The organism is Nonomuraea sp. B5E05 (genome assembly GCF_039880665.1).
Classification (GTDB): Bacteria; Actinomycetota; Actinomycetes; order Streptosporangiales; family Streptosporangiaceae; genus Nonomuraea.
The window spans coordinates 167646-219897 of sequence record NZ_JBDPMJ010000016.1; the positions used below are offsets into that span (position 1 = coordinate 167646).

47 protein-coding genes, 1 tRNA gene and 1 pseudogene (1 of these 49 running past the window's edge) are annotated in these 52252 nt (G+C 70.2%); 20 read left to right on the top strand and 29 right to left on the bottom strand.

The annotated features are described in order from the left end of the window. From ABGB01_RS28005 to ABGB01_RS28045, 9 genes are all read right to left on the bottom strand, one after another. Positions 1–104 carry the 5' portion of a nucleotide sugar dehydrogenase gene (locus tag ABGB01_RS28005; protein WP_347776504.1) on the bottom strand. Its footprint begins 1204 nt before the window's first position, so the window shows 104 of its 1308 coding nt (coding positions 1–104); the start codon lies at positions 102–104; its stop codon lies beyond the left edge, outside the window. Between the two features lie 101 nt (positions 105–205). Beyond that, the gene (locus ABGB01_RS28010) at positions 206–1225 is read right to left on the bottom strand and encodes a GNAT family N-acetyltransferase (RefSeq protein WP_347776505.1); all 1020 of its coding nucleotides are present in this window, start codon (positions 1223–1225) and stop codon (positions 206–208) included. Beyond that, entirely contained in the window at positions 1222–2124 is a 903-nt protein-coding gene (locus ABGB01_RS28015; protein WP_347776506.1) for a glycosyltransferase family 2 protein, read from the bottom strand. Before ABGB01_RS28015 ends, ABGB01_RS28010 begins: the two co-directional genes overlap by 4 nt. After that, positions 2124–2786 (bottom strand): polysaccharide deacetylase family protein, encoded by a 663-nt coding sequence (locus ABGB01_RS28020; protein ID WP_347776507.1) that lies wholly within the window; start codon positions 2784–2786, stop codon positions 2124–2126. Before ABGB01_RS28020 ends, ABGB01_RS28015 begins: the two co-directional genes overlap by 1 nt. A gap of 55 nt (positions 2787–2841) precedes the next feature. Further along, positions 2842–3741 carry an NAD(P)-dependent oxidoreductase gene (locus ABGB01_RS28025; protein ID WP_347776508.1) on the bottom strand — a complete coding sequence of 300 codons (900 nt, stop codon included), beginning with the start codon at positions 3739–3741 and terminating at the stop codon, positions 2842–2844. Between the two features lie 11 nt (positions 3742–3752). Beyond that, positions 3753–4685 carry a hypothetical protein gene (locus ABGB01_RS28030; RefSeq protein ID WP_347776509.1) on the bottom strand — a complete coding sequence of 311 codons (933 nt, stop codon included), beginning with the start codon at positions 4683–4685 and terminating at the stop codon, positions 3753–3755. Positions 4686–4705: 20 nt separating this feature from the next. Then, positions 4706–5752, bottom strand: a complete 1047-nt coding sequence (locus ABGB01_RS28035; RefSeq protein WP_347776510.1) for a 2-oxoacid:ferredoxin oxidoreductase subunit beta — start codon at positions 5750–5752, stop codon at positions 4706–4708. Then, on the bottom strand, positions 5745–7589 hold the full coding sequence (locus ABGB01_RS28040; protein ID WP_347776511.1) for a 2-oxoacid:acceptor oxidoreductase subunit alpha: 1845 nt from the start codon (positions 7587–7589) through the stop codon (positions 5745–5747). The genes ABGB01_RS28035 and ABGB01_RS28040 overlap by 8 nt, the downstream gene beginning before the upstream one ends. A 241-nt stretch (positions 7590–7830) precedes the next feature. Continuing rightward, the gene (locus tag ABGB01_RS28045; protein WP_347776512.1) at positions 7831–9309 is read right to left on the bottom strand and encodes a polysaccharide deacetylase family protein; all 1479 of its coding nucleotides are present in this window, start codon (positions 9307–9309) and stop codon (positions 7831–7833) included. A gap of 109 nt (positions 9310–9418) precedes the next feature. Between ABGB01_RS28045 and ndhC the strand changes: the two genes are divergently transcribed. After that, entirely contained in the window at positions 9419–9790 is a 372-nt protein-coding gene (gene ndhC / locus ABGB01_RS28050) for an NADH-quinone oxidoreductase subunit A (RefSeq protein WP_347648421.1), read from the top strand. A gap of 214 nt (positions 9791–10004) precedes the next feature. On the opposite strand, the gene ABGB01_RS28055 is transcribed toward ndhC, so the two are convergent. Beyond that, on the bottom strand, positions 10005–11189 hold the full coding sequence (locus ABGB01_RS28055; RefSeq protein ID WP_347776513.1) for a transposase: 1185 nt from the start codon (positions 11187–11189) through the stop codon (positions 10005–10007). 239 nt (positions 11190–11428) lie between these two features. On the opposite strand from ABGB01_RS28055, the gene ABGB01_RS28060 reads away from it, so the two are divergent. Genes ABGB01_RS28060 through nuoH form a run of 3 tightly spaced genes read left to right on the top strand, consistent with a single transcriptional unit; the run spans position 11429 to position 13372 of the window. Then, positions 11429–11899, top strand: a complete 471-nt coding sequence (locus ABGB01_RS28060) for an NADH-quinone oxidoreductase subunit B family protein (RefSeq protein WP_347776553.1) — start codon at positions 11429–11431, stop codon at positions 11897–11899. Then, a complete protein-coding gene (locus tag ABGB01_RS28065) occupies positions 11896–12438 on the top strand; it encodes an NADH-quinone oxidoreductase subunit C (RefSeq protein WP_347776514.1) in 543 nt (180 codons plus the stop codon). Before ABGB01_RS28060 ends, ABGB01_RS28065 begins: the two co-directional genes overlap by 4 nt. After that, a complete protein-coding gene (gene nuoH, locus ABGB01_RS28070) occupies positions 12431–13372 on the top strand; it encodes an NADH-quinone oxidoreductase subunit NuoH (RefSeq protein WP_347776515.1) in 942 nt (313 codons plus the stop codon). Before ABGB01_RS28065 ends, nuoH begins: the two co-directional genes overlap by 8 nt. 169 nt (positions 13373–13541) lie before the next feature. On the opposite strand, the gene ABGB01_RS28075 is transcribed toward nuoH, so the two are convergent. The 12 genes from ABGB01_RS28075 to ABGB01_RS28130 all read right to left on the bottom strand — a co-directional run bounded on the left by ABGB01_RS28075 (position 13542) and on the right by ABGB01_RS28130 (position 25336). After that, on the bottom strand, positions 13542–14000 hold the full coding sequence (locus tag ABGB01_RS28075) for a MaoC family dehydratase (protein WP_347776516.1): 459 nt from the start codon (positions 13998–14000) through the stop codon (positions 13542–13544). Next, positions 13997–14887 (bottom strand): amidohydrolase family protein, encoded by an 891-nt coding sequence (locus ABGB01_RS28080; protein ID WP_347776554.1) that lies wholly within the window; start codon positions 14885–14887, stop codon positions 13997–13999. The genes ABGB01_RS28075 and ABGB01_RS28080 overlap by 4 nt, the downstream gene beginning before the upstream one ends. Positions 14888–14897: 10 nt before the next feature. Next, on the bottom strand, positions 14898–15824 hold the full coding sequence (locus ABGB01_RS28085; protein WP_347776517.1) for an SDR family oxidoreductase: 927 nt from the start codon (positions 15822–15824) through the stop codon (positions 14898–14900). Between the two features lie 103 nt (positions 15825–15927). After that, positions 15928–17190, bottom strand: coding sequence for a 2-hydroxyacyl-CoA dehydratase family protein (locus ABGB01_RS28090; protein ID WP_347776518.1), 1263 nt, complete (start codon positions 17188–17190; stop codon positions 15928–15930). Further along, positions 17178–18260 carry a 2-hydroxyacyl-CoA dehydratase family protein gene (locus ABGB01_RS28095; RefSeq protein WP_347776519.1) on the bottom strand — a complete coding sequence of 361 codons (1083 nt, stop codon included), beginning with the start codon at positions 18258–18260 and terminating at the stop codon, positions 17178–17180. Before ABGB01_RS28095 ends, ABGB01_RS28090 begins: the two co-directional genes overlap by 13 nt. Before the next feature lies 1 nt (position 18261). Then, on the bottom strand, positions 18262–19500 hold the full coding sequence (locus tag ABGB01_RS28100; RefSeq protein ID WP_347776520.1) for a CoA transferase: 1239 nt from the start codon (positions 19498–19500) through the stop codon (positions 18262–18264). Continuing rightward, complete coding sequence (locus ABGB01_RS28105; RefSeq protein WP_347776521.1) at positions 19493–20614, bottom strand: CapA family protein; 1122 nt, start codon at positions 20612–20614, stop codon at positions 19493–19495. Before ABGB01_RS28105 ends, ABGB01_RS28100 begins: the two co-directional genes overlap by 8 nt. Next, a complete protein-coding gene (locus tag ABGB01_RS28110; protein ID WP_347776522.1) occupies positions 20611–21432 on the bottom strand; it encodes an amino acid ABC transporter ATP-binding protein in 822 nt (273 codons plus the stop codon). Before ABGB01_RS28110 ends, ABGB01_RS28105 begins: the two co-directional genes overlap by 4 nt. Then, positions 21429–22274, bottom strand: coding sequence for an amino acid ABC transporter permease (locus ABGB01_RS28115; protein ID WP_347776523.1), 846 nt, complete (start codon positions 22272–22274; stop codon positions 21429–21431). The genes ABGB01_RS28110 and ABGB01_RS28115 overlap by 4 nt, the downstream gene beginning before the upstream one ends. Next, a complete protein-coding gene (locus ABGB01_RS28120) occupies positions 22271–23167 on the bottom strand; it encodes a transporter substrate-binding domain-containing protein (RefSeq protein WP_347776524.1) in 897 nt (298 codons plus the stop codon). Before ABGB01_RS28120 ends, ABGB01_RS28115 begins: the two co-directional genes overlap by 4 nt. Positions 23168–23287: 120 nt before the next feature. After that, positions 23288–24211 (bottom strand): PaaX family transcriptional regulator C-terminal domain-containing protein, encoded by a 924-nt coding sequence (locus tag ABGB01_RS28125; RefSeq protein ID WP_347776525.1) that lies wholly within the window; start codon positions 24209–24211, stop codon positions 23288–23290. A gap of 81 nt (positions 24212–24292) precedes the next feature. Continuing rightward, positions 24293–25336 carry a PaaX family transcriptional regulator C-terminal domain-containing protein gene (locus ABGB01_RS28130; protein WP_347776526.1) on the bottom strand — a complete coding sequence of 348 codons (1044 nt, stop codon included), beginning with the start codon at positions 25334–25336 and terminating at the stop codon, positions 24293–24295. A gap of 124 nt (positions 25337–25460) precedes the next feature. On the opposite strand from ABGB01_RS28130, the gene ABGB01_RS28135 reads away from it, so the two are divergent. The 6 genes from ABGB01_RS28135 (at position 25461) to ABGB01_RS28160 (ending at position 32622) form a co-directional block, all read left to right on the top strand. Then, positions 25461–26453, top strand: coding sequence for a phosphate/phosphite/phosphonate ABC transporter substrate-binding protein (locus ABGB01_RS28135; protein ID WP_347776527.1), 993 nt, complete (start codon positions 25461–25463; stop codon positions 26451–26453). Continuing rightward, a complete protein-coding gene (locus ABGB01_RS28140; RefSeq protein WP_347776528.1) occupies positions 26446–27237 on the top strand; it encodes a phosphonate ABC transporter ATP-binding protein in 792 nt (263 codons plus the stop codon). Before ABGB01_RS28135 ends, ABGB01_RS28140 begins: the two co-directional genes overlap by 8 nt. After that, the gene (phnE, locus tag ABGB01_RS28145; protein ID WP_347776529.1) at positions 27234–28886 is read left to right on the top strand and encodes a phosphonate ABC transporter, permease protein PhnE; all 1653 of its coding nucleotides are present in this window, start codon (positions 27234–27236) and stop codon (positions 28884–28886) included. The genes ABGB01_RS28140 and phnE overlap by 4 nt, the downstream gene beginning before the upstream one ends. A 16-nt stretch (positions 28887–28902) precedes the next feature. Further along, positions 28903–30108: a cytochrome P450 gene (locus tag ABGB01_RS28150; RefSeq protein WP_347776530.1), complete on the top strand. Its 1206-nt coding sequence runs from the start codon at positions 28903–28905 to the stop codon at positions 30106–30108. Between the two features lie 76 nt (positions 30109–30184). Beyond that, a complete protein-coding gene (locus ABGB01_RS28155; RefSeq protein ID WP_347776531.1) occupies positions 30185–31120 on the top strand; it encodes a hypothetical protein in 936 nt (311 codons plus the stop codon). Beyond that, positions 31117–32622: an alpha/beta fold hydrolase gene (locus tag ABGB01_RS28160; protein ID WP_347776532.1), complete on the top strand. Its 1506-nt coding sequence runs from the start codon at positions 31117–31119 to the stop codon at positions 32620–32622. Before ABGB01_RS28155 ends, ABGB01_RS28160 begins: the two co-directional genes overlap by 4 nt. A 24-nt stretch (positions 32623–32646) precedes the next feature. Here ABGB01_RS28160 and ABGB01_RS28165 read toward each other — a convergent pair whose 3' ends face one another. Next, the gene (locus tag ABGB01_RS28165; RefSeq protein ID WP_347776533.1) at positions 32647–33831 is read right to left on the bottom strand and encodes a serine/threonine-protein kinase; all 1185 of its coding nucleotides are present in this window, start codon (positions 33829–33831) and stop codon (positions 32647–32649) included. 314 nt (positions 33832–34145) lie between these two features. On the opposite strand from ABGB01_RS28165, the gene ABGB01_RS28170 reads away from it, so the two are divergent. The 8 genes and pseudogenes from ABGB01_RS28170 (at position 34146) to ABGB01_RS28205 (ending at position 43931) form a co-directional block, all read left to right on the top strand. Then, positions 34146–35234 carry a 4Fe-4S binding protein gene (locus ABGB01_RS28170; RefSeq protein ID WP_347776534.1) on the top strand — a complete coding sequence of 363 codons (1089 nt, stop codon included), beginning with the start codon at positions 34146–34148 and terminating at the stop codon, positions 35232–35234. Further along, positions 35231–35911 (top strand): NADH-quinone oxidoreductase subunit J, encoded by a 681-nt coding sequence (locus tag ABGB01_RS28175; protein WP_347776535.1) that lies wholly within the window; start codon positions 35231–35233, stop codon positions 35909–35911. The genes ABGB01_RS28170 and ABGB01_RS28175 overlap by 4 nt, the downstream gene beginning before the upstream one ends. Then, positions 35911–36225, top strand: a pseudogene (gene nuoK / locus ABGB01_RS28180) (NADH-quinone oxidoreductase subunit NuoK); the annotation flags it as partial. The gene ABGB01_RS28175 and the pseudogene nuoK, both read left to right, overlap by 1 nt. Before the next feature lie 125 nt (positions 36226–36350). Beyond that, on the top strand, positions 36351–38276 hold the full coding sequence (locus ABGB01_RS28185) for an NADH-quinone oxidoreductase subunit L (protein ID WP_347776536.1): 1926 nt from the start codon (positions 36351–36353) through the stop codon (positions 38274–38276). Beyond that, positions 38276–39931 carry an NADH-quinone oxidoreductase subunit M gene (locus tag ABGB01_RS28190; protein ID WP_347776537.1) on the top strand — a complete coding sequence of 552 codons (1656 nt, stop codon included), beginning with the start codon at positions 38276–38278 and terminating at the stop codon, positions 39929–39931. The genes ABGB01_RS28185 and ABGB01_RS28190 overlap by 1 nt, the downstream gene beginning before the upstream one ends. Further along, positions 39928–41469, top strand: coding sequence for an NADH-quinone oxidoreductase subunit N (locus ABGB01_RS28195; protein WP_347776538.1), 1542 nt, complete (start codon positions 39928–39930; stop codon positions 41467–41469). The genes ABGB01_RS28190 and ABGB01_RS28195 overlap by 4 nt, the downstream gene beginning before the upstream one ends. A 117-nt stretch (positions 41470–41586) precedes the next feature. After that, positions 41587–42438, top strand: a complete 852-nt coding sequence (htpX, locus tag ABGB01_RS28200) for a zinc metalloprotease HtpX (protein ID WP_347776539.1) — start codon at positions 41587–41589, stop codon at positions 42436–42438. Positions 42439–42440: 2 nt separating this feature from the next. Next, complete coding sequence (locus ABGB01_RS28205; RefSeq protein ID WP_347776540.1) at positions 42441–43931, top strand: hypothetical protein; 1491 nt, start codon at positions 42441–42443, stop codon at positions 43929–43931. Here the strand turns inward: ABGB01_RS28205 and ABGB01_RS28210 are convergent. Beyond that, the gene (locus tag ABGB01_RS28210) at positions 43906–44379 is read right to left on the bottom strand and encodes an NUDIX domain-containing protein (protein WP_347776541.1); all 474 of its coding nucleotides are present in this window, start codon (positions 44377–44379) and stop codon (positions 43906–43908) included. The two genes, ABGB01_RS28205 and ABGB01_RS28210, sit on opposite strands and share 26 nt — an antisense overlap. A gap of 137 nt (positions 44380–44516) precedes the next feature. After that, complete coding sequence (locus tag ABGB01_RS28215; protein WP_347617122.1) at positions 44517–45017, bottom strand: YajQ family cyclic di-GMP-binding protein; 501 nt, start codon at positions 45015–45017, stop codon at positions 44517–44519. Positions 45018–45470: 453 nt separating this feature from the next. Between ABGB01_RS28215 and ABGB01_RS28220 the strand changes: the two genes are divergently transcribed. After that, a tRNA-Tyr gene (locus ABGB01_RS28220) sits at positions 45471–45555 on the top strand. 236 nt (positions 45556–45791) lie between these two features. Here ABGB01_RS28220 and ABGB01_RS28225 read toward each other — a convergent pair. From ABGB01_RS28225 to ABGB01_RS28235, 3 genes are all read right to left on the bottom strand, one after another. Then, positions 45792–46922, bottom strand: coding sequence for a site-specific integrase (locus ABGB01_RS28225; RefSeq protein ID WP_347776542.1), 1131 nt, complete (start codon positions 46920–46922; stop codon positions 45792–45794). Positions 46923–48331: 1409 nt separating this feature from the next. Next, positions 48332–48844, bottom strand: coding sequence for a DUF6461 domain-containing protein (locus ABGB01_RS28230; RefSeq protein ID WP_347776543.1), 513 nt, complete (start codon positions 48842–48844; stop codon positions 48332–48334). A 934-nt stretch (positions 48845–49778) separates the two neighbouring features. Then, positions 49779–50051: a hypothetical protein gene (locus tag ABGB01_RS28235; protein WP_347776544.1), complete on the bottom strand. Its 273-nt coding sequence runs from the start codon at positions 50049–50051 to the stop codon at positions 49779–49781. Positions 50052–50188: 137 nt separating this feature from the next. On the opposite strand from ABGB01_RS28235, the gene ABGB01_RS28240 reads away from it, so the two are divergent. Next, positions 50189–50644, top strand: a complete 456-nt coding sequence (locus tag ABGB01_RS28240; protein WP_347776545.1) for a GntR family transcriptional regulator — start codon at positions 50189–50191, stop codon at positions 50642–50644. A 938-nt stretch (positions 50645–51582) separates the two neighbouring features. Here ABGB01_RS28240 and ABGB01_RS28245 read toward each other — a convergent pair. Further along, on the bottom strand, positions 51583–52014 hold the full coding sequence (locus tag ABGB01_RS28245) for a hypothetical protein (RefSeq protein ID WP_347776546.1): 432 nt from the start codon (positions 52012–52014) through the stop codon (positions 51583–51585). Positions 52015–52252: the final 238 nt, after the last annotated feature.

Genomic DNA, 52252 nt, shown 5'->3' on the forward strand with positions numbered 1-52252 from the left:
TTGGCCTGGTTGACGTCGACGCCCACGACCTGGTGGCCCATGGAGGCCAGGCAGGCCGCCGAGACGCATCCGACGTAACCGAGTCCGAAGACACTAATTCGCACAGCCGCCTCCGTTAGGGACCGTCTGCTGTGGACCGCCGTCTGGAGAGCAGCGCGCGATTTCCCCCGCCTCCACCGATATGTCGGGCATGTCCGTTGGAACGTTACGGTTTTCTCCGCGACCTGACCGATCGTGCGATCGATCTCGCCTCCGACAGCGCCGACGCGACGGCTCGACGTACCGGATTCCTCGTGACGACGCCCTGGCAGACCACGCTCTCGCCGGTCTTCGCCCGCCGTTTGTACTCGTCCTCGCCTCTGCCGAGATCGATGCGGGCGACGCCGAGCGCCGGGGCGGCGGCCACCAGCTCGCGCAGCAGGATCCAGCCGGGCGACAGCCGGGCGAAGGCCGGGTCGTAGACCGGGAACCACCAGTGCAGCACCCCACCCGACCTGAGCCCGAAGTGCGCCGCGAGCAGGTGCTCCCCGGCGTGCAGCGTGGACAGCACGCCGCGGAAACCGGGGTCTCGGGCGCGCAGCAGGCCATCGAGCAGCCGCACCCGGTCCGGCTCGGCGAAATAGTCCTTGGCGCCGGTCGCGGCGTACTGCGCCCGTTTGAGCTCGACCACCCGCGCCAGCGCCCTGGCGTCGGACGAGGCCGCCGCGAACCGCAGCTCCCCGAGCTCACGCTCCGCCTTCGCGGCCCGCCGCCTGGCCTGCCCCATGTTCTCCTTGCCGCTGCGCGAGGCTCGGCCCAGATAGCCCGCCAGCCCGCCGGTCACATCCAGGTACGGTGACGGCCTGCGGGAGACCACCCACCGCTCGAACCCGGGAGCCTCCTCCACCAGGTGGTCGAACGAGAAGGCGGCGGCCCCGTTCCCGAGCAGGTCGAGCGGCCGGAACCCGGTGCCGGCGGCCAGGATCGGGCCCTGGAAGTCCGCGCCCGGCCAGCCCACCGGGCGCAGCAGCCGCCCCTCGCGGTGGTGCGGCAGGAACGCGACGGGCGTGCCGCCGTCGCGCGCGACCGCCACGTGGACGGGCCGCCCGGCGGCGTGCACGGCCGCCGCGAAACCCGGGTGGAAGTAGGGGCTGTCCAGGGCCGGGTTGGCCGCACGCAGCGCGTGCCAGGACTCCAGCTCGGCCGGGGTGAGCGCGGTGAACGGCGCCACGCGCAGCCCGCTCATTGCGGCAGCGCCGTCATCCGGCGTGACGGCCGCAGCAGCGCCGCCACGCAGGCCCGCGACGTGCGCCGCCCGGCCAGCGCCCGCACCGCCTCACCGGCCAGCACGGCCAGGTAGTACGCGGCCCCCGACGCCGGCCCGTGGCGCCGCCGGTACAGGCGCACCTTGTTCACGACGAGCAGCGCCGCCAGTGCTGGATTCACGCCCGAGTCGCCGCCGATGTGCTCGATCACCGACGCGGGCTCGTACCACGTCGTCCATCCCAGGTCGGCGGCGCGCAGGCAGTAGTCCGTCTCCTCGCTGTAGAGCAGGAACGACTCGTCCCACGCGCCCACCTCGCGGATGACCCGCGGCGCGAGCAGCATGGCCGCACCGGTCGCCCAGGCGTACGCGCCGGGCCGCGCGTAGTCGCGCGGATCGGTCACCAGCTCGCCCAGCCCGCCGACGCGCCCGGCCAGCGCTCCGCCGACCAGCGCCTCGGCCAGCGCTCTGCCCACGGTCGGCCTCCTGCGCAGCGACGGCTGGAGCGTGCCGTCGGGGTTGACCATGTAGGGGACCGCGATGCCCCGGCCGGGCTCGCGCAGGCAGCCGAGCAGCGGCGCGATAGATCCGGGGCGCAACCGGCAGTCGGGGTTGAGCACGTAGACGCCGTCGAGCCCGTCGAGGTCGAGCACGGCGGTCCCGGCGTTGATCGCGGCGGCGTACCCGGCGTTCCTGCCGACCTGGACCACCGTGACCCCGGCCCGCTCGGCGACGGCGACGGAGTCGTCCTTGGAGGCGTTGTCGGCCACCACCACGTCCGCCAGTTCGACCCCTTCCGCGCCGCGCGCCAGCGAGTCGAGGCAGCCTCCGAGCACGGAGGCGCTGTTGTAGGTGACGATCACGACGGCGACCCGGCTCATCAGCGCACCCGCTTGTACAGGCGCATACCGAGCTTGCCCGCGCGCCGGGCGAGCGGCGCTCCGCCGTCGAGCACCCGCCCGATCCAGGCGCCGTCGAGGTCGTGCCTGAGGCTGTTACGGGCCTGGAGCCAGGAGCCCGGTCTGGCCCGGCCGCCGTCGCTGGTGTAGGCACGGGTCACCCCGGCCATCCGCAGCCGGCGCAGGACCCGGCGGTCGTAGGAGCCGAACGGGATGGCCACCCGCGACACCGGCGCGCCGGAGAGCCCGGCGAGCACGGTTCTGGACCTGGTGAACTCCTCGGCCACCTGCGGGCCGTCCAGCGTGCGCCAGTCGCGGTGCGCCCAGCCGTGCGAGCCGACCCGCATGCCCGCGCCGACCAGTTCGCGCACGCCGTCGGCGTCTAGCCTGCCGGGCTCGCCGAGCCGCCCGGCCAGGACGAAGAACTCCGCCCGCAGCCCTCGCTCCACCAGCCGGGGAAGGGCTATCTCGACATCGGATGCGTTCCCGTCGTCGAACGTGAGCCGTACGTCGGGGCGGCCGGCCACCGCGTCGACCACCTGCTCGAACTGCTCGACCGTCACCCACGTCGCGTCCTCGCCGCGTTCGAGCGCGCGGGCCGTCTCGCCGATGCCGTGCACGGTCAGGTTGGTTACCGCACGCATCCTGCCCCCTGGTCAGAAGGTCACCAGGAGAGTTATCGCGTCCCAGGTTGGACCGTTACATCCGTTTTGCGTACCAGGCGACGGTCTGGCGCAGCCCTGCTTCGAGCGTGGTGGCCGGTCGCCAGCCCAGCACGCGCTGGGCGGGCCCGATGTCGGAGCGCTGCGTACGGTCCAGCGGCCTGGCCGCGACGGCCCCGAACTCGGGCCTCGCCGCCCCGCCCACGATGCGGGCCAGCAACTCCGCCGTGTCACGGACGGAGACCGGCTCCGGCGTGCCGATGTCGAGGACGTGCCCGGCCGCCTCGCCGCCCGCCCCCGCCAGAACGAACGCGTCCACCACATCCTCCACGTACACCCAGGTGACCAGCCTGGCGCCGGACGTGAGCCGGGGCGGCTCCCCGTTCAGCAGCGACGTGGTCACGTACGGCACGAGCCTGGCCGCGTTCGGATCCCCTGGCCCGTAGACCATCGCCACGCGCAGCACCGAGACAGGGACCTGCCACAGGGCGTGGAACATCCGGGCGTACCCCGTCGCCGCGGCCTTCGCCGCCGCGTACGGCGAGCCCGGTACCTGTCCGTCGCGCGGCTCCTCCACCGAGCCCGCCAGCACCACGCTGCGGACGGGGGCGGCGGCCACGGCGGTCAGCAGGTTGACGGCGGCGCCCAGGTTGCCCGCCAGCGTCGGCGCCACCGTCTCCGGCTCGCGTGCGCCGGTGACCTCGCCGGCCAGGTGGAAGATCACCTCCGGCCGGACCGCGGCCACCAGGGCGGCCGTCGCGGCGACGTCGCGCAGGTCGGAAGCGTGCCAGCGCTCGCCGTGCCCGGTGGTCGCCGGCGGGCGGCGGCTGACCGCATGCACTCGCGCGCCCAGCCCGGACAGGCGGCGGACCAGGTGGGAGCCGATGAATCCGGTGGCGCCGGTGACCAGTGCGCGCATCCCCTGCCAGGCTGACATACGGCCTCCGGTCAGTCGTGTTGTTCGGGTGACGGGATGGGCTCGCCCGTGTCGTGCCAGACGTTGCCCGCCTTGGCGGCGAGTTCGGAGCGGGTGCTCAGCAGGATCGGGCAGTCGTGCGCGGAGCCTCGCCCGAACCGGTTGCCGGTGACGCGCTGCCCGGTCAGCGGGCGCCCCAGCGGCGTGTGGTCGATGTTGACGATGCAACCGCCGCCGTCGAGGTAGTTGTCCTCCACCCGCAACTCGTCGGCCGAGGACTGGACGGCCGCGTTCGGGTCGCGCGTGGTGGACAGGTCGATCGTGTTGTGCCGCAGCGTGACGCCGCTCTGGTCGGCGAAGGCCTGGACGCCGTCGTTGTGGGTGGGCCCGCCGCCCTGGTCGGGGTCGTGGGCGAACCAGCTCAGGTCGTGGATGTAGGAGTCCTGGACCAGGGTGGCGGTGTGGGCCTTGACGCCGTCCACCGTGCCACGGAACTCCGAGCGGTAGATCTTCGTCGAGGCCGCCCAGATGCCGTCGATGGACGGCGAGGGATGGGCGGGGTGGAACTCGGAGTCCTCCACCACCGTCTCCTTGGCCTGCTCGGTGTCGAGCAGCGGCCGCACGTCGGTGGTCGCCGCGCCGCGGAAGACACATTTGCGGAATGTGACACCGCGCGCGGTCACCACCACGAAGCCGTCGAAGATCTTGCCTTCGATGACCTCGCCGTCCTTGGCGAAGGTCTGGTCACCGGTGACGACGGTGAGCGCGGTGCCGGGCGGGACACCCGTGGAGGCCGCGTCGGGGAAGCCGGGAGGGCCTGGCCCGCCGGTCTCCGGGGGCGGGCTCCCGTGCGTGACCGGGTTTTCCGAAGCCTGGCCCGCGGGCTCGCCGAGCTGCTGGGCGACCGTGACGGCCAGGGCCAGGGCGGCGACCGCGGCTATGACATACGACCACGTCTTCGCCACCCTGGCATATTCGCGAAAAATCAGCCGATGCGCCAGGTGTCGCCACCCAGCAGCAGCTCGCTCAGGTCGCCGGCCCCCGTGCGGGCCGCGGCCTCGTCGAGCTGCTCGGCCATGAGCGTGTCGTAGGCCGGGCGGGCGACCTGCCGGAAGATGCCGATCGGCACGTGCTCGAACGCCGGCTCGTCGAGCCTGCTGAGCGCGAAGGCCACCGACGGGTCGGGGTTGTGCGCGTCGTGCACGAGGATCTGGTCGTCGCTCACGCTCTCGCGGGCCACCACCTCGAGGCCCCCGCTCGCGGCGCGTACGACGGCCTTCGAGGCGCTCGCGATGGGCTGGCCGTGCTCCAGCCGCACCGTGATGTCGTCGCGGACCTCGGGGTCCTTGAGCTGCTCGAAGGCGTTGTCGTTGAAGATGTTGCAGTTCTGGTAGATCTCGACCAGCGACGTGCCGTGGTGCGCGGTCGCCTCGCGCAACACCGACTGCAGGTGCTTGCGGTCGGAGTCGATGGTCCTGGCCACGAAGGACGCCTCGGCGCCGATGGCCAGGGAGATCGGGTTGAACGGCTTGTCCAGCGACCCCATCGGCGTCGACTTGGTGATCTTGCCGACCTCGCTCGTGGGGGAGTACTGGCCCTTGGTCAGACCGTAGATCCGGTTGTTGAACAGCAGGATGTTGAGGTTGACGTTGCGGCGCAGCGCGTGGATCAGGTGGTTGCCGCCGATCGACAGCGCGTCGCCGTCACCGGTGATCACCCACACCGACAGGTCGGGACGCGAGGTGGCCAGGCCGGTCGCGATCGCCGGAGCCCGGCCGTGGATGGAGTGGAACCCGTAGGTGTTGAGGTAGTACGGGAACCGCGACGAGCACCCGATGCCGGAGACGAACACGATGTTCTCGCGCCTGAGCCCCAGCTCGGGCAGGAAGCTCTGCACGGCGGCCAGGATCGCGTAGTCGCCGCAGCCCGGGCACCAGCGCACCTCCTGGTCGGACTTGAAGTCCTTCAGGGTCTGCTTCACGTCGGTCTTGGGAACGAGCGAGAGCCCCTTCCCGTTCACCAGCTCAGTCATTGTCGATCACGTCCTGGATGACTCCGGCCAGCTCCTCCGCCTTGAACGGGAGCCCGCGCACGCGGTTGTAGCTGATCACGTCGACGAGGTAGCGGGCCCGCAGCAGCAGCGCCAGCTGGCCCAGGTTGATCTCGGGCAGCAGCACCTTGTCGTAGCGCTTGAGGATCTCGCCGGTGTTGGCGGGCAGCGGGTTGAGGTGGCGCAGGTGGGTCTGGGCGACCTTGCCGCCGCCCTTCCTGATGCGCCGCACGGCGGCGGCGATCGGGCCGTACGTCGAGCCCCACCCGATGACGAGCACCCTGGCGTCGCCGTCGGGGTCGTCGACCTCGAGGTCGGGCACGTCGATGCCGGCGACCTTGGCGGCCCGGGTGCGGACCATCAGGTCGTGGTTGGCGGGGTCGTAGGAGATGTTGCCGGTGCCGTCGGCCTTCTCGATGCCGCCGATGCGGTGTTCGAGGCCGGGGGTGCCGGGGATGGCCCACGGGCGGGCGAGGGTCTCGGTGTCACGCTTGAAGGGCAGGAACGTGCCGTCCTCGCCGTTCGGGGTGGTCGTGAATTCCTGCGAGATGTCCGGCAGATCGGAAATTTCGGGCAGGCGCCAGGGCTCCGAGCCGTTGGCCAGGTAGCCGTCCGACAACAACATGACCGGCGTGCGATATTTGACGGCGATCCTGGCCGCCTCGATGGCCGCGTCGAAGCAGTCGCTCGGCGACATCGGCGCCACCACCGGCACCGGCGACTCGCCGTTGCGGCCGAACAGGGCCATCAGCAGGTCGGTCTGCTCGGTCTTGGTCGGCATGCCGGTGCTCGGCCCCGCGCGCTGCACGTCGACGACGATCAGCGGCAGCTCGGTGGTGACCGCCAGGCCGACGGTCTCGGCCTTCAGCGCCACGCCGGGACCCGACGTGGTGGTCACGCCCAGCGACCCGCCGAACGCGGCCCCGAGCGCCGCGCCGACACCGGCGATCTCGTCCTCGGCCTGGAAGGTGCGGATCCCGAACCGCTTGTGCTTGGACAACTCGTGCAGGATGTCGCTCGCCGGGGTGATCGGATAGGACCCCAGGAAGAGCGGCAACTTCGACTGCACGCTGGCGGCGATCAGACCGTAGGCGAGCGCCTGGTTGCCGGAGATGTTGCGATAGACGCCCGGAGGCAGCGGCGCGGGCTTGACCTCGTAGCTCACCGAGAAGCCCTCGGTCGTCTCGCCGTAGTTCCAGCCCGCCTGGAAGGCGGCGATGTTGGCCTTGGCGATGTCGGGCTTCTTGGCGAATTTCTGCTCGAGGAACTTGATGGTGTGCTCGGTCGGCCGGTGGTAGAGCCAGGACAGCAGGCCAAGGGCGAACATGTTCTTCGACCGCTCGGCGTCCTTCTTCGACAGGTCGAAGTCTTCGAGAGCCTTGACGGTCAGCGAGGTCAGCGGGACCGCGTGCACGCGCCACTCGCTCAAGGAGTCGTCCTCGAGCGGGCTGGCGGCGTAGCCGACCTTCTGCAGGTTGCGCTTGGTGAACTCGTCGGTGTTCGCGATGATGTCGGAGCCCTTGGGCAGGTCGCCCAGGTTGGCCTTGAGCGCGGCAGGGTTCATCGCCACGAGCACGTTCGGCGCGTCGCCGGGCGTGAGGATGTCGTGGTCGGCGAAGTGCAGCTGGAAGCTCGAGACGCCGGGCAGCGTGCCCGCGGGCGCGCGGATCTCGGCGGGGAAGTTGGGCAGGGTCGACAGGTCGTTGCCGAACTCCGCCGTGCCCGCCGTGAAACGGTCGCCGGTGAGCTGCATGCCGTCGCCGGAGTCTCCGGCGAATCTGATGATCACGCGGTCGAGTTGCTGGACCTGCTTCGTCACAGCTCAGTCCTCCTCGACGCGCCAAGGCGCGGTTGATGTAGGCGCGTTCTCTGTTTCCATGCTAGATCCTCGGAAGGTCACGCGTTTGCGGGCCGCGGAAGCGGGTAACGCGGCCGGGGTCAGGGTGAGGCGGGAGAACGACGACACAGCCCGGATGCGAGCCTGCAGAGGTCCACATGCAGGCGGGCGAACAGGACGGTTCGGGTCACGTGCGCCAACTATACGTCCCCCTACACGCGCGCTATGTCAGGGGCTGCTCGCTCCCTGACCTGTACATGCGTCCGGCCTGCATCCCCGCAGTGCCGTACAACTCAGGAACGGTGACAAAGCTGTAACCCTTCCCGCGCAACCTTTTGAGGATGTCCGGAACCGCATCGACGGTTTCCCGATGGATGTCGTGCATGAGAATGATCGCACCTGGATGCGCCGCGCGCACCGCTCGTTCGGCGATGTCGGCAGATTTCCCGCCCTTGTGGTCGTGGGTGTCGACGTCCCAGGTGACCAGCGACATGCCCTGCTCGGCCGCGACGGCGCGCAACTCCGGGCCCACGGCCCCGTACGGCGGCCGCACGAGCGTCGGCGTCCGCCCGGTCGCGACGGAGATCGCGTTCCCGGCCCGCCTCAGCGAGTCGGCGATCTTGCTGGTGGGCAGGCCGGAAAGGTTCCTGTGCGTCCAGCCGTGGTTCCCGACCAGGTGCCCCTCGGCGCTCATCCGCAGCACCAGCGAGGGGTCGGCGGCGGCGTTCGCGCCGAGCGGGAAGAACGTGGCCCGCGCCCGGCCCTCCTGGAGCTTGTCGAGCAGCGCGCCGGTGTGGGGACCGGGACCGTCGTCGAACGTCAGCGCCACACACTTGGTCTCGGAGCAGTCGGTGGTCACGGCCAGGTTTCTGACGGCCTCGGTGTCGTCCGCGGGATCGTCCGTGGGCGGGGGGCCGTTCAGGTCCTCCGCGGCCTTCCGCGCCGCCGCCCTGACGCCGTCCTGCGCCCGCGCCCCCAGGCCGGACAGCAGCGGCGTCACGTCGTCCGCCGGCACGGCCGCCGCCACCCGGCCCAGCCGGCACGGCCCGGCCTGGCAGTCGTCGAACTCGACCACCAGGTCCCCGTCGCGGTTGAAAGCCATCGAGTCGAACCGGTCGGCGTCCGCGATGATCCCGCCCGCCACGATCCGAGACCCGCGCTCCTGGATCAGCTCCCGCTTGACCAGCACGCCCAGCCTGCGCAGCGCGTCCTCGCCCGCGAGCAGCCCGGAGGAGCCGACCGCCCTGCCGTCGCGCGGGTCGAACCAGTACGTCCGCGTGGAGTAGTACCATCCCGCCTTCAGCTTCTCGCCGGTGCGCATCCGCACGGCGACCGCCCTGGGGGAGGAGGCGGCGAGCTGCCAGTTCACGTTCAGCTCAGGCCGCGGGCCGGCCGCCCTCGTCTTCGCGCGCTCGCGGAAGGCACGCAGCTGCGCGCGCGCCCGCTCGCGCAGCGTCCGGTTGAGCGCGGGGGCCTCGTCCAGCTCGGGGTAGGTGATGTGCGCGTACGTGCCGTCGGCGGAGTCGCCGTTGGTGAGCGTTCTGGTGGACAGGCCGACCACGGTCGTGGGGTCGACAAAGTCGATCGACGTCGGCTCTGCCGGGACCACGATGTCCCTGTCGGGCACGGTGGCGGCCATGCCGCAACCGGACACCGAGAGGGCCAGCAGAGCGATTCCTGGAGAGAATCGCTTTTTGCGCATGCATGTCAGGTTATGTGGGCGATCTTCTCATTTACTCTGATTTGGGATGATCAGGTGCTGACTTTTGACCATCTCCCGGTTTGCGTCTCCCCTGAGTTACCATCCCGTCATGGACGGCTATTTCGGGTCGTACGTGCTCGTCGCCGCGCTGCTCGCCATCGGCGTCGCCATCGTGGCCGGCGCCCTGCTCGCCAACCGCCTGCTCCGCCCCTCCAGGCCCACGCCCGACAAGCTGACCACGTACGAGTGCGGGGTCGACCCGGTGGGCGAGGGCTGGGCGCAGTCCCAGGTCCGCTACTACGTCTTCACGTACCTCTACGTGGTGTTCGCGGTGGACGCCGTCTTCCTGTTCCCCTGGGCGACCGTCTTCGACGCCCCCGGCTACGGGCTGACCACGCTCGTCGAGATGTTCGTGTTCCTGGGGTTCATCGCCCTCGGCATCGTCTACGCCTGGCGCAAGCGCGTACTCACCTGGACGTGAGGATGTGGCACGTTGCCGAGCTCGACGCGGCGGCGAGCCGCGTGGCACGGGCCATCAGGGAGAACGCGCAATCAGCCCGCTACCACTGACCGCGCGGGGGCATCAGGCTCAGCCCAACGGCTGTTCACGCCAGGGGAGATCCCTTTGCGTTCCCCCTGATGCGCGTAAGAATGGGCACGTGACTCCTCCGCTCCCTGAAGGAAGCGGCTTTTCGCTAAGCCGCTTGCGCAGCCTGGCGAAGGGCAAGCCCTGCCCTCAAGATGTTGATCGCCGCGTTCGCGTCGGCGTGCGCGGCATGCCCGCACGCCGTGCAGGCGAAGTCGGCCTGGGTGACGCGGTTCTCCTTCGCGCAGTGCCCGCAGCGCGAGCAGGTGCGGGAGGTGCCGGCGGGGTTCACCGCGATCAGCTTGCGACCGGCGCTTTCAGCCTTGTACGCGAGGACCGTCAGGAACACCCTCCAGCCCGCGTCCAGGATCGACCGGTTCAAGCCGGACTTGGCGGCGACATTCCGGCCGGGAGCTTCGATCCTGCCGGACGCCGAGCGGGTCATGTTCGCGATCCGCAGGTCCTCGTGCACGATCACGTCATAGGCGCGGACCAGGGCGAGCGCGGCCTTGTGCGCGTGGTCGAGCCGCTGGCGGCGGACCTTGGCATGCAGCGCGGCCACGCGGGCCACCGTCTTGCGCCGCCGCTTGGAGCCCCGTTGCTTGCGGGCGAGGTCTCGCTGGGCGTCCGCCAGACGGCCGGCGGTGGCGGCCAGGTGGCGGGGGTTGGTCAGATGCTGTCCGTCGGAGGTGGTGACGAGGGACGCCACGCCCATGTCGATCCCCGCGACCGTGCCGGCGGCGGGCAGCGGTTCGGCGGGCACGTCGTCGCACGACAGCACCACGTACCAGCGGGAGCCCTCGCGCTTGACGCTGATCGTCTTCACCTGGCCGCGCACGGGCCGGTGCCGGTGGACGCGGACGTGTCCGACCCCCTGGAGCCGCACGTGGGTGGTGGTGGGGTGGCCGGGCTGGGAGTCCCACCGGCAGCCGTCGCCGTCCTTCGGCCACTCGACCGTGTTGAACCGGCCACGCCCCTTGAAACGCGGAAAGCCCGGCGCGCGACCCTCACCGACCCGCTTGAAGAACGCGGCGAACGCCTTGTCGAGCCGTCGCAGGGTGGCCTGCTGGGACGAGAACGACCAACGCCCCTGCCCGTCCGCATCATCGGCGCGGATGTGTTTCAGCTCGGCCGACTGATCGCCGTACCGGACGCTCACGCCCGCCTTGGCGTAGGCGGTGCGGCGGTGCTCCAGAGCGGCGTTGTACAGCGTGCGGTGGTTCTCCAGGCACGCCGCCAGCGCCGCCGCCTGCCGGGCGGTGGGGCGCAGCAGGAATTTGAACGATCTGCGCACACCCACCTCCCGTCACGTTCGGTAACGACAACGCCACGATACCGGCTGGCGCCGACAAAACCAGGAAGGACATCCGTGATGCGCGGACCTGACAGGTCAGGGCACGCTCGGGCCTTGACGGGCCCGCTCCCGATTCCCCCGTCGCCTCAAGTCGACGGTCCCCTCGGGAGACTCTGATGGCAGCAACGGACCTCCCGATGCCCACAGTGGGGCCGATCTCCAGATTGGCCCCCAAACCCATGCGCTTCGTCCTCAACTGGGGCAGGCGCTATTCGCTGTGGGTGTTCAACTTCGGGCTGGCCTGCTGCGCCATCGAGTTCATCGCGACGTCGGCGAGCCGCCACGACTTCATCCGCTTCGGCGTCATCCCGTTCGCGAACGGCCCCAGGCAGGCCGACCTCATGATCGTCTCCGGCACGGTCACCGACAAGATGGCCCCCGCCGTCAAGCGCCTCTACGAGCAGATGCCCGACCCGAAATACGTGATCTCGTTCGGCGCCTGCTCCAACAGCGGAGGCCCCTACTGGGACTCCTACTGCGTGACCAACGGCGTCGACCAGATCATCCCCGTGGACATCTACGTCCCCGGCTGCCCGCCCAGGCCGGAGGCGCTCCTCTACGGCATCACCAAGCTCCAGGAGAAGATCGCCGGGGAGAAGCTCAGCGACCGCTACGTCTGGTCACGCTCCCACTCGTCGGAGGAGGGGTGACCGCCCGGATCGCCGAACGGTTCGGCGAGCGCGCGGAGGTCACCGAGTCGTACGGCGACCTCACCGTCGACGTCGCACCCGGCGACTGGATCGAGCTGCTGACGTTCGTCCGCGACGAACTCGGCCACACCTTCTTCGACTGGCTGACCGGCGTCGACGACCCGCCGGACACGTTCCAGATCGTGGCCCACGTCTGCAACCCCGACGCCCGCACCCGCCTGCTGCTGCGCACCCGGGTCCCGCGCGCCGACCCCCACCTGCCCAGCGCCGTCGACGTCTACAGGGGCGCCAACTGGCACGAGCGCGAGACGTACGAGATGTTCGGGGTGATCTTCGACGGTCACCCCTACCTGGTGCCGCTGCTGCTGCCCGACGGCTTCGAAGGCCATCCGCTGCGTAAGGACTTCGTCCTGGCCGCCCGCGTGGCCAAGGCGTGGCCCGGCGCCAAGGAGCCCGGCGAGTCGGGGCACGGCGCCCCGAGCCGCCGCAAGACGCTTCCGCCAGGAGTTCCAGCCGACTGGGGGCCGCCCGATGCTTGACGTGGTGCTGAGCTTCGCCGTCATCCTCCTCGTGTTCCTGGTGCTGCCGCTGATCGTGGGGCAGACCGAGCACAAGGTCATGGCGCACATGCAGTCGCGGCTGGGCCCGATGTACGCGGGCGGCTTCCACGGCTGGGCGCAGCTCATCGCCGACGGGGTGAAGTTCGCGCAGAAGGAGGACATCGTCCCGGCCGCGGCCGACCGCCGCATCTTCATGATCGCCCCTGGTGTGGCGCTCGTGCCCTACCTCCTCGTGCTGATCGTCATCCCCCTCGACCGCGGCCTCGTGGCCGTCGACCTCGACCTCGGCCTCTTCTTCGTGCTCGCCGTCATGGGCGTGGGCGTGCTGGGCGCGATCATGGCCGGGTGGGCCTCGGCCAACAAGTACTCCGTGCTCGGCGGCATGCGCTCGGCGGCCCAGCTCATGGCGTACGAGCTGCCCCTCGTGCTGGCGGCCTCGTCGGTGGCGATGGCCGCGGGCACGCTGTCGATCCCCGGCATCGTCGAGGCGTGGCAGTGGTGGTGGTTGCCGTGGCAGGCCATCGGCGGCGTCGTCTTCTTCGTGGCCGGGCTGGCGGAGCTGCGGCGCCCGCCGTTCGACATGCCGATCGCCGAGTCCGAGATCATCATGGGCCCGATGACGGAGTACACCGGCATGCGCTTCGCGCTGTTCATGCTCGCCGAATATGTCGGGATCGTGGTCCTGTCGTTCCTGACCACCGTCCTGTTCCTGGGCGGCTGGCACGGGCCGTTCCTGCCCGGCTGGTTGTGGACCCTGGTCAAGGTGTTCGCGCTGGCGTTCGTGGTGATCTGGCTGCGGGTGACCTATCCGCGGTTGCGCGAGGACCAGCTGCAGAAGCTCGCCTGGGCCGGGCTGGTCCCGCTGGCGCTCGTGCAACTGGCGCTCACCGGGGTCGTCAAGGTCATCGTCTGACGCCCCCTGACCGCTGCTCAGCTCTCCAGGCGGGCCAGGCGCCGCAGCCGGTTTCTCTGGATCTTCCCTGAGCCCGTCTTCGGCACGTCGTCCGTGACGTCTCGGTGTTCGGCCTCCTGTCAGCTGGGGGTCGGGGAAGCAGGTACGGCAGCACGAACCGGGACGTCAGTCAGGCGTAGTGCCGGTAGATGGCGCGGGCGACGCAGGCCGGCTTGTCCGCCCCCTCGATCTCGACGACGAAGTCGAGGTGCATCTGCACGCCGTCGCCGGGCACGTCCTCGACCGAGGCGACGGTGGCGGCCAGGCGGATCCGCGCGCCCACCTTGACCGGGTTGGGGAAACGCGCCTTGTCCAGGCCGTAGTTGATGCTCATCTTGACGCCCTGGATGTCGAGCAGCTCGTTGAACAGCGGGATGACCAGGGACAACGTCAGATAACCGTGGGCGATCGCGCCGCCGAACGGCCCGCTCGCGGCCCTGTCGGGGTCGACGTGGATCCACTGGTGGTCGCCGGTGGCGTCGGCGAAGGTGTTCACCCGGTCCTGGGCGATCTCCAGCCAGCCGCTGTGGCCGAGAGACTCGCCGGCCAGCGCCCTGATCTCGTCGAGCCCGTACGCCGTGGTGGTCATGCGTCTGCCGTCCTCTCCTGGGTGCCGAGCCCGAGCAGGCGTACGGCGTTGTCCTTCAGAATCTTCGGGCGGACCTCGGGCTTGATCTCAAGCTTGCCGAAGTCGGCCAGCCAGCGGTCCGGGGTGATCACGGGGTAGTCGGAGCCGAAGAGCACCTTGTCCTTGAGCAGCGTGTTGGCGTACCTCACGAGCTGCGGCGGGAAGTATTTCGGCGACCAGCCCGACAGGTCGATGTGGACGTACGGCTTGTGGGTCGCGACCGCCAGTGCCTCGTCCTGCCACGGGAACGACGGATGGGCCAGGATGATCCGCAGCTCGGGGAAGTCCACGGCCACGTCGTCCACCAGCATCGGATTGCCATATTTGAGCCGGATGCCGCCCCCGCCGGGGACACCCGCGCCGATGCCGGTCTGCCCGGTGTGGAACAACGCCGGGACGCCCAGCTCCTCGATCGCCTCGTACAACGGGTAGGCCACGGGGTCGTTGGGGGCGATGCCCTGGATGCTCGGGTGGAACTTGAACCCGCGCACTCCGTGCTCCTCGACCAGCCGCCGCGCCTCGCGCGCGCCCGCCCTGCCCTTCCAGGGGTCGACGCTGGCGAACGGGATCAGCACGTCGGCGTGTTCGGCGCAGCTCTCCGCGACCTCTTCGTTCGAGATGCGCGGGTGCCCGGTGGCGTGCTCGGCGTCCACGGTGAACACCACCGCGGCCATCCTGCGCTCCCGGTAGTACGCGGCCATCTCGGGGATGGCCGGTTGCCGGTGCCCGTGGGCCTTGAAGTACTCCTCCGAGGCGCCGAACAGCTCAGGGCTCAGCGAGCGGTGGCCGTCCTTGGAGATCTCCGCGTGGGTGTGCACGTCGATCGCGACCAGCCCGGCGACGTCCATGGCCGCCATCTCAGGCTCCCTGCCCGGTCTCGGCGGGGGCCTTGGGGGCGGGGATCCCGTACGTCTCAGGCTCGGCGCCGACCCCCGTCTGCCAGGAGGCGGCGATGGCGTCGGCCGTCCATCCTCCGTCGGCGAGGGCGACGGCCTTCTCCTTGGGGTGCGACCACAGGGCGAGGCGGTCGCCGCCGATCCCGATCGCCTGGCCGGTGATCTCGGCGGAGGCGTCCGAGGCGAGGAACACGATCAGCCCCGCGACGTCCTCGACGGTGCCCAGGCCCTCGTCCTTGCGCAGCCAGGCGGGGAACGGCCGGCCGGTCCGCTCGGACTCCTCGATGATCGGCGCGAACACGGGAATGGTCTTGGTCATCTCCGTCGCCGCCACCGGCACGACCGCGTTCACCGTGATCTTCGCCCTGGCCAGCTCGATCGCCCAGGTCCTGGCCATGGCCACGATGCCGGCCTTGGCCGCCGCGTAGTTGGTCTGGCCGAAGTTCCCGCGCTGGCCCGCCGGCGAGGAGATCAGGATCAGCCGGCCGCCGGTGCCCTGCTCGCGCATCTGGACCGCCGCGGCCCGCGCGCAGGTGAACGTGCCGCGCAGGTGCACGTCGATCACCGCGTCGAAGTCGTCGTCCGACATCTTCCACAGGACCCGGTCGCGCAGGATGCCCGCGTTGGTGACCATCACGTCCAGCCGGCCGAACTCCTTGACCGCTGTGGCGACCAGCCGGTCGGCCACCTCGGCGGAGCCGACGGGGGCCTCGACGCTGCATGCGCGGCCGCCGCTCCCGGTGATGGCCGCGACGACCTGCGCCGCCGCTGCGGCGTCGACGTCGTTGACGATCACCGCCGCTCCGGCCGTGGCCAGCGCCTCGGCGTATGCGCGGCCGAGCCCGCGGCCCGCACCTGTGACAACGGCGACCTTGCCGGACAGCTCCATGAATTCCCCCTGAGGTGTTAGGCGGATGAGTGCGAATATGTGTCGATAGATCCTCGACACCTTGGCGTACGGCAGGACCCGCGGTGACGGGTCTTCATCCAGGTCAGGCCATGACGACGTCCTCCAGCCACTGACCGACGCGTACGACCATGTCGTCGTCGAAGGTGCGGGTGTCGACGTTGTCGGCATGGATCTCGAGCACCGGAAACCCGGCCGCCTCCAGTGCCCTGGCGGTGAAGTAGCTCCCCCGGGGGTCGTCGGAGACCAGATGGACCACGCCGTCGATGCCGTGCGAGCGGGCCTCCTTCACGTACCACTCACTCGACCACGGCGGGGTGTAGAGCTGGTCGCTGAAAGCGGCGAAACGCGCCGCCAGCGCCCTCATCGGGTCGTCGCCGTAACGGATGTAACCGTCGGCGGCGATGGCGAGGTACATCGACCAGACGAACACCGCACCGTACTCCTCCTGGAAGCGCTGGTAGAAGCCCATGTCGTACCAGAGGCCGCGGCCGATCCACATCAGCCGAGCCCGCTCGCCCGGGCACGCGGCCCGGCCCGCGTCGACCCGGTCGCGCACCTCCTCGTAGAAGCGCCTGGCGAGGTCGCGGGCCCACTCGGTGCCGCGGTGCCACTGCGGGAGCATGACGCTGGGGATGCTGTCGACGACGCTGAGCGGCGCGGGCCGGGCGCGGGCGACGAGGGCGCGCGCCTTCCTGTTCCACTCCTCCTGCTCGTTGGCCAGGGCCATCACCTCACGGAAGCGGGACTCGTCGAACCGCCTGCCGGTGGTGGTCTCGAGGAACCTGACGAGGTTCTCCAGCTCCGCGGTGAGCAGGTCCAGCCTGGCCGGGCCGACGGCCTCTTCCCACCGGTGCGGCATGAGCTCCCACCAGTTGACGGGGACCTCGTTCTCGGCGGCGCTCTCCAGGGGGTAGAAGGTGACCCCCGGCTCGTGACCCCAGATGTCGAAGATCTTGCGGGTGACGTCGCCGGAGGCGTCGCAGACGACGATGTCCGGCCTGGGCAGGCCGCCCCACGGGCCCGCCTCCGGCTCCGGGCCGAACGCGGAGCCGAGGGTGACCGCGTTGTACTGCTCGGAGTAGTCGGGGTAGCCGCGCTGCCGCACCAACTCCAGGTAGTGCCCCGAACGCTGCTTGGCGGTCACCAGAGAAGCCCACCACTGGCTGACCGCGTACGGGATGTCCATCGTGCGGAAGATCTCGTGGGGGACGTCCGCGTTCAGCAGGGCGAACGGCTCGCCGGCGGCGACCCGCCCGCGCAGGTCGGCGAACCACTCGCGCTGGTGCCTGCCCGCCTCGGCCGCCGTGTCGAGGGATTTCACACTGCGCGATCTCACGTCGGGCATGGATGTTCCTTCCGCAGGGCGGTCAGATCGGCACGCCCGTACTCCTGGCGCTCCAGCAGCACGGCGGGGATGTCCAGAGCCGCGCGCTGCTCGGGGAAGTCCCAGGCCGGGGCCTCGTCCCCGGCTCTGCAATAGGCGACGAAGAGCTCGGCCCCGCAACGCCGTACGGCCTCCGCCGCGTGCGCGGCGCGCTCGCCCGCCGTGGCCCGGTGGGCGGTCGGACCGCTGTGGTGGTAGCGCTCGGCCAGCGCGTCGAGGCCGCCCGCGCCGACCGGCTCGTTCATGAAGAGGCCGCCGAAGGAGTGGTCCTCGCCGACGATCACCTGGCCTTCGGACTCGATGGCCTCGTACACGTGCGGTGTGTCGTGGTCGCTGCCGCTCAGGAAGACGCGCCGTCCCGCGTGCTCCGCGAGCTGATCCGCCTCGGCCAGCAGCCGTTCCAGCAGCGCGACGTGCTCATCGACGGGCAGGACCGCATTGGCCACCGCGAGGAACTGCCGCCCCGTGAGACGGGCGGGCACGGCCCTGCGCAGCTCGGCGGCGGCGGCCAGCAGCCGGCGCCGCTCGTCGTGCGCCGCCACCGCCCCGGCCAGGTCGAGAGGGCGGCCGGTCCAGGCTTCGAGCCGGGCCGCGAACTCGCCGATCCTGCGCCGGTTGTACCGGGCGGTCGTGCGGTGCGGCAGGTGCAGGATGTCCACCAGGTACGCCTCGGGCAGTCCCGAGCCCGGCTCCACGCGGTGAAGCTCACGCAGCGCGTAGAACAGCCGCAGGGACGCCTCGCAGTCGTGCGAGACCACGATGCGATCCAGGTCGCCGAAGGACCCGGCGAGCAGCCGGGCGAGCACCGAACGGGCCACCGGGTCCACCCCGCGGCCCAGGTATCGATCTCCGAGCGCGAAGCCGGACTCCGGGTCGCCCGTGAGGCGGAACGCGCGCACTCCCGCGGCGGTCAGCAGCTCGACCGGCACGTCCGCCCCGACGTAGCCGACGACCGGGGCCCGGGCGTCGGCCCGGTCCTTCGAGCCGCGCCGGGTGTACGCCTCCTCCAGCGCCGCCAGCGCCGTAGGCATGTCAGATCACCCCTTCCTCGGCCAGCGCCTGAAGCTCGGCGCCTGAGTAGCCGAGGAGCCCGCCGTAGATCTCGGCGTTGTGCTCGCCGAGGCCGGGCGCCGGCCGGTCGAGCGCCGCCTCCGAGGCGGAGAAGCGGATCGGCACGCCGGTCCCGTACAGGTCCGCGTGGCGGCCGTGGCGCGGATGCTCCAGGGGCACGACCTCCTCGCGCTCCAGCACAAGCGGGTCGCGTACGGCGTCGCCGGGCTCACGCACCTCGGCGGCGGGCACGCCGTGCCGGGTGAGCAGGTCGAGGACCACGGCGAGCGGCCGGTCGGCCGCCCACGAGCCCACCAGCTCGTGCAGCTCCCCGGAGTTGGCCACGCGCGCGTCCCGGGAGGCGAACCGCGGGTCCGCGGCCAGGTCGTCGCGTCCCATCGCCGCGAACAGGCCGCGGGCGAAGGCGTCGGTCGGGCCGCACAGCGCGAACCAGCCGTCCGCGGCGGGGAACGTGCCGAACGGCGCCAGCCTGGGCACGGTCGTCCCCGTGCGCATGGGCAGGCCCAGCTTCTCGTAGGCGTCGAAGGGCTCGCACGCGACCAGCGAGGTGAGCGCCCCGAGCATGGACACGTCCACGTGCTGGCCCTGGCCGGTCGCGTCGGCCCGCAGGACCGCGGCGAGTGTGCCGATCACCGCGTACAGCGGCGCGACCAGGTCGCCCACCGGCAACCCGAAGCGGACAGGCGGCTCGCCGGGCGCGCCCGCGGTCATCATCACGCCACTGAGCGCCTGGATGATGGTGTCCATCGCCTTGCCAGAGCCGGGACCGCCCTGCGCGCCGAAACCGCTGATCGACGTGCACACGATGCCCGGGTTGATCGTGCTCGCCCAGTCGTGGCCGATGCCGAGCCGCGCCGTGACGCCGGCGCTGTAGTTGTCGATCATGATGTCCGACACCCGGACCAGACCGGCCAGGACGTCGCGGGCCCGGGGATGCTTCAGGTTGAGCGTGACGCTCTGCTTGTTACGGCCCCGCAGGAGCATCGACACGGACATGTCGCCGTCCCCGCCGCGGGCCAGTGCCAGCCCGTCGGCACCGAGATAGGGGGCGTTGTTGCGGGAGCTGTCGCCGCCGGTCAGCGGATTCTCCACCTTGATCACGCGGGCGCCGAGCCCGGCCAGCAGCAGGGTCGCGTACGGCCCGGACAGCGCCGTGGTCAGATCGATCACCGTGCGGCCGGCGAGCGGACGTTCAGCCACGCAGCACCACCTCGTCCCCCTCCCAGCGGAACTCCGTCTCCAGGCCCGCCTGCCGCGTGATGCGCTCGATGTACGCCACGACCCGCCGTCCCTCCTCGTCGTCGCCGAGCGGCACCGGCCGGCCGGCGGCGTCGATCCAGCAGGGCACGAGACCGGCCGAGACCAGGCCGTCGCGGTCGAAGCGGCAGAGCGCGATCGCGGTGTTCCGGCTCTCGGGATGAAAGGGGTAGTACGGCATGTCCGGGTCCGGGGCGAAGCCGTACAGCTCGACTCTGCGGCGCGCCCACGCGGCCCGTTCGCCTTCGTCGCCCGTTGTGGGCGTCAACGCGTGGGTGACGGTCACGAAGTTGCCCAGCCCGTGGTAGATCGGCCTGCCGCGGTACATCTCGACGCCTCGCATGATGTGGGCGTGGTGGGCGAACACGGCGTGCGCTCCGGCGTCGACGGCGGCATGGGCGACGGGCCGCTCGTACATCGCCAGCACGGCGGGCGTGTGGCCGACGCCCTTGTGCAGCGACACCAGCACGACGTCGGCCCCGGCGGCCAGGGCCGCCACGTCGGCGGCCAGCCGCTCCAGGCAGGCGGGATCGGCGAAGGTGTAGACGGCGGGCGGCCCGCCGGGGCTGGCGTGGTCGAGTTCGTAGTGGGTCAGCACCTTGACGTACGCGCAGCCCGGCTTGCGGCTGGTCGCCCAGGACTCGCGCGGGCCGACGCAGTTGTAGCTCAGCACGCCGATCCGCAGCCCGTCGCGCTCCACGACCGCGGGACGGCGGGCCTGGTCGAGAGTCATGCCGGCGCCCGCGGTGGCCAGCCCGGCGTCGGTCGCGTACCTGATCGTGTCGGCCACTCCCTGGTCGCCGACGTCGTAGACGTGGTTGCCCGCGAGCGTCACCACGTGGAAGCCGGCCCCGGCGACCGCGGGGAGCGCGGCGGGATCGGCGGGCGGCGCGGGCACGTCGGTGCTGACCTGGGCGGTGGACGTGCTGTGGGGCACCTCGATGTGGCCGATCACCACATCGCCCCGGTGCAGCGTCTCCCGTGCCGGGGCGAAGAAGGACGCGGGGTCGGGCTCGTCGACGACGAGGTCGCCGACGGCCATTACCGTGCAGGTCACGAGGTGGTCTCCTCCTCGGGCGCGCGTTCGTCAGGGGCCGGCGCCGCGCGTCCGGAGAAGCGCGACAGGAAGGCTCGCAGGCGGGGCGAGGCGGGGTTGTCGAAGATCTCCTCGGGAGTGCCGGTCTCGACCACCCGGCCCTCCTCCATGAAGACGCAGCGATCGGCCACCTCGCGGGCGAAGCTCATCTCGTGCGTCACGATGATCATGGTCATGCCGCCGCGGGCCAGATCGAGCACGACGCTCAGCACCTCGTCCACCAACTCGGGATCGAGCGCGCTGGTGGGTTCGTCGAAGAGCATGATCCTCGGATGCGTGGCCAGAGCCCTGGCGATGGCGACGCGCTGCTGCTGGCCGCCGGAGAGCATCCGGGGATGGGCGTCCGCCCTGCCGGCGAGCCCCACCCGCTCCAGCAGCCGCAGCGCCTCCGCACGCGCCTCCTCCTGCCCGAGGCCGTGGACCGCCACCTGCGCCTCGACGACGTTGCGCAGCACGCTCCAGTGCGGGAACAGGTTGAACTGCTGGAAGACCATGCCCATGCGGCCGCGCTGGGCGGCCACGCGGCGGTCCGGCAGGGGACGCAGGTGGCCCCTGTGCATCTCGTGGCCGAGCAGTTCCCCGTCGAGGTACATCGCCCCGCCGTCGATGCTCTCCAACTGGTGGACGCAGCGGACCAGGGTGGACTTGCCCGACCCGGACGGGCCGATGACGGTGACGACCTCGCCCTCGTGCACGTCGAGGTTCACCCCGTCGAGCGCCAGGTGGTCGCCGAACCGCTTGCGCACGTCACGGACGTGCAGGACCGGGGTGTCGCTCACCGCTGCCCCCTTCCGAAGTGCTGCTCCAGGCGCCGCTGGCCGAGCGACAGCACGGTGACCACCACCAGGTACCAGGCGCAGGCGACGATCAGCAGCGGCACGATCTCGTAGGTCCTGTTGTAGATCACCTGCACCGAGTACAGCAGGTCGGCCATCGCGATCACGCTGACCAGGGAGGTGCCCTTGAGCAGGCTGATGAACTGGCTGCCGGTGGGCGGGACGATCACCCGCATCGCCTGCGGAAGAACGACCTTGACGAAGCTCTGCCTGGACGTGAAGCCCATCGCGCGGGCCGCGTCACGCTGCCCGCCGTCCACGGCCAGGATGCCGGCCCTGACGATCTCGGCCATGTACGCCGCCTCGTGCAGGGTGAGCCCGATGACGGCGGCGGTCAGCGAGCTGATCACGGAGTTGGTCGGCCACGAGACGAAGGTCGGTCCGAACGGCACGCCCAGCGAGATCCGCGGCAGGAGGTAACCGAGGTTGAACCAGAAGATCAGCTGGACCAGGGGTGGTATGCCGCGGAAGACCGCGACGTAGACGCCGCAGGCCCAGGACACCGGCTTGAAGCCGCTCAGCCTGCCCGACGCGAGAAGCACCCCGAGCACGCTGCCCAGCACCATCCCGATGACGGTGAGCAGCAGCGACATGCCCAGACCGCGCAGGATGTTCGGGTCGAACAGGTAGGTGCCGACCACCGGCCAGGCGAACCGCGGGTTGGTGACGAGGAACCAGGCGAACTGCGCGACGAGCACGAGCAGCACGGCTCCGACCACCCAGCGCAGGGGGCGAATGCGAGGACGGGCCAAGGCGACGTCCACGACCTGCGGTGCCGAGCTCATTGCGCCGCCGCTGTGTTCATCTCGGGCTCCTCCACCGCCACCTTCTGGAGCCCGTACTTGTCCATGATCTTCTTGTACTCGCCGTTCTTGAAGATCTCCTTGAACGCGTCGAGCATGACCGGGCCGAGACCGCTGGACTTCGGCACGAGCATCGCCAGCTGGTCGACGCCGGCTCCCTGCTCGTCGGTCTGCGTGACGTACGTGAAGGCGTCCTTCTGCTTCGCCAGCACGTCGAGGGCCGCGCTCTCGGTCATGCCCGCCGCGTCGGCCCGGCCGGACGTGGCGGCGAGGATGGTGCCGTTCGTGTCGGCGAAGCCGATGAAGTCGATCTGCGGCTTGCCCTGCTTGGCGCACCATTCGGTCAGGCGCCTGGCCTGGTCCTCGACGATGCTGCCCGCGGTGCCGGCGACCCGCTTGCCGCACAGGTCACCCGAGCTCTTGATGGCCGCGGACCCGGCCTTGGGGATCAGATAGGAGGTCCGGGTGACCATCCACACGATCGCGTCGAACTGCTTCTCACGCTCGGCGGTGTCCTTGACCGGGCCGTTGAAGGCGTCGTACCGGGAGGCGAGCATGCCGGAGAGCGCCGCGGGCAGGCCGCTGACGATCGAGATCTCGGTGCGGACCCCCAGCGCCTTGCCGAGGGCGTCCTGCAACTCCTTGTCGATGCCCGTGACGGTCTTGCCGTCGTTGGCGACGATCCGGTAGGGCGGGTGGGAGTCTCCGGCAAATCGGATGACGCCCGTTTCCTTGATGGCATCGGGTAGGGCGTCGTACAGAGCCGTCGCACCGGCCGGCCGCTGCGTCTCACCGCCGCCTCCGCCGCCGCAAGCTGCGGCGCTGGCGAGAGACAAAACCGCCGCACTCGCGAGGATGGTCCTGGGCAGTCTCATGGTGGTCCTCCCGCGACCGGACTAAGGCTGCAGTTTGTTGTGCGGTCGTTGGGATAAGTGTCACACCTAAGGGTGCACGCCTGTCAAGAGGCGGCTGTGCGGTGGAGTGGCGGGGAACGATCAGGTGGGCGCGAGGATGGAACCGGTCCGGTGATGGGCGACCAGCTCGGCCAGCCCGGGCTCGAACTCCGCGACGATCTGCTTGACGCGGAACTCGGCGAGCGGCCCCAGGGTGTCGTAGATCTCCACGAAGAGACCCCTGGCCGCGGCGCGCGGCCAGTCGGCGGGCAGCAGCTCCGCCGGCAGGTCGGGGTCGTGGTTGGGGAACGTCCGCCAGGTGTCCATGATCCCCGAACGCGCCACCAGCGCCTCGGACGCGCCGACCGCACCCTTGCGGACGCGTTCCAGGAGAGGCGCGTACTGGGCCACGAACTCCTCGTAGGCGCGCCGGAGCTGATCGAAGTCCCACGCCTCCTGCGGGGCGCGCATGCCCGGGAGATCCAGGGCCTCGGCGCGGAAGACCGTCGCCATCGGGATCTCCAGCTCGGTGAGCACCGCCGCCGCACTGTCGGCGTTCGCCCGCGGCGAGACCCACAGCCCGTCGTAGAGCGGGGCGAAGCCGAGCCAGCGCAGCCGCGCGCGCAGCGCGTGCCGCAGGTCGCGCTGTTCCTCGGAGATGGAGAAGGCCGCCATCACCCATCTGCCGTCCCAGGCGCCCTGCTCCAGGCCGAAGGACATGATCCGCTGCCTGCCCTCCAGCATCACCGCGGCGGCCCGGTCGGTCAGCCGGTAGTAGGTGCGCCGCCCGGACTTGGACGACTCCAGCAGATCCCGTTTGGTCAGGCGGCTGAGCGCGGCCCTGGCCGCCACCGCGGAGACCCCGAACTCCTCGGCCAGCCGCACCAGGGCAGCGGACGGCAGTTGTTCGGGCCGGCTGATCCAGTAGTCCCCGAGCAGCGTCGTGATCAGGTGCTGCGGTGGCGCGCCGACCTGGAAGCGCGGAAAGTCGACGTCTCCTGCCACGGACAGCTCACTATCATTCACAACAGGAGTATATTGACAACGCTTGAACGTGCGCTCGTTATAGGAATGTCATGCTTCCTGGGGGGTCCTCGGTGTGCGCTGTCACCGAGCTCCGCCGTCTTTCCGCCACGGGCCGGCCAGGTCGCCGCCGGCGAGGAGGTCGAGGCGGTCGCGGTCGGTCGTCTCGTCGAAGCTCGTGTGACGGCGGGTCACCGGCGACTCCAGGCCGGACACCTGCGTGAAGGTGTGGTGCGCGGCCAGCCCGGCCAGTTCGGGGTCGAACCCGGCGAGGATCTCGCGGAACCGTTGCTCCGCCGGCTCCCCGAGCGAGTCGTAGATCTGCACGCACAGCCGCCTGGCCTCCTCGCGTGGCCAGCCGGCGGGCAGCAGCTCGGCGGGGAGGTCGGGGTCGAGCGTGGGGAACACCCGCCAGTCGGTCATGATCGCGGTCCGCAGCCGCAGCGCCTCGCCGGGGCACGGGCCGGACCTCGCCAGCCGCTCGGCGACCGGCCGGTGGGTGTCGATGAAGCGCAGGTAGCGTTCGCGCAGGGCGGTGACGTCGAAAGCGCGGGCCGGCACCGGGTCCAGGTCGTCGTCGGCGACCTTGCGGGCCCGGAACACGACCACCCCGCGCACGCCCAGCCTTCGCGCGAGCGCGACGACGTCGTCCGTCTTGTCGTGCGGGGACACCCACACCGCGTCGAAGACCATGCCGAAGTGCAGCAGGCGCAGCCCGTCGCGCAGCGCGCGGCGGGAGTCCCGCTGATCCTCGGGCACCGAGAACGTGACGACCGTCCACTCACCGTCCCAGCGCGGCGTGGCGGCGCCGAACGTCAGCAGCCGGCGCATGTGCGCCACGATCACGTCGTTGGCCCGGGGCGGCAGCCCGTACGCGGTGGTGCGACCGCTGCGGGAGCTGGTCAGCAGCCCCCGCGAGGTGAGCCGCCGCAGGGCGGCGCGGGCGCTGGCCGCGGTGATGCCGAACTCCTTCAGCAACCGCACCAGCGCCGCCGACGGGATGTGCTCCTGCCGCCAGAACCAGTAGTCGCCCAGCAGCGTGGTCAGCAGCCGCTGTGGCTCGGCCCCCTGCCGGGCCCTGGGCAGGGAGCCGGGCTCCGGCGACGCGGCCACCTGGCGTCCGTCCATCGTCAGACTCCTCAGCCTGGCCGCTCATTATGTTCGACAGTAATCCTACGGTCGTCACAGAACCGTTGACAATGCTCGTGGACCTGCTTACTTTGGCCCGACCACCTGCATGTGAGGAGCCGCGATGTTCCGAAAGTCAGCTCTGGGCGTCATCGCGGCGGGCGCCGCGATCGCACTCCTGCCCGCCTGTGGTGCCGGTCCAGGAAGCACCCGCAGCGCAGCCGCCGACGGTGACCGGCCCGGCGAGCTGGTCTTCGCCGCCATCCCGTCGGAGCAGAGCGACAACCTCGAGGCGTCGTTCGCCCCGATCGTCTCCGCGCTGCGGAAGGACCTCGGCGTACCGGTGCGGTTCCAGGCCGTCACCAGCAACGCCGCCGTCGTCGAGGCCCAGGTCGCCAAGCGGGTGGACGTCGCCGTCTACGGAGCCTTCAGCTACTACCTGGCGCGCAGCCGCGCCGACGTCGAGCCCGTCGGCGTCCCGCTGGCCGCCCCGGACGGCGACCCCGGCGCGCACGCCTACGGAGTGACCCGCGGCGACGACAAGAGCATCGCCTCGCTCAAGGACGTCGCCGGCAAGGACGTCTGCTTCACCGACCCCGGTTCCACCACCGGCTATCTCCAGCCCCTCGCCTCGTTGCGGGAAGCCGGCGTCGACGTGGACAACGACGTCAAGACCGTGTTCACTCACGGGCACGACACGGCGGTCGCCTCGCTGCTGGCCGGCGACTGCGACATCGCCTTCGTCGGCGACGTGTTCATCGACCAGCTGCTGCCCGCTCGCGGCCAGCTCAAGCCGGGGCAGGTCACCAAGGTGTGGACCTCGCCGCTCATCCCCGGGCCGCCGATCGTGGTCGGCACGTGGCTTCCGCAGGACGTCCGCGACAAGATCTCCAAGACGGTGACCGGCCTGACCGCGACCGGCGCGGCCTCCGCCGGGCTGTGTAAGGGCAACGAGATCAAGGGGCCGAAGACCTGGGGCCGGCACGCCGACGCCACGGCCTGCACCCTAGGCACCTCCGCCGCCTGGACGTTCGTCAAGGCCACCGACGCCACCTACCAGCCGATCACGCGCATCTGCGAAATCACCAAGGCCGAGGTCTGCACGTCCGGTGGCTGAGGAACCCGCCGTGACCGGCGACCCCGTGCTGCGGCTGTCGGAGGTCGGCAAGGGCTTCCACGGCGTCACCGTGCTCGACGACATCTCGCTGGACGTCCCGCGGAGTCAGTTCGTCGCCCTGGTCGGCCCCTCCGGAGCCGGCAAGTCCACCCTGCTGCGGCTGGTCAACGGCATGCACCTGCCGGACAGCGGCACCGTGCGCACCCTGGGCGAGAACCCGGCCACCTGCTCCCGCAGCCGGCTGCGCGCCCTGCGCGCCCGGGTCGGGTTCGTCTTCCAGCAGTTCGGCCTCGTCGGGCGGCTGTCCGCGCTGGAGAACGTGCTGATGGGGTCGCTGGCCACCCTGCGGCTGCCCAGGTACGGGGTGATGAGCTACCCGCGCGCGCTGCGGGTCCGCGCCGTGGAGCACCTGGACCGGGTCGGGCTGGCCGACCTGCGGTTCCAGCGCTGTGACACGCTCTCCGGCGGGCAGCAGCAGCGGGTCGCGATGGCCCGGACCCTGCTGCAGAGCCCCGAGTTGATCCTCGCCGACGAGCCGGTCGCCTCGCTGGACCCGGCGGCGAGCGTACTGGTGCTGGAGATCCTCAAAAGGATCAGCGCCGAGGACGGCATCTCCGTCGTGTGCAGCCTGCACCAGGTCGAGTTCGCGCTCTCCACTGCTGACCGGGTCGTGGCGCTGCGCGGCGGCCGGCTGGTGCTGGACGAGCCGGCCGCCGGCCTCACCGCCGAGCGGCTGCGAGAGATCTACGACCCGGCGGCGGCATCCCGGGGGCCGGGCCGATGACCAGCACCACCTCTCCGACGCACGCCCCGGCCGCGGCGGACCCGGGCCCGCTGCGGCCGCCGTGGAGCGCCCGCGCCCTGGTCGCGGCGGGGCTGCTCGTCGCGGCCGTGGCCGTGACCTGGGTGACGTTCTGGTGGATCGGCCTGTCCCCTGCCACTCTGGCCGCAGGGCTGGACGACACCGCGCGGCTGCTGCGCCGGATGTGGCCGCCCGACCTGTCCGGCGCCGGCGACGTCGCCCGGATGATCATCGAGACGCTGCTCATCGCCGTGGCGGGCACCGGCCTGGCGGTGCTGGCCTCGGTACCGCTGGCCTTCACCGCCGCGCGCACCTTCCGCGGGCCCCGCTGGCTGCGGCCGGTCGCCCGGGTGGCCGTCGTGCTGACCCGGGCCGTGCCGACGCTGGCCTTCGCGATCCTGTTCGTACGGATCTTCGGCCTGGGTCCGCTGGCCGGCGCGCTCGCCGTCGCCGTGCACTCGGTGGGCATGATCGCCAAGCTGCTGGCCGACGCCGTCGAGGAGGCCGACCCCGTCCCCGCCGAGGCCGCCCGCGCGTGCGGGGCCGGCGAGGTGCAGGTGGCCGTCTCCACCGTCCTGCCCCGCGTGTTCCCCGCGCTGACCGCCATCGTGCTGTACCGCCTGGACATCAACATCCGGACGTCGGCCGTGCTCGGCGTCGTCGGGGCCGGCGGCATCGGTGTGGCGCTGCAGACCGCGCTGGGCAGCCTCAACTACCACCGGGCGGCGGGCATCATCTGCGTGATCGTCGCCCTGGTGCTGCTGCTGGAGTTGCTGTCGGTGGCGGTTCGCCGCCGCACCAGAGCCGGCCGGTCCGCCGCGGGCTCGACGGGTACGGCCGCGCTGCCCGCCGGGCGTGCCCCGCACGACGTCGGCTGGGACCGCGGCCGGGTGCTGCGGGTGGCCGGCACGGTCGCCACCGGGGTGGTCTTTCTCGTGTCGCTGTGGTCCCTGAACCCCGACCTGAGCCGGCTGTCCGGCGCCTGGACGAACCTGCGCGGCGTCCTCGCCGGCATGTGGCCGCCCGCGTTCTCCGGCGAGCTGCTCATGGCGGTGCTGGAAAGCCTGCTCATGGCGCTGGGCGCCGCCGCGGCAGGCGCGGCGTGCGGGCTGGTGCTGGCCCTGCTCACCGCCGTCAACACCACCCCTTGGCGGCCGCTGTCCGTGGTGGTCCGGGTGCTGCTGGTGGTTGTCCGGGGCATCCCCGACCTGGTGTACGCGCTGCTGTTCGTGGCCGCGCTGGGGCTCGGCCCGTTCGCCGGCTTCCTGGCCCTGTGGATCTCCTGCACCGCGCTGGCGGCCAAGTTCTTCGCCGACTCCCTCGAACAGCTCGACCCGCTGCCGCACGAGGCGCTGACCTCGGTCGGCGCCCGCCGGTGGCAGGCGTTCGCCGCCGGGATCTGGCCGCAGTTCGTGCCGTCGTTCACCGGCAACGGCCTGTTCGTGGCCGATCTGGCGCTGCGCGAGTCGATCGTGCTCGGCATCGCCGGCGCGGGCGGCGTCGGCTACCTCATGCAGGAGTCGATCGCCACGCTGAGGTACGACACCACCGCCGCCATCATCATCGCGATCGCCGTCGTGGTGTACGCCATCGAGACACTCGCCCGGATCGCGCGCAGGCACCTGCTGTGAACGAAGGGATCTCACCATGACCACCAACGGCGACGGCCTCTCACGCGCCTCCGACTGGGACCCCACCGCACCGGAGACCTTCGACAGCTCGCACGAGGTCTACGCCGAGCTGCGGCGGCGCTGCCCGGTGCCGTGGAGCGACGCCTTCGGCGGCTTCTGGGCCGCCACCCGCTACGCGGAGGTGGTGCAGGTGGCCAGGGACAGCCGGACGTTCAGCACCGCGGTGCAGAACGTCGTCCCGCACGTGCCGCGCGTTCAGCGCCGGCCGCCACTGCACTTCGACCCGCCCGAGCACGGGATCTACCGCGCCCCGATGGACCGGGTGCTGCGCCGCGGCGTGGTACGGCGTCTCGAACCGGCCTTCGCGCAGGCGGCACGCGAACTGCTGGAGCCGCTGCTGGCCCGCGGCGGCGGCGACTACTCCCAGGAGTTCGCGCTGCCGTACGCGGCGCATTGCTTCGCGATGTTCCTCGGCCTGCCGGTCGACCAGGTGCTGGAGATCCGCCGGATCGGCGTCGAGTACAGCTTCGCCATCCAGCAGATGGACCGGGCCCGGGTCATGGCGGCCAGTGACGAGTTGTACGCCATCGCCCGGGCCATCGTCGAGAACCGCCGGGCCAACCCCCGCGACCCGGACGAGGACCTGGTGAGCAGCCTGCTGCGGGCGTCCGGCGACCCGGAGCGGCCGATCCCGCACGACCTGGTCGTGGCCACCGTACGGCAGACCGTCGTGGCCGGCATCGGGGCGCCGCACGCCGTGCTGGGCAGCGCGGCCGTCCACCTGTCCCGCGACCCCGACCTCCAGGACCGGCTGCGCGCCGACCCCGGGCTGCTGCCGGCGACGATCGAGGAACTCCTGCGGCTGTACGCCCCCTACCGGGTGTTCGCCCGCACCGCCACACGGGATGTCGAACTCGGCGGCCGCACGGTGCACGCCGGAGAGGCCATCGCGATGATCTTCCCCTCGGCGAACCGGGACGAGGCGGTGTTCGACGACGCCGACCGGCTCGACCTTGGGCGGCGGCCCAACCGGCACCTCGCGTTCGGCCGGGGCGCGCACCGCTGCCCCGGCGCGGCGATGGCCCGGCTGGAGATGGCGGCCGCGCTGGGCGAGCTGCTCGCCGGCACCACCCGCGTCGAACCGGACGGCGAGGTGGAGATGTTCAACTGGCTGGAGTTCGGTCCGAGATCGGCGCCGCTACGCCTGGTCCCCCGCGGCTGAGCCCGTTTCCTGGGCCGCCGTCCGGCCGGCCCGCAACACCCCCTGTCCCGTCCATCAACCGTGGAGGAAACGCATCATGTTCGCCCGCTCCATGACCGCGCGGACCCTGCTGGCGGTGACCGTGGGGGCAGCCGTCCTCACCGTCCCCGGCCCCGCCGCAGTGTCGTCCGCCGAAGCGTCGTTCGCTCAGAGTCCGCCACCACGGATGCCCTCCACGGCCGGCGGCTCGACGCCGGCCGTGCTGCCCACGGTCAGGGAGGCCGCCGACGGATTATCCGGGCACACCGTCTACCGCCCGGCCGATCTCAAAGCGTTGCGCAAGGGCAGCTTGCCGGTCATCGTGCACGGCAACGGCGCCTGCGCGACGAGCAACCTCGAAGGGATCACGTTCCTCACCGGTCTGGCCTCCCAGGGGTACATCGTCGTGGCCAACGGCGGGGTGGACGAGTTCCCCGTCCCGAGCACCCCCGACCAGACGACGGCGCGCCCTGAGGCGCTCCTCGCGGCCGCCCGCTGGGCCACCGAGTCGAAGCGGGCCCGCAAGCAGTTCGACGGACGGGTGGACACGACGCGGGTCGGCGTGCTCGGCCACAGCTGCGGCGGCATCGAGGCCCTCGCCGCCGGGACCGACCCCATGATCGACGCGGTCGCCGGATTCAACACCGGGTACTTCGCGGAGCCGAGCTTCGGCGGCTACGGGCGCGACCGGCTCGCCGACCTGCACACTCCCACGCTCCTGGTCGACGGCGGTCCTGACGACGTCGCCCATCAGAACAGCATCGAGAACTACGCCCTGCTCGACGTTCCCGCCGTCCTGGCCAGTGACGCGGCGGCCGGCCACGTCGGCCTGATCGCGGGACTGCAGGCGACCATGGGCTGGCAGGTGGCCGCGGACTGGTTCGACTACGTCCTGCGCGGGGACCGGGCCGCCGGGGCGCGCTTCGTCGGCCCCGACTGCGGACTGTGCACCGAGGACGGCTGGACGATCGAGTCGAAGGGACTGCCGCTGTGACCCGCCGCCGAAAGCTCGCACGCCTGGCCGCCGTGGCGACCGTCGCCACGGCGACCACCGTCGGGAGCGGAACCACCGTCGCGGCGATCACCGTCAGCGGTGGAACCGCTGACACGGTGACGGCCGCTGCAGGGAGTGGAACCGTCGGCGCGACGGCGGCCGCCGGCGGGAGTGAAACCGTCGGCGCCACCCCCGGCAGGCCCTCCGGCGGGACGCGGTGCCTGCCGGACTCTCCCGCCCACCCCAGCTGTGTCAGCGGCACCCTCGATGACGGCACGCCCTACGAGTTCGTCGTCCCGGCCCGCTGGAACGGCACGGTGGTGGTCGCCCTCGACTTCGCCGGTTCGGGCCTGGACGAGCCCCTGACCGCGCGGTTGCTGGCCGACGGCGTGGCCCGCGGGGGGACGAGCCGGGCGATCACCGGCTGGGACATCCGGTCCGCCATCGACAACCAGGCCGAAGCGCTGGCCCGTTTCGAGCAGGCCTACGGCCCGGCCCGCAAGGCGATTGCCTCCGGGACCTCGATGGGAGGTTTCGTCGCCGCAGGCGCCGCGCAGGTCCACCCCCACGCCTTCGACGCGGCCGTCCCGATGTGCGGCGGACTGGGCGGGTCCGTCGCTCAGTGGAACCAGAAGCTCGACACGCTCTTCGTGCTCGAGCGCCTGATCGCACCGGGGCTGCCGGTCATCGACATCCCGGAGGACGTCGAGTCGGCCAGGAAGGCGTGGATCGACGCCCTCGCCGCGGCGCAGCAGACTCCCGAGGGCCGGGCCCGGATCGCACTGGCCGCCGCTATCGGCCAGCTGCCCGCCTGGGGCCGAAACCCCGACGGGTCCACGCCGCCGCCTCCGGACAGCAGGGACGCGGGCGCTCTGGAGCAGGGCGCCTACCTCGCGCTCGCCGGCGGGCCCCTGCCCTACGTCGGGCAGGCCATGAGCAGCCGGCGCCAGATCATGGCGGTGGTCGGCGGAAACCCGTCCTGGAACACCGGCGTGGACTACACGAGGCAGCTGCGCCTGGCCGATCCGGCCCTCCGGCGTGCCGTCGGCGGACTGTACAAGGCGGCAGGCCTGGAACTCGCGGCGGACCTGAGGAACCTGGCCGCCGCGCCTCGCATCGCGGCGGACCCGGACGCCGTCAAGCGGTTCTCCCGCGGCATCGTCCTGGACGGCGAACTGCGGATACCCGTGCTGACCCTGTCCGGCACCGGTGACCAGATCTCCACCGTCGCCCAGCAGCAGTCCTACGGAGAGAAGGCGCGCCGGGCCGGCGCGAACTCCCTGCTGCGCCAGACGTACACGGAGACCGTCGGCCACTGCGACTTCTCGACGGCGGAGCAGCAGGCCGCGCTGACGACGATGCTCGACCGGCTGCGGAGCGGTCACTGGCCCGCGACGTCGGCCCGGGCGATGAACGCCCGAGCGGCGGCGCTGAGGGCCGACCCCGCCCCTCGGTATGTCTCGTTCAGCCCGCCCCGATTCAACCGGCCCTACCCGCGCTGAGCCGCACGGGCCGCTGCCCGAGCGTCAGTGAACGATGGCCAGCATCACGTCGGAGGCCGAGGGACGTTCGTCCGGGCGCTTGTTGAGGCAGGCGCCCACGATCCCTCGTAAAGCGGGCGGCAGCGGCGACAGATCAGGGTGAATCGTGAGCACCCGGTTAAACACGGCAGGCACCGTGTCCTCCCCGAACGCGGGCCGGCCCGTGGCCGCGAAGATGATCGTCGATGCCCAGCTGAACACGTCGGAGGCCGGGCCCACGGTCTCTCCTGAGAGCTGCTCGGGCGACATGTAGGGCGGCGTGCCGACCATCTTCCCCGTCGTCATGGTCACCTGGTCGAGCGCCTTGGCGATGCCGAAGTCGATCACCCGGGGGCCGTCGTGCCCGATCAGCACGTTGCTCGGTTTGAAGTCGCGATGGACGATGCCCGCCTTGTGGATGGCCGCCAGCGCCCCGGCCGTGGCCAGCGCCAGCCGGGTCAGCCCGTCCTCGTCGCGCGGCCCATGCTTCTTGACCAGCTGCTCGAGCGACGGGCCTTCGACGTATTCGCTGACGATGTAGGGGTGCTGGCCGGAGATGCTCACATCGAGCAGGCGGGCCGTGGAGAACGTCGCCACCCGCCGGGCCGCGTCCACCTCCCGCGCGAACCTCTTCCGCGCCATCTCGTCGACCAGGTCATGCAGCACCTTCACCGCCACCCGCGCCCCGTTGGGCGCCGTCGCCAGGTAGACCGCCCCCTGCCCGCCCCGCCCGAGCTCCCGGAGCACCCGGTAGTGGCCGACCCACTCGGGTTGCCCGGGACGCCGCCGATGCGGCGGGCTGGGGGAGGTGGTGCGCTTGTGCACGTCCATCGGCCGGTGTGGAGGAAGGGGCGTCGCTCTGAGGCGGGCGCGCACCATGTGGGGCACGAGGATGCCCGCGTGGATGACCCCTCCGCCCCAGCTGAGCAGCAGCCCCAGCGTGACCAGAACGGCCAGGGGCTCCGGGACGTCCTCGAAGTCGGCGTACGCGAGGGCCGAGATCGTGAACGAGCCGATGCCGACGAGGTAGACGCACGCGGCGACGAAGTGCCAGACGTTTCGCAACCAGTAAGCCGCGAACCCGATGCTGAACGGGGTCGCCAGGCCGCAGGTGAACAGGGGCAGGCAGGCCCACAAGACGGCGGCCGCCCACCTCCCGCCACTGGGACGGACTGAGTGGCTGTGTTGCATGGCGGAGAGACTATCGTTCAACTACCGGTTCATATCGGGCGAGTGCACAGGTTGTGGATAACCGCCTCTCAGCCTGTGGATAGCTGTGGAAAAACTGGGGACAATGCTCTGGCTCATTCACCTGCGAGGCCAAGTGCGTCATGATGTTGAACATGGGGCGGATACCGGGAGTCGGACTGGCAAAAGGGCTGTCCATCACCCTTCGCCACATGCTGCGTAAATCGGTCACGCAGCAGTATCCCGAGGTCAAGCCTGCTCTACCACCGCGGAGCCGGGGCGTTATCGCCCTGGTTGAGGAAAACTGCACCTCTTGCATGCTCTGTGCCCGAGAATGCCCAGATTGGTGCATCTACATCGACTCGCACAAGGAGACGATCCCGGCGCCCGAGGGCGGCCGCGCCCGCCAGCGCAACGTCCTCGACCGCTTCGCCATCGACTTCTCCCTGTGCATGTACTGCGGCATCTGCATCGAGGTGTGCCCGTTCGACGCCCTCTTCTGGTCGCCGGAGTTCGAGTACGCCGAGGGCGACATCCGCAACCTCCTCCACGAGAAGGACAAGCTGGCCGCCTGGACCCAGACCGTACCTCCGCCTCCCGCCCACGACCCCGGAGCCGAGCCACCGAAGGAACTCACGGCCGCCCCGCGCCGCCCGGCCGCCGACCGCGCCTCCCGCACCGCACCGTCCGGCAGGCAGCCCACCGCACCGGATCCCGCAGGCACAGTGGATCCCGCGCCCGCCCGACCGAAGCGCGCGGCCGGTGCACGTGAGCCCGGCACGAGCACGCCAACGCCTGAGAGCGGGCGGTCGTCCGGCACGTCAGCCTCGGTGAGCGGAGCAACGCCCGGCACGTCGGACCCCTCGCGCGGCGCGTCCGAGCCCTCCGCCGGAGCCACCGACGAGAGGTCCGTGTCCGGCACGCCGGAGCCGGACACAGACGCGTCCACGACAGGCCCTGCGGCACCATCACGGCCCGCCGGCGGTCGCGAGCGTCCCCGCCGATCAATGGCCGACGTACGGGCCATCCGCCCCCCTGGAGCCCTTCCGTCCGGCGCTCAGAGCGACGCTCCAGCCGAAGGCCATGACCCGGCGGACACCGGCGGACCGGCGGCTCCCCCGACCGGCCCTGAGAATCCCGAGCCGGAATCGGCGGAGGACACCGGACGCTCCACAGACCGCTCCGATGGGCCGGAGGCTCACCCTCAGGGACCGGATTCATCCACAGGCCAGCCGTCCTCGGACACGTTGTCCACAGCTTCGAGCCACCCGCAACCCGAGCCCGGCTCGCCGGAGCAGACTTCACCCGCGAGCCCCCGCAAGCGGAAGATGGCCGATCCACGGTCCATCCGTCCGCCTGGGCGGCTCGGTCCTGACGACACAAGGGAGTCCGAGGAGGAGTCGTGACCGAGGCGGTGCCCTCCTACCTGTCACCCACCGGGCAAGAGATCGTCTTCTTGCTGCTGGGCGCGGTAGCGGTCGGATCGGCGCTGCTCGTCGTCACGACGAGGCAACTCGTTCACGCCGCCCTCTGGCTGGTGGTCTGCTTCGGCGCGCTGGCCGGCGGCTATCTCGTGCTGACGGCGGAGTTCGTGGCATGGGTCCAGGTCCTGATCTATGTCGGCGCGGTGGTCGTGCTGATGTTGTTCGGCATCATGCTCACCCGCGCTCCCATCGGCCCTTCCGCGGATCTCGACAGCGGCAACCGGGTGGTCGCCGCCGTGGTGGCGGTGGCGACGGCGGCCCTCCTGGTCACCGTGGTGATCGACGGCTTCCGCACCGCCTACGCCCCGCTGCACCCGGGCAAGGGAGCCGCCAAAGAGCTGGGCGCCAGCGTGTTCGCCACCTGGGTGCTGCCTTTCGAGGCGCTGTCCGTGCTGCTGCTCGCCGCGTTGATCGGCGCGATCGTGTTGTCCCGCACCGACATTCCCGGCGGCCCACCCGCCGAGCCCGCGAGCGCTCCGCCCCCCGGCCGGCCAGGAAACTCCCCGCCTCCGAGCAGCCTTACGGCCGACTCTGAGAACACGTCGCCGTCCGACCAGACCATGGGCAGCACGCCACCCGAGCAGACCGGGGGTCATTAGTGCACATCGTCTACCCGGCGGTCGTCTCCGCGCTCCTGTTCTCCGTGGGCGTCTACGGCGTGCTCGCCCGGCGCAACACGATCCTGGTGCTGATGTCGGTCGAGCTGATGCTCAACGCCGTCAACCTCAACCTGGTCGCGTTCGACGTGTGGCTGGGCGACCGCCTGCACAGCGGTCAGGTGCTCACCCTCTTCGTCATCGTCATCGCCGCCGCGGAGGTGGGCCTGGGCCTGGCCATCATCCTGGCGCTCTACCGCAACCGCCGCACCGTCGACATCGACCACCTCCGCGACCTCGCCGAGCCCGCCGACGACCCCGACCGCCCGCAGACCGTGCCGGCCACGCCCACCGCCGGCCCGCAGGCCGCGCCGGGCACGCCCACCGGCGACGGACCACGGACTGCTCCACGCACGTCCACCGACCCGCGAGGGGGCAGGCGATGACGACTTTCCCCCTGCTGGCGGTCCTGCTGCCGTTCCTCGCCGCCTTCGCGGGCCTGCTGCTCTCCCGCCTGCCCCGCAGCCGAGGACCGGCAACCGAAGACCTCAGGGCAGGAGCGGCGGGCGCGCGGGCGAACACCAGGGCGGCCTGGATCGCCGTCCTGCCCACGGCCGCCTCCGCCGTCCTGGCCATCGGGCTGGCCTGGGGCCCGGGGTTCGCCTTCCTCAACGGCGAGGGCGCGACCACATCGCCGCCCACCGGCCAGACCTACGGCACGATCGTCACCGGCGGCGTGCCGATCTCGCTCACCCTGCAGGCCGACAACCTGTCGGGCATCCTCGGCGTCCTGGTGACCCTCGTCGCCCTGGCCGTACAGACCTACTCGGTCGGCTACCTCAAAGACGACCCGCGCTACCCCTCCTACAGCGCGTTCATCAGCCTCTTCACCAGCGCGATGTTGCTGGTCGTCTACGCGGGCGACCTCCTGGTCCTCTACGTGGGCTGGGAGATCATGGGGCTCTGCTCCTACCTGCTCATCGGCCACTGGTGGGAAGACCGCGGCAATTCGCGCGCGGCGGTCAAGGCGTTCCTCGTCACCCGCCTGGGCGACGTCGGCTTCCTCTTCGGCATCTTCGTGCTGGGCCTGGCCGCGGGCAGCTTCCGCGTCGCCGACGTGCTGGCGAAGGTGCCGGAGATGTCGCCGGCCACCCTGGTGACGGCCACGATGTTGCTGCTGGCCGGGGTGGCGGGCAAGAGCGCCCAGGTGCCGTTGCACACCTGGCTGCCCGACGCGATGGCCGGTCCGACGCCGATCAGCGCCCTCATCCACGCCGCGACCATGGTCGCCGCCGGGATCTTCATCGTGGCCCGGCTCTTCCCCGCGTTCCTGGCCGCCCGGCCCACGCTCGACGTGCTGGCCGTCATCGCCGCGCTGGGCATGCTGGGCGCCGCGCTGGCCGCGCTGGCGCAGGACGACCTGAAACGTGTGCTCGCCTACTCCACGGTCAGCCAGCTCGCCTACATGGCCGGCGGGCTCGCCGCGGGCTCCGACACGTCGGCCGTCTTCCACCTGGTGACGCACGGGGCGTTCAAGGCGCTGCTGTTCCTCTGCGCGGGCGTGGTCATCCACCACGTCGGCTCCAACCTGATGTCGCGGATGGGTGGCCTGCGCCGGGAGTTGCCGGTCACGTTCGTGGCGACGACGATCGGGTTCGCCGCGCTGATGGGCCTCCCGCCGGCCAGCGGCTTCTTCAGCAAGGACAGCCTTCTCGTGGCGATGGACGGCGCGCTCACGACCGGGGTCCTCACCGACGCGGCCGCACTGCTCCTGTACGCCTGCGCGCTCGCGACCGTGGCCGTCACCGGCGCGTACGCCGCCAGGGCCTGGCTCCGTACGTTCTTCGGCGAGGCGACACCCGCGGCGCTTCCCGAGCCCGAGCCCGGCACCGCCCACGTCGTGGACGGCAGGGAGGCCCCGCGCTCGATGCTCGTGCCCGTCGCCCTGCTCGCCCTTCCCGCCCTGCTGCTGGGCTTCGCCGTCGAGCCGCACCTCGCCCTGGGCGTGGCGGCGACCAGCGTCGTGCTCGCCCTGCTCGGGGCGGGGGCGGTCTACGCGTTCTGGCGCATCGACCCCGGCGCCGACCCGGCCCGCCTGCTGGGGCCGTTCCGGGTGCCGTGCGAGCGGGCGTTCTACGTGGACGGCCTCTACGCCGCGCTCTTCGTACGCCCGGTCATGGTGCTGGCCAGGCTCGTGGTCAGCACCGACGACCGGGTCGTGGACGGCGCGGTGCGCGGGGCGGGCAGGTCGGCGCGTGGCCTGTCAGGAGCGCTGAGATTCGCCCAGAACGGCAACGTGCAGCTCTACGTGAGCGGGCTGCTGGCCGGTGTCCTGCTGATCGCGGTCGGGGCGGTGATGTTCACATGATGGGCTGGCTTCCCGTCGCGCTGCTGGCCGTGCCGCTGCTCGGCGCGCTCCTGCTGATCCTCGCGCCGCGCGCGCTCCGTCCCCATCTGCGCGCGTACGGGCTGGTCCTGTCCGGCGTCACGCTGGCGCTGGCCGTGCTGCTGGTGGCGGCGTTCGACTACGGCCGGGCGGCGCGCCCGCAGTTCGAGATCGACCAGCCGTGGATCGCCGGGCTGGGGCTCCGCTTCCACCTCGGAGTCGACGGGATCTCGCTGCCGCTGGTCGCGCTGACGGCCCTGCTGACGTTCCTGTGCTTCGTCTACCTCTGCTGGGGCCGCGCGCGGGCCGGCGAGCAGCTCATGAGAGCGCGGCCGAGAGCGCTCGTGTTCACGCTGCTCGTGCTCGAAGTCGGCATGATCGGCACGTTCCTCGCCCTCGACCTGCTGCTCTTCTTCGTGTTCTTCGAAGTCGTGCTCATCCCGATGTATTTCCTGATCGGCATCTGGGGCGGCGAGGGGCGCAGGGCGGCGTCGGTCAAGTTCATCCTGTACACCCTGCTCGGCTCGGTCGTGATGCTGCTCGGCCTGCTGCTCGTGTGGGCGCAGACCGGCACGCTCGACATCGAGGCGCTGGCCGCGGCCCACGGCGCCGGCATGGCGAGATCCGTACAGATCCTGGCGTTCGTGGCGATCGGGGTGGGCCTGGCGGTCAAGACGCCCATGTGGCCGCTGCACACCTGGCTGCCCGACGCCCACACCGAGGCTCCCACGGTGGGCTCCGTGCTGCTCGCCGGGGTGCTGCTCAAGATGGGCACGTACGGCTTCGCCAGGATCGCCATCCCCATCCTTCCCGAGGGGGCCGCGGCCGTGGCGCCGTGGCTCGGAGCGCTCGCCGTCGTCGGCATCGTTTACGGTGCCCTCGCCTGCCTGGCGCAGCGCGACCTCAAGCGCATGATCGCCTACTCCTCGGTCGGCCACATGGGCTTCGTCCTGCTGGGCTTCGCCACGCTGACCCCCGTGGGCATCAACGGCGCCCTCTTCGCCAACGTCGCCCACGGCCTGATCACCGGCCTGCTGTTCTTCCTGGCCGGGGCGGTCAAAGACCGCTACCACACCGCCGACATGCCGTCGCTGGGCGGCGGCCTGCTGGCCACGGTGCCCCGGCTGGGTTCGGTGCTCACGTTCGCGTCGATCGCCTCGCTCGGGCTGCCAGGCCTGGCCGGGTTCTGGGGGGAGATGCTGGCGCTGTTCGGCGCCTTCCAGCCGGCGAACGTCCTGCCGCGCCCGCTGTTCCTCACCTACATGGTGATCGGCGGCCTGGGCGCGGTGCTGACGGCGGCGTACTTCCTGGTCATGTTGTCCCGCGTCACCCACGGTCGCCCCGCCCGCCCGGCGGAGCGGGTCCTCCAGGGCGCGGGCGGTCCGTCACCGGGCGGGGGCACTCCGGACGCACCGGATGGCGACGCCCATGACACCCCCGACGAGCGCCCGGCGGCGCCGCTCGCCGTCGGCGGCCGGCCGGCCGAGATCAGGGATCAGCCGGACGACGTCCGTACCCACGAGCTGCTGGCCTGGACGCCGCTCGTGGTGCTGATCCTGCTCTTCGGGCTCTGGCCGGGCCTCCTGCTGTCGCTCACCACCCCGGCCGTGCAGATCCTGCTGGGAGGCGCCTCGTGATCCAGCAGATCGACTATTTCGTCATCGCGCCCCCGCTGGTGCTCGCGCTGGCGGCCGGCCTGGTGCTGCTGCTCGACGCGTTCCTCCCGGCCCGCCCGCGCACGAGGGGCGTGCTGGGGCTCGTCACGCTGGCGGGCGTGCTGGTCTCGCTGGGCTTCGTGGTCGCCCAGGCGGCCGGGGGCGGCACGCCGCGGTCGACGTTCTGCGTCCCGCCTCGCCTCGCGGACCCGGCGACGGCGCAGTGTTCGTTCGTGGCCGACCGGTTCACGCTGGTGTTCGCGGGCATGGTGCTGGTCGCGGCCGTGGTCGTCGTGCTGTTGTCGATGACCGAGCTGGCCGGCGGCGGCATCCCGGTGGGCGAGTGGTATTTCCTGCTCCTGTGCACGTTCGCCGGCGCGGTCACCCTGCCGGCCTCCCGCGACCTGATCATGCTCGTGGTGGCGCTGGAGCTGGTCTCGCTGCCGGTCTTCGCCCTCACCGCGCTCAAACGCTACGACGGCCGCTCCTCAGAGGCCGCGGTGAAGCTGTTCGTCGTGTCGGTGGTGTCGACCGCCGTCATGCTGTTCGGGGTCTCCCTGCTGTACGGCATCGCGGGAACGGTCTTCCTGTCCCGCCTGGAGGCCGTCTTCGGCGGTCAGGTCCAGGCGCCCGGCGTGGCGCTCGTCCAGGGCGAGCTGCCCGCGGTCGGCACGGTCGGCGTCATGTTCGTCGTGGCGGGATTCGCGTTCAAGATCGCCGCCGTGCCGTTCCACTCCTGGGCGGCGGACGTCTACCAGGGCGCGCCCGTGCCCGTGGCCGCGCTGCTCTCGGTCATCTCCAAGGCGGCCGGGTTCGCGGGCCTGATCCTCGTACTGGTGGCCGCGCTGTCCGGGCAGGCCGCCACGTGGGTCCCGATCATCGCGATCCTCGCCGCGCTGACCATGACCGCGGGCAACCTGCTGGCCCTGCGCCAGCGCTCGGCCGTGCGCCTGCTGGCCTGGTCGTCGGTGGCGCAGTCCGGCTACATCCTGGCCCCGCTCGCCGTGACGGTCACCGCCGACGGCGTCACCGCGATCGGCGCGTCCATGGCCTACCTCGTGATCTACGCCGCGATGAATCTGGGCGCGTTCGCGGTCGTCATGCTCGTCTCGAAGACCACCACCCGCAACGAGCTCGACGACTACCGCGGGCTGGTGTTCCGCCGTCCCGCCGCCGGGCTCGCGCTGGCGTTCTGCCTGATCTGCCTGGCGGGGCTCCCGCCGGGGTTGGCCGGGCTCTTCGCGAAGGTGTTCGTCTTCCGCGAGCTCGTCGAGGGCGGCTCCGGCTGGCTGGCGCTGGTCATGGCGGTCAACACCGTGATCGGCCTCTACTACTACGCCGTCTGGACGGCGCGCCTGTTCGCCGTGGCCCCAGAGCCGGAGCTCGTGCCGGAGCCCGCGTCGCGGCGCACCTTCCCGGCGACCCTGCCGGCCATCGGGATCGCCGTGGCGGTCGCCGTGCTGTTCTCGGTCGCGCCGCAGCTGGTTCTCGACGTCACCGCTCTGTCCGCGTTCGGTTGACGCACGATGACACGCGGGTGAAAGGTCGCGCTCTGCCTTCAGTTGAGCACGCCGGGGAACGAAGCACCGGGTCATCATCGTTGGACTGAGGTGAACCCAGGCACGAGAGGGGGAGCCTTGCACCACAACGGTCTGCGCACCGCCGTTCTGCTCGGCGGATTGTCGGCGTTCATTGTGGCGGTGGGCGCGTGGTTGGGCGGCGGCACCGGTGTGCAGGTGGCGCTGGTGCTCGCCCTGGCGACCAACGGCGTCGCCTACTTCTTCTCCGACCGCATCGCCCTTTCGGCCATGCGCGCCCGGCCGGTCGGCGAGGTCGAGCACCCTACGCTCTACCGGATCGTCCGCGAGCTGTCGACGCAGGCCAGGCAGCCGATGCCGCGCCTGTACATCTCGCCGACCGTGCAGCCCAACGCGTTCGCGACGGGGCGGAGCCCGCGCAAGGCCGTGGTGTGCGTGACGTACGGACTGACCCAGCTGCTCGACGAGGCGGAGTTGCGCGGTGTGATCGGGCACGAGCTGTCACACGTGTACAACCGCGACATTCTCGTCTCCTCGGTGGCCGGTGCGCTGGCCACGATGATCACTTGGCTCAGCTATGTGGCCGTGTTCTTCGGCGGGTCGGATGACGACGAGGGGCCGGGTTTCCTCGGCGCGCTGCTGATGATGGTGCTCGGGCCGGTCGCGGCCGGAATGGTGCAGATGGCGATCTCGCGCGCGAGGGAGTTCCAGGCCGACGAGTCGGGCGCCCGGCTCACAGGCGACCCGCTCGCGCTGGCCTCGGCGCTCCGCAAGATCGAACTCGGCGCCCGCCGCCTCCCACTTCCGGAGAACAGCCGCCTCACCTCGGCCTCCCACATGATGATCGCCAACCCGTTCAGCGGCTCCGGCTTCGGCCGCCTGTTCTCCACCCACCCGCCCACCTCCGAGCGAGTTGCCCGACTTGAGCGCATGGCCGGATATCGTCGTTGACGATGGGCCGATTTCCACGATTGACCAAGGCGGAGCGCAAGCTCTGGGACGCCTTCCCCATGGGCCGGCTCGTCGAGTTGGGCCCGTTGGACATCAGTGCCGGCCGCCCGGCGGGGACGAACGCGCCCACCGACGGCCACACCTGGGGCCCCGACCGTACGATCAGGGCCGAGGTGATCACCCGGCTGCTGCTCGGCGCCCGTGACGACGGTGGGGGCGCCGCGCCGGCCCTGCGCCTGCGCGGCGCCAGGATCACCGGCCGGCTGTCGATCGTCGGCGGCACGATTCCGTACGAACTCATCCTGAGCGGCTGCCATCTGGACGAACCCATCCAGCTCACCGGCTCCGCCACCCGCACGATCCGCCTGACCGACTGCCACTTCCCGGGCCTCAGCGGCGGCGGCATGCGGGTCGCAGGACACCTCAGCCTCTCGGGCTCCCACATCACCGGCACCGTCCGCGTGAGCCGGGCCCAGTTCGAGAGCGGCCTGTGGCTGGGCGGCACCAAGGTGGTGTCCGACGACGGCGAGTGGGCGCTCTACGCGAACTCCATCGTCGTCGACTCCGGCATGTACATGCGCAACGCCGACCTCACCGGCGGCGTCAGCCTGGTCGGTTCCCGCCTGAACGGGGGATTCTTTCTCGACGGCGCCACTCTCCGCAATCCCGGCAAGGACGCCCTGACCGCCGACAACATGGTCGTCGAAGACAGCATGCGCTGCACCGGCGGATTTCAGGCAACCGGCTGCGTACGGTTACGCGGCGCCCGCGTCAACGGCACGCTCGCGTTCGGCGGCGTCCTCAGCAGCCCCGACACCCGCTACGCACTCCACGCGAGCCACATGGAGGTTCGCGAGCTGTCCCTCGCACCGTCGGAGCCCATCGACGGCGTCGTCACCCTCGCCCACACCACGGTCGGCACCCTGTACGACAGCCCCGACACCTGGCCGGACAAGCTCCGCCTCAACGGCCTCACGTACGACCGTCTGCGCGGTTCTGGCGTGGCCCGGCGCATCGAGTGGGTGACGCGCGACCCGGAGGGGTTCCGGCCGCAGCCGTACGAACAACTGGCCGCGTGGTACCTCAGCGACGGCAACGACGCGCTCGCCCGCCGCACCCAACTCGCCAAGCTGCGCGCCAGGCGGCAGACTCAGGGGCTGGGCGGCCGGATGTGGGGACGGCTGCTCGACGCCGCCGTCGGGTACGGCTACCGGCCGTGGCTGGCCGGCATGTGGTTCACGCTCCTGCTGGCCGTCGGAACGGTCGTCTTCGCACTCAACCCGCCCAGGGCCCTCAAACCCGCCGAGAGCCCCGATTTCAACCCGTTCGCCTACAGCTTCGACCTGTTACTCCCGATCCCGGCGTTCGGGCAACGGGAGATGTTCGACCCGGCGGGCTGGACGCAGTGGCTCGCGTACGGGCTGATCGTCTGCGGCTGGATCCTGGCGACGGCGCTGATCGCGGGCGCTACGCGAGTCCTCCGCCCGCAGTGATCTTCCGCAGGATCTCCGCGAGATTCCCGGGGAAGAACACCTCGCGGGTGCTCTCGAGCTCCGCCACGCTCCACCAGCGGTAGGCGGTCGTCGTGTCCTTCTCGATCTGCTCCATGTGCTCGAACGACACCGCCGCGTCGGATCCGACCCTGATCGCGAAGAACGTCTGATCCTGCGTGATGGCGTAGTCGGACCACTCGAACTCGATCACGCTGGATCCGTACGGACCGGTGAACTGACTCACATCCGCCCGGATCCCGACCTCCTCGAACAACTCCCGCGCCGCCGCCTCCTGCAACGTCTCGCCGCCCTCGGCGGCCCCGCCGATCGTGAACCAGAACGGCTGATCAGGGCGAGCAGGATCGAAACCGTGAAGCAGCAGAACGCGATCCTGATCATCAAGGGGCAGGGCACGTGCCGTGAAGCGGCGCAGGGGGATCTTCGTCACGACAACCGAGCATAGGCGGGCCGGACCCGAGGCACAGGCGGGGCAACGCCGCCCTCGTACGAGAACGCCGCGCCCGGCCATGTGCCCCGGATGCCCCTCAGCCACCTCCGGAGCCGTCGCGGTTCCACGCCCGCGAACTAGCGGTAGTTGACGAACTGCAGGGCGATGTCCAGGTCCTTGCCCTTGAGCAGCGCGATGACGTCCTGAAGGTCATCCTTTTTCTTCGAACTGACCCGCAGCTCCTCACCCTGAATCTGCGCCTTGACCCCCTTCGGCCCCTCATCGCGGATCATCTTCGAAATCTTCTTGGCGTTCTCCTGGTCGATGCCCTCCTTCAGGGCGACCATCAGGCGATATTCCTTGCCCGACAGCTTGGGCTCGCCCGCATCGAGAATCTTCAGCGACAGGCCCCGCTTGACCACCTTGTCCTTGAACACGTCGAGTGCGGCGTTGGCCCGCTCCTCGCTGTTCGCCTTGACCTCGATGTTCTCCTGCCCGGACCAGCTGATGGCCGCCCCGGTGCCCTTGAAGTCGAAACGGTGCCCGAGCTCCTTGACCGTCTGGTTCAGAGCGTTGTCGACCTCCTGCCGGTCGATCTTGCTGACGATGTCGAACGACGAATCAGCCAAAACACCCATCCTCTCTAGCTGCGAAAGCACTCTCCGGATCCCGCCGGCACGGCGTACGCCAAGGCGCGGACCCAGCGCACGAGCCTAGCCAGCATCGGCCCGCCATGCAGGCCCCCAACCCGTAGCTCCCCACGCAGGTTCACGCGGCGCGTCGCCACGGAGGCCCACGCCGGCGTGACCACGGAGGTTCATGCACTCGCGGTGAACACTTCCCCGACCCTCTCGGGAGCGTCCCCACGGCCCTGCCGAAAAACATCCCGAGGCCCTTCACGGAGCGCCGCGACGGCCTTCCCGGAGGCGTCCCGACACGACACGGCCGCGTACGGAGGATGTTGCACGCGCCGAAGGACCGGCCAGTGCCTGTGTGGCACGCGATCAGGACCCGGCCCGGGACAAACCGGTGTCACGTACACCTCGGAAGTCCGCTATCCTTCTGTCTGTCGCCGCGAGAGCGGAAGACACGGCAGGTTGCCCGAGTGGCCAAAGGGAGCGGTCTGTAAAACCGTCGGCTCAGCCTACGCAAGTTCGAACCTTGCACCTGCCACCAGCAGTAAGTGCAGCTCAGAGGCCCTACGGGGCCTCTTCTGCATTTCAGAGGTGTGCAGCCAGATGCAGCCCTGAGCGGCCGTTTGTCGGTGGTCACGGGATATACGCGGGATGGATCCGGGGGCGTTCCCCCAGGTCGATGCCCATGATCCGGAGTATGCGCGGGATGACGCGGCCCTGCAAGGCCGAAAGGCCCCGGGGAAAGCCGGAGCCCTTCGAATGGTGCTGTTCGTGATCTCATGCGGTCAGTACGTCCGCGATCCGCTGGTTGACGATGTCCTCCTGGCCGTCGATGCACTTGGCGTAGACGCGGAGCAGGACATCCACCCCGTGGCCGGCACGGGCCGCCACCTCCGGAGCCGGTACGCCGCCATTGAGCCACAGTGAGACGGCCGCGTGTCGAAGGTCGTAAGGTCGCCGGGCGAGCGGTGAGGCGACCTGGGCGGGCGTGAAAGCCAGGGCGCGGGCTTCCTGCCAGACCTCGGTGTAGGCCGTCGAGGCGACCACGCCGCCGCGCTCACTGCGGAACAGCCGCCCGTCAGGAGCGACGCCGAACTCTTCGATGTGTTGCCGAAGGATCTTGACCAGTTCCGGAGGGATCGGGATCCGACGGACGTCATCCTCCCCTCGATGCTTGAGCCCACGCCGCTCATGAGCGTCACCCGTGTCGGTCCACCGACGGTTTACCTCAGGGCGTGAGCCGTCGAGGGTGAGCCGTCCCCAACCCGTCGGCGGGAGGTAGCAGTCCTGCTCACGAAGACTGACCGCCTCGCCGGGCCGGAGAGCCGCGAAGTACATACAGGCGAACATGGCCATCAACCGCCGGCCTCGTCCTTTCCCGTCGCGCTGGCGCTTGCCGACGTAGGTGAGCGCCACGAGCAGTTCCCTGGCCTGACGAGGATTGACCACCACGCGCGGATCCACGGTCTCGGTCGTCTTCGGTAGCTTCCACTTGATCCGGTGCAGCGGGTTGGACGGCAGCTCTTCCAGCTCCACCGCGTACTCGAAGACGTGGTGGAGGACGGCGCGCTTCCGTCTGATCGTGTTGGCACCGGCCTGCTTGCCGTCGAGGCGAAGTGCGAGGGCGTCGAGAGCCGGGCGTACGGCCTTGGTCTCGTTGAGGTCTTCCATGTTGAGCGATGCCACCTCCAGCCAGCGGACGGCCCGCGCGATGTCGGCAGGCATAGCGCGCCGCTTGCCCTCAGGCATCAGGATGTACTGGCGCAGGGCAGTACGGAGAAGGGCAGCTTCCGGCCGTCCTGCCTTGTCCGTCGTCAGCGCCGGGAGAGCTGTCGCGAGGGCGTCGGACATGCTGTCACGGCTCTTGGCCGCCGCGTACGGCCAGCGTGCTTCGACGTACGCCTTCACGAAGTCAAGCGGCGGCGCGCCGCGCCGCCGTACGCCCCGCGCCAGCGTCCCCGCGCCGCGCTGCGGCCTGGGGGCCGGTCACGGCGCGGGCGCTGCGCAGGGCATCGCCGTAGCCGGCCACGCCGTACCCACGAAACCCATCGGCCGAGCGCCGCGCCGCCGAGTAGCATGATCGAAAGATTCGAGGTCGGAGGATCTGTACGGCAGGTGCGCGAACCTCGGTGTTAACTCTCAAGAGGGCTTTCGGGTGAACCTCCTGGTCAGACACCTGAAACTTGCTAACTTATCTGGGGCTCTACAACGGAGATGGAGCTTGAGACTCTGTGTGCCGAGGACGGTTGTCGTGAAGTCGACGACCTATACCAAGGCATGGAGGGACGTGGCTTGTGCAGTCGTTTCGATGGCCTGTAAAAAGGCTTCCGCAGATGGTGCCCCGCCCAGACTTTCCCAACGTTGGGTGATTATTATCGGCCTGTCCATAGCGGCGGCCTTCGTCGCGGGAGTTCCCACGGGGCTTGATTACGGCGAGGGAGCGGGCGTCACAACCGGGCTCGCAATCGCCCTAGCAGTCGCAACGTGGCTCGACAGGGCCATGGAGTGATCAGATCAAGGTTTGGAGACGCCTCCGGCGGGGCCTCCGACTCCGGGATGATGGTCCGACGATACGTCGAACTCGCTGATGGCTGAGGTGGAAGCCTGATCATCCCGCCCGCCATCGACCCGGGACAAGCCGAGCAGACCAGGGCCCACGGGCACCAAATCGTTCGTCCGGTGGGGCGCTCCATCTGGTACCCGTGGCCCTGGCCCGCTTCCCCTTCGGGCGGGTCGACGGCAGACGGGATGATCAGGCGGCCGGCGTGTGCTGGTCGCGCGAGAAGCCCCAAGTCGCGGGCTGATCGTCGTGCCATTAGCGTGCCATCAAAACCGGAAGGATACGTCCACGGACGATGTGATCATCAACGGCACCTCAGAGATCTCCCACAAGAGCATCTTCCCGCGCTATCAGCTTGGGAATCGCAGGGATCTTGGCTCGTAGGGGCTTTGACCTGCGTCCCCGTCTGATGATCATGCGGAACCAGTTCGACGACACGATCCATGAGGCTATCGAGAGGTTCGCTGAGCGCTACAAGTATTTCCGGGAGGTGCGGCCTGATGACTTCACGAAGCCTCACGAGGAGTACGGGCGCGGCTTCTACTCCTCGGAGACTGTCGGGGCGTGGCCGCCGTCGGGTTGCAGTTTGGGTTGCAGTTCACTGGCGTATCAGGTCGTTCGAGGAAGACCGGCGATGGGCGTTGGTCCAGATGTGGTCCAGATGGGACTCTCCGGAACGATGGCCCTCCGAGCTGCTAATGCGGTTTGGTCGCTTCGTTGGCCTGCTGCGTTTGCGATGGGCCGACAGCAAGGTGCCTCAGTATTCGAAAACGCCATGGGCGGCCACCACGTCACTTGACGCGTTCGGCCGCACCTCGGTGATGCGCTCGGCCAGCAGCAGCGCAGCGGCGAGCCCGCCCTCCGACTTGTCGCCGGCCAGCCCGAGCTCGATCCGGTCGGCCAGGTAGTCCTCTGGGATGCCGTCCTCGTCGCCGCCGAACAGCGGATCGAAGGTTAGGATGTTGCGACCGTCGGCGTAATGGTCGAAGGACGCGACCCTGTTCACGTTGACGAAGACACTCGCCGTGACCGTCCCCGCCGACAAGGGTCGCAGCACCTCGGGCAGCGTGCCAACGAAGCCGTTCGACTCGCTCAGAATGGTCCCGCCCTCGGCCGACCGGGCGCAGATGAGCCCTTCCTCGAAATCGCCTTCCTCATCATCCCCGTCGAATACGTCAATGCCAAGGCGGGCCAGTGCCTCGTGCGGGGTGAGACCGCGGACGAAGGTCGCGCAGAACGCGTCGTCATCGAGCCAGTCGTAGCCGCTCATGGGTGGGGATCCTGTTCTCGCGGGACAAATCATGGAGATGATGGCATGCGAGTCCGACGAAAAGTTGGCACGACGACCTTGAGAGACGGCACCGGGCTCCCTGCTCAGCGACACGCAGGTCCGTAACGTGGGGTCGTGCGGGACGTGACCGCGACGGTAAGACCAGCAGGTGAAGATGCTCACGACGTCTACCGGATCTTGAAATCCGGCGTCGGTGACGTCGAGGCTGGTGGCGTGAAGGGATGATCGTACCTGCCTTCGCCTCGCGGGATATACGCGGGATGATCTTCTCCGGTAGCGGACTAGCGAGAGCCGTACCCGGAGGTCAGGGGCCTGATGCAGCTAGGGACGTCGACCCGCTGTAAAACCGTCGGCTCAGCCTACGCAAGTTCGAACCTTGCACCTGCCACACCAGCGGGAATAGGCCCGTCACCAGCGGAAACGCGGTGACGGGCCTCTCGCTTTGTGTCCGGCCGTCCACGGCAGACACCGGCCGACTACGGCTGATCGTTCCCAATGCGGTTCCAATCGATCAAGGCTTCAGAAAGCTGGAGCGTTCATGCGGCGTGGGACCGATTCCACAGGTAGCGATGCTTGCGGGGCGGCACGTCGCATGAACGCGGACGCGACTCACGCGGCTCGCTCACCACGAGTTCCACGAGCACGGTGTTGTCGCTCGGCGGCGGCGCGAGCAGCTTCCTCGTGCTGGTGTTGGAGGGCATGAAAGGTCAGGAGTGCCGCCCAGACCTCGCGTGCCTGCCGGTACAGGCCCCTGGCCGTCTCCTCATAGCGGCCCGGTTCGCGGGTGGGGCGCAGGACGAGGAAGTGCCTGCCCTGGGCAGCCCATTCGTAGGCCCCGCAACACGAGGTCTCCGTGATCCGGGCGTTGCCCCGGGACGGACCCTGGTACGGCTCCCATCGCACTCGCGGCGGCTCAGGAGGTTGACTCAAGAGCCGCGCTCCTCTGGGCGTACTTCTGCAGGTAGCGGTGGACTTTGCGGCGGCTCCGCTGCCACGTGCACTTGTAGGCGAGCTGGATGGGGGAGTCGGCGACCAGCTCCGGCAGGATCCGGTAGGCGATCTCTTCGCTGGTCAGCTTGGGGAGCGGCCTGGCGTGCCATACGCCGTCGGAGTCGCGCCAGACGTAGAACCGCCTGAACGCGCCACGGAGACCAGGGTCAGACAGTGCCTCGCGAGCCGTAGTCATATGGTTTGCGTCTTTCGTCATAATTTCGGATAAGCTGTTCCTTGAAAATCTCCGCCGGTGACTGTTTGCCCACGTTAACGCTAGGGCCTCATGGCCACAAGGCTCATGGCCATATGGCCCTGTGACACTTGTCTGCCGTGATCGACTACAGCTCTGGGGTGCCGGTCTACCGGCAGGTCGCGGCTGCGATCCGAGACGACATCACGGCCGGCCGCTACCGGCCCGGAGCGTGGTTGCCCTCGGAGGCTCAGCTCTCACAGATGTACGAGGTGGGCCGCGACACCGTACGCGAAGCCCTGGCCCACCTTCGCGCCGAGGGGCAGATCACCACGGTGCGCAAGCGGGGGTCGATGGTGGCCGTTGAGCCGACCCGCGAGCCGTACCCGGTGCCGACCGGGGCGCGGGTGATCACGCGCATGCCGACGCCGGACGAGCGGCGAGAGCTGGCCACGTCTGTGGAGCTGCGGGAGTTCGGCGGGATGCCGGAGGGTGTGCCGGTGTTCGAGGTCGTGCCGGGGCCGCGGAAACATCGCAGGGTTCTGCGCGGGGATCAGGTGGAGCTGATCACCGAAGATGCGCCGCCGGGTGAGTGATCCTCGGCGGGCGGCGGTTCTGCGGAATACTGCGGCAATCTGCTGACTGGTTGGTTGTGTTATGCAGCTGCGCTGGTGAGTGCGCGAATGCCCCGTTGTGCCGATTCTGCGGATTGTGCGGACCGAGGCTGCGTGATCGAGCCTGGTAGTAGGCGCATAGCTCGGACGGTTCCATCCTCATGTACCGAGTCGGGGCCTTTCCACTTCTCATCCCATGCCTGTTCGGGCCAGCACCTGCGCCTGGCGTAAACGTCTTCGCGGTACTTTTCGACTCTGCCCGGTGTCAGTTTTCCATTTGCGATTCTTGGAGATAGGAGAGTGAAAAGATCGGTCGCGACTCCGGAGAATGCCTCCACACGCTTATTACTCAGCCGGAAGACATGGTCCGTGCCGGTGAAGGAGATGTCGAGCAACCGACCACGAAGATGAAGCGGAGTCAGATCTGCTCCATCGCCTGCGACTGACGCCGCTCCAGGGCTTCAGGTTGTTCGATGTACTCAGGCAGGTGCTGCGAGTCGAGACGTTCCAGGATGCTGCGCACCTGTTAGCGTCCACGGGAGTGGTGTACGGGTTTGAACCTGTACATCACCTTGATGCCCGTGAGGGAAGATCGATGTGACATGAGGGCGGCCACTCCGCGATCCTTCACAGCTGTCGAAGGCAAAGAAGGAGAACGAGAAGTGGCCGCTAAAGACATTCTGCCTGCCTAGGGTGAGTGGTTCGACGAGACTCTGGCCCAGGCCTCACTCGATGTGCTGCGCGAGATGGTCGTGCGGATGGCGCAGATGATGATGGATGCCGAGGTCGAGCAGCGCTGCGGCGCCGGCTACGGCGAGGTGAGCGAGCAGCGTTGCCCCCTTGGGATGAGGTGTCGTGGCCCAAGGTGGTCTTGCCGCCTCAGCCGCCGGCTTCTCCGACGGGCCAGGGCGTACGCACGGTTACTTGTAGGTCCACTCGGCCTTGCAACGATACTGACCGTCAAAGAACGTCGTGCGGTAGGTGTAGTTCTTTCTCAGCGGTACACCACGGCTGTAGTGCGTCTGGCCCGAGCCCAGGTTGACCGATTCGGATTTCATCCCGACGCCGTTCTTCAGCTCCTTGAACTCGCCTGTGCGCCCCTTGGTCATGCGGCCCCAGACGTACGTCTTGCCCTTATAGGTGCCGGTGCGGACCTGACACTTCAGTCCTGCCGGACCCGACCAGACCGTGTCAGTGTCCTTGGTTTTCACATTGCTCGCCTTGCTCGGGTCCGAAAGAACGTCGGCGGCCTGGGCGCCGGGCGCGTGCACCGTAAGCCCGACCGCCGCGGCGGCAAGGCCGCTCACGACGGCAGCGGACCACCGGAACTTGTTCTTCAGCGCTGGCTTCACGATCTCCCCCTGGGGTCGCTTTACATTGGCGGTCCCGAGCGTAGGAAACGGCGGTATAGCGACGGTATGCCGGACGACGGAGCGCTACATCCGGGCCCGCAAGCAGACCTTAGCCTGGATCCACGACGTGATTCGACCTGATCATTTTGCGGTCTAATTCCTCGACGATGGTCGGATTCGCAGGTGAGGGCGCGTTTTTGAACATGGCGAAGCCGCCGCGCGCGGGGTCGCGGCCTGT

Excerpts from the sequence above, each read along its gene's own strand:
- ABGB01_RS28010 (WP_347776505.1), bottom strand. The coding sequence starts at position 1,225 with ATGAGCGGGCTGCGCGTGGCGCCGTTCACCGCGCTCACCCCGGCCGAG.
- ABGB01_RS28015 (WP_347776506.1), bottom strand. The coding sequence starts at position 2,124 with ATGAGCCGGGTCGCCGTCGTGATCGTCACCTACAACAGCGCCTCCGTG.
- ABGB01_RS28020 (WP_347776507.1), bottom strand. The coding sequence starts at position 2,786 with ATGCGTGCGGTAACCAACCTGACCGTGCACGGCATCGGCGAGACGGCC.
- ABGB01_RS28025 (WP_347776508.1), bottom strand. The coding sequence starts at position 3,741 with ATGTCAGCCTGGCAGGGGATGCGCGCACTGGTCACCGGCGCCACCGGA.
- ABGB01_RS28035 (WP_347776510.1), bottom strand. The coding sequence starts at position 5,752 with ATGACTGAGCTGGTGAACGGGAAGGGGCTCTCGCTCGTTCCCAAGACC.
- ABGB01_RS28045 (WP_347776512.1), bottom strand. The coding sequence starts at position 9,309 with ATGCGCAAAAAGCGATTCTCTCCAGGAATCGCTCTGCTGGCCCTCTCG.
- ndhC (WP_347648421.1), top strand. The coding sequence starts at position 9,419 with ATGGACGGCTATTTCGGGTCGTACGTGCTCGTCGCCGCGCTGCTCGCC.
- ABGB01_RS28060 (WP_347776553.1), top strand. The coding sequence starts at position 11,429 with ATGCGCTTCGTCCTCAACTGGGGCAGGCGCTATTCGCTGTGGGTGTTC.
- nuoH (WP_347776515.1), top strand. The coding sequence starts at position 12,431 with ATGCTTGACGTGGTGCTGAGCTTCGCCGTCATCCTCCTCGTGTTCCTG.
- ABGB01_RS28075 (WP_347776516.1), bottom strand. The coding sequence starts at position 14,000 with ATGACCACCACGGCGTACGGGCTCGACGAGATCAGGGCGCTGGCCGGC.
- ABGB01_RS28080 (WP_347776554.1), bottom strand. The coding sequence starts at position 14,887 with ATGGACGTCGCCGGGCTGGTCGCGATCGACGTGCACACCCACGCGGAG.
- ABGB01_RS28085 (WP_347776517.1), bottom strand. The coding sequence starts at position 15,824 with ATGGAGCTGTCCGGCAAGGTCGCCGTTGTCACAGGTGCGGGCCGCGGG.
- ABGB01_RS28090 (WP_347776518.1), bottom strand. The coding sequence starts at position 17,190 with ATGCCCGACGTGAGATCGCGCAGTGTGAAATCCCTCGACACGGCGGCC.
- ABGB01_RS28095 (WP_347776519.1), bottom strand. The coding sequence starts at position 18,260 with ATGCCTACGGCGCTGGCGGCGCTGGAGGAGGCGTACACCCGGCGCGGC.
- ABGB01_RS28115 (WP_347776523.1), bottom strand. The coding sequence starts at position 22,274 with ATGAGCTCGGCACCGCAGGTCGTGGACGTCGCCTTGGCCCGTCCTCGC.
- ABGB01_RS28120 (WP_347776524.1), bottom strand. The coding sequence starts at position 23,167 with ATGAGACTGCCCAGGACCATCCTCGCGAGTGCGGCGGTTTTGTCTCTC.
- ABGB01_RS28130 (WP_347776526.1), bottom strand. The coding sequence starts at position 25,336 with ATGGACGGACGCCAGGTGGCCGCGTCGCCGGAGCCCGGCTCCCTGCCC.
- ABGB01_RS28135 (WP_347776527.1), top strand. The coding sequence starts at position 25,461 with ATGTTCCGAAAGTCAGCTCTGGGCGTCATCGCGGCGGGCGCCGCGATC.
- phnE (WP_347776529.1), top strand. The coding sequence starts at position 27,234 with ATGACCAGCACCACCTCTCCGACGCACGCCCCGGCCGCGGCGGACCCG.
- ABGB01_RS28150 (WP_347776530.1), top strand. The coding sequence starts at position 28,903 with ATGACCACCAACGGCGACGGCCTCTCACGCGCCTCCGACTGGGACCCC.
- ABGB01_RS28155 (WP_347776531.1), top strand. The coding sequence starts at position 30,185 with ATGTTCGCCCGCTCCATGACCGCGCGGACCCTGCTGGCGGTGACCGTG.
- ABGB01_RS28165 (WP_347776533.1), bottom strand. The coding sequence starts at position 33,831 with ATGCAACACAGCCACTCAGTCCGTCCCAGTGGCGGGAGGTGGGCGGCC.
- ABGB01_RS28170 (WP_347776534.1), top strand. The coding sequence starts at position 34,146 with ATGCTCTGTGCCCGAGAATGCCCAGATTGGTGCATCTACATCGACTCG.
- ABGB01_RS28185 (WP_347776536.1), top strand. The coding sequence starts at position 36,351 with ATGACGACTTTCCCCCTGCTGGCGGTCCTGCTGCCGTTCCTCGCCGCC.
- ABGB01_RS28190 (WP_347776537.1), top strand. The coding sequence starts at position 38,276 with ATGGGCTGGCTTCCCGTCGCGCTGCTGGCCGTGCCGCTGCTCGGCGCG.
- ABGB01_RS28205 (WP_347776540.1), top strand. The coding sequence starts at position 42,441 with ATGGGCCGATTTCCACGATTGACCAAGGCGGAGCGCAAGCTCTGGGAC.
- ABGB01_RS28215 (WP_347617122.1), bottom strand. The coding sequence starts at position 45,017 with ATGGGTGTTTTGGCTGATTCGTCGTTCGACATCGTCAGCAAGATCGAC.
- ABGB01_RS28230 (WP_347776543.1), bottom strand. The coding sequence starts at position 48,844 with ATGAGCGGCTACGACTGGCTCGATGACGACGCGTTCTGCGCGACCTTC.
- ABGB01_RS28235 (WP_347776544.1), bottom strand. The coding sequence starts at position 50,051 with ATGACTACGGCTCGCGAGGCACTGTCTGACCCTGGTCTCCGTGGCGCG.